The sequence below is a fragment of the Streptomyces sp. NPDC023573 genome, from assembly GCF_055559735.1.
The window spans coordinates 454,532-506,360 of sequence record NZ_JBVHKB010000006.1; the positions used below are offsets into that span (position 1 = coordinate 454,532).

Below are 51,829 nucleotides of genomic sequence, written 5' to 3' on the forward strand. Positions count from 1 at the left end.
CAGCCGGTCTCCTACGAAGTGGCGTGCGACATCTGCCTGCTGCTTCAGCAGGGTCGTACCCTCGCGGAGGGTGCTCCACAGGCGACGCGGGTCGTAGAGCCCCGCCCACTCGGGCTCGGTGCCGGTGAGCGTCGAGGCCAGCAGCTGTCCGGCCATGGCGCCCCCGCTCATTCCCCAGCCACCGAAGCCTGTCGCGACGTAGACATGGCGTGCGCCCGGATGGAAGTGCCCCACCAGCGGCACGCCGTCGCTCACGTCGTTGTCCTGGGCGGCCCACCGGTAGGCCGTATCACCGACCGGGAAGTGCTCGCGCATCCATGCGTCCAGCCGCAGGAAGCGTTCACCGCTGTCGTCCGTGCCCGGCGTGAAGCTCTCACCTGTGACGATGAGCAGCCTGCGCTCCTCGTCGAGCGGCGCGGTACGTACGGATCGCTTCCCCATGTCGTCGGTGATGTACATGTGCTCCGGCGCGTCGGAGGCGGCAAGGGGGGCGGCGACGACCAGTTCACGGCGCGGTGACAGGCGCGCGAAGTGCAGTGCCCGGTCGAACACCGGGTAGTGGGTGGCCACGACGACGTCATGCGCCGTGATCGTCGTGCCCCGCTCCGTCGTCAGCCGGCAGGGGCTTCCCTCGGTGAGGCCGGTCACCCTGGTCCGTTCGTGGACGGCACCGCCTCGCGCGGCGATGTCGTCCGCGAGGGCGAGAAGATACTTACGTGGATGGAACTGCGCCTGGTGTGCGACGCGCACCGCCGCGGCCACGGGAAACGGCAGGTCCGTCTCCGTCACGAGCCCGGCGTCCAGGCCTGCTTCCGCGGCGGCCTCGGCCTCGGCCTGGAAGGCGGCTCGTTGTCGCGGGTCGGTGGTGAAAGTCAGAGCGGACGAGCGTTCGAAGTCGCAGTCGACACCGAGTTCCGCCGCCACGGCCGCGACCCGCTCCACAGCCGCCTGCTGCGAGAGTGCGTAATGACGGGCGCCCTGCCGTCCCCGCGTGCGGCGCAGGTGCTCGTACACGAGGGAGTGGGCGGCGGTGAGCTTCGCCGTCGTGTAGCCGGTCACCCCCGCGGCGACGCGGTCCGCCTCCAGCACGACCACGTTCCGCCCGGCCCGGACCAGTTCCCAGGCGACACTCAGGCCGGCCATGCCGGCTCCGATCACGGCGACGTCCGCAGTGGTGTCCGTGTCGAGGGCCGGCCACCGGATGCCGGGTGCCGTGGCCATCCAGTACGACTCGGCCGTGCCAGGTAGTTCAGATCGCGTAGTCATGGACGACGTGTTCCCTCAGCGGCCGAAAGGAGACGTGTGAGGTCGATTGTTCCCCTGCTCGGCCCTGATCCGTAGCGCTCCGGTGCGGCGGCCGGCAGCCGCCGGCGACAGCGTGTCCGGCACTGATTCGGATAGGCGAACACGCACGATGAGAGGACTGTTACCGGCCGGAAGGGGTCAGTGTGGGCGGACACGCCGAGCGCGTCACCGAGGCGTTCGTCTGTCTGGGCGTGCTCCTGCCGGTGCTGGCCGCGTGCACCGGCGCCGCAGGGGGCGACGCAGGCGCGTCCGCCGCCGCCACGGCTTTCGAGCGGGCCCCGAGCCGGACCTCCGCCCTCCGAGGATGCGACGCCTTCCGCGGGCGAGCACGAGGGCGTGCGGGGGCACAGGATGCGCCGGTTGGTGCGGGACAACGCCATAAGCCTGGCCTTCGGCCTCGCGTTCCTGCTGGCTCTCGCCGGGCAGGCGGCAGCCGGCTGGGCGGAGTTCAACAACCAGCTCACCACTGACGGGCTCGCCAGGATCGGCTTCCTCACGCTGCCCGTCGCTCGGCCGGCGGGTCCAGCTGCTCGGCGCCGTCGCCGGTGTGCGTGAGCTCGGTCGGCGGGAGCGCCTGTCGCCTCTCATGAGGCACTTGCCTACACCCGGACGGAGAACGCGCCGGCGGCGGCCGCCAGCACCGCCGCCGTGGCGGCCTGCTCCGGCAGATCCGGAACGGGACCGGTGCGCAGGAGCACCAGCCGGTGGTAGAGCGGCGCCGTGGCGGCGATCAGCAGGCTCTGCGCGTCCGTGCGCCGCGAGGGGAGTTCACCCCGCTCGACAGCGCGGTCGACGAGGACCTCGCACTGGGCGTACCGGTCCGCCCAGAGTTTCTTCTGCGCGCTCGCGGCCTGCTCGGAGTGGAACGAGACGGCCATCAGAGCGACGGCGAACGACGGCCGCACGGTCAGGGAGTCCTGGATCTCCTGGTTGAGGGCCGTCAGATCGCCCCGCAGGGAGCCGGTGTCCGGTGGCTGCCAGTCGATCTCGCCGGCGGCGTCGATGACGTCGACGAGCAGGCCGCCCACGTCGCGCCAGCGCCGGTAGACCGTGGTCCGGTGCACTCCCGCGCGGGCCGCGACGCCCTCCATCGTGAGTCCTTCATGACCGCCTTCGGTGAGTTCGGCGCGCACCGCGTCGAGGACCTGCGCGCGGATGCGGGCGGTGCGGCCGCCCGGACGGCGGTCCGGCTTCGCGGTCGGTGCTTCGGTCATCGGGTATCCCGTATCCGGTTGATCGGCATGCCGTGGTTGTGACAGCATCTTAACGCAACAGTTGTCGCACTAGTGAACCGCCCCCTTCCGAGAGGAACCGCTTTCCCGATGCCCCTCGTTCCGGCCGACCCCACCGTGCTCCACCCGATGCCCGGGCATCCGCGCGTCGTCCTGCTCAGGCCGTTGGTCAAGTCGCCACTGATCGAGGTCGGTGACTACTCGTACTACGACGACCCCGACGACCCGACCGCGTTCGAGACGCGCAACGTCCTTTACCACTACGGGCCCGAGCGGCTCCTCATCGGCAAGTACTGTGCACTGGGCACGGGCACCCGGTTCCTCATGAACGGCGCCAACCACCGCATGGACGGCCCGTCCACGTTCCCCTTCCCCACCATGGGCGGGTCCTGGGCCGACCACTTCGACCTGATCACCGGACTGCCGGGCCGGGGCGACACCGTCGTCGGGAACGACGTCTGGTTCGGCCACGGGGCCACGGTCATGCCGGGCGTACGGATCGGCCACGGCGCGATCATCGGCGCCGGTGCCGTGGTCACCGGCGACGTCCCCGACTACGGCATCGTCGGCGGCAACCCCGCCAGGCTGATCCGTACCCGCTACGACGCCGCCGATGTCGCCCGGCTCCTGGCCGTGGCGTGGTGGGACTGGCCCGTACCGCACATCACCGAGCACGTGCGGACGATCATGTCAGGGTCGATCGCGGAACTGGAGGACGCCGCCGCGCTCATCGGCCACCCCTGACATGCGGCAGTGTCGCCGTGCCGGGCGCATCCGCCCGGCAAGCACCTTCCTCGCCACCCCGCCTCCTGGAAACGAGTGATCGGCCGTGCCTCGCCCCCGTGCCCATATCGCGATGGTCGGCGTACCCATCGTCAGCCATGTCCTGCCGAGCCTCGCGATCATCCGCGAACTGGTGGCCCGCGGCCACCGGGTCACCTACGCCAACGATCCGCTCGTGACCGATCGGATCCGTTCCGCGGGCGCCGAACCGGTGCCCTGCACCTCCGTGCTGCCGGTCGCCGACAACAACTGGCCCGACGACCCCATCGCCGCGGCGAGCCTCTTCCTCGACGACGCCGTCCAGGCACTCCCACAACTGCGTGCCGCCTACGACGACGACCCGGCCGACCTGTATCTCTACGACATCGGTGCCTACGCCGCGCGCGCCCTCGCCGAGGCGCAGGGCCGCCCTCTTCTGCAACTGTCCCCGACGTTCGTCGGCTGGGACGGATACGAGGAGGAAGTCGCGGTCCACCTACGGAAGTTGCCGGGCGCCGGAGCGTACCGGGAGAGGTTCGCGCGGTGGCTCGCCGACTGCGGTGCCGAAACCACGGACGTGGACGCCTTCTCCGGTCCGCCCGCACGGGCCCTGGCCCTGATCCCGCGAGCGATGCAGCCGCACGCCGATCGGGTCGACACCAGGACCGTCACCTTCGTCGGCCCCTGCTTCGACGCCCCTGCGGCCACCGAGTGCTGGACACGCCCGGCGGCCGCAGACCACGTGCTGCTGGTCTCGCTCGGCTCCGCGTACACGCGACAGCCCGAGTTCTACCGTCAGTGCATCGCAGCCTTCGGCGATCTGCCCGGCTGGCACGTCGTGCTCCAGATCGGCAAGTACACCGACCCCAGGGAACTGGGTGACATCCCGTCCGGTGTGGAGGTGCGCTCCTGGGTCCCGCAGAGGGCGATCCTGGAACAGGCGGACGCCTTCGTCACCCACGCCGGCATGGGCGGCTGCGGGGAAGGGCTTCTGGCAGGTGTTCCCATGATCGCCGTGCCGCAGGGAGCCGAGCAGTTCATGAACGCCGACCGGCTCGTGGAACTCGGCGTCGCCCGCCGTGTGGACACCGCTGACGCCACCGCCGAGGTCCTTCGCGCGGCGCTGGACGACCTGGTCGGGGACCCGCAACGCGTCGACCGGTCCGAGAGGTTGCGGGCTGCCGCACGGGCCGAGGGCGGGACCTCGCGCGCCGTCGACCTCATCGAGAGCATGCTGGCTGCTGACGGGAGTCCCGCTCTCCGATCCCTGTGACGACGGTGGAAGGGCCGGTCATCCCCATCGGGCCATCGTTCAGGACGCGGTGGTGAGGTGTGCGAAAGCCCATGTGGCGAACGTCGTCACCGGGATGCCCAGCGCGTGGGCGAACTCCGGGCGGGCCGGCTGTCCCACGACGTCGCTCCACTCGTGCCCGGCCCCCCACGCGGGCATTCCGGCAGCGAGTGCCTCCGAGAGGCTCATCGAGGGTGCCGATATCTCGACGCCCCACGCCTCCGAGAGGGTCCGGGCGATCTGCTTCATGGTGAGCCGGTCGCCGGCCAGCTCCAGCTCGACCCTGTGGAAGCGGTCCGGATCGCTGATGGCGTGCGCCGCGGCCACGCCTATGTCCGAGACCGCCACCAGGGCCAGCTCCGAGTCCGGTCGCACGACGGTCGCCAGGCCGCCGGCCGGTCCGTGGGGGGCCAGCTGAGGCAGGTTCTCCATGAAGAACGCCGGCTTGACCACGCTCCAGCGGTCGAAGCCCGCTCCGCGCACCAGTTCCAGGATCGCCTGCTTCGTCTCGAAGTACGGCTGCATGGGCGCCCAGCGGCCCTCGTCCCAGCCGGGAGCCCGCGTGTGTTCACCCACCCCGCTGGTGGAGGACTGCACGAACTGCGGCACCCCCGCCTCCCCGGCCGCGCGGACCAGGTTGGTGGCCTGGGCCAGCTCCCCCGCGAAATCGACGCCGTCCTCGCTCATCGGCGGCATCTGCACCGAGAACACCGAGCGGACACCGCGGACGGCGGGGTCCAGCGAGGCCCGGTCGTTCAGGTCGCCGGTGACGAGTTCGGCGCCGAGGGCTTCGACGGCCTTCGCGCTCTCCTTGTGCGGATCACGCACCAGAGCACGGACGGGAATGCCGGCGGACAACAGCGCACGGGTCGTCGCGCCGCCCTGGAGGCCGGTGGCGCCGGTAACCAGAACGGGGGCCGAGTTGATGGTCATGAGCACTCCTGCTGGTGAGTCATGGATCGGGTGGCAGCAAAACGGCGGGGCCCGCCGTTTTGCTTCGGCTACGATATGGCGGGGGCCACCACTTAGCAAGCGAGGGAGAACATGCCCGGTCAGCGCTCAGACGCACGCCGCAACTACGCCCGCATTCTGGAAGTGGCCGAAGCGGAGGTCTCCACACGCGGAGCAGACGCCTCCCTCGAACAGATCGCCCGCACGGCAGGCGTCGGTTCAGCCACCGTGCGCCGGCACTTCCCCACCCGGCAGGCCCTGCTGACAGCCGTCTTCCACGAGCGCATCGAGGCCCTGTGCGCACGCGCGCGGAAACTCGAGGAGGCCCAGGACGGCCGTACGGCACTTCTGACCTGGCTCCATGACCTGCTCACGTACGCCGTCTCCGCCCGCGGACTCGCCGATGCCCTCACCTACGAGCCTCCCTCCCCCCACCCCGCCGGCGACTCCTGCGGTGCCGCCCTCGAAGCCGCGGGCACGCCCCTGCTGCGCCACGCCATCAGTGACGGTTCGGTCAAGGAGACCGTCACCTTCCACGACCTGGTCACCCTGACCGTGGGCATCGCCCTGGCCACCGAACAGCACCCCGACGCCGCGGAACAGGCCGACCGTCTTCTCCGGCTCGCGGTCGACGGAGTCAGCCCCCGCGGCACCGCACACTGAACACGGGCCGCTCGGGGAGGCGCCTGTCCGCCGGGGGCGGTGCCTTCAGCCGGCGTAGACGTCGGCACGGTCGACGCTCACCAAGGACCCCTGGGACTGGGCGCTGTGCTGCCCTGTCACCCGGACGCGGAGTGTGTGGCTGCCGTTCCCCAGCCGGGGACTCCTGTACTGCACGGCCTCTCCGACGCGGATCGCGCCGTGGAACCCACTGTCCGCTCAGGCCCGCCGTCGATGCTGATGGCCGCGTAACCGTTGCCCGTGTCCTTCACGGACAGCAGGGTGGCGGGGCACAGGCAGGCCCATCGGGGGCCGCCGCCGGGTGCCGGTCGACGGAACGGCCGACGCCTCGTGTGGTGTGGGGCCGGGCGGGGGCGGCCCGGAGCGGGCCCGGCGGCCCATAGGCTGACCCCCATGTCTGTCACGTTGAGCTCCACCAAGACCCGCGCCGCCCTCCGCGTCTCGGCCCGTGTCTCAGGCGAGTTGCTGATCGTCCTTGTCATGACCGCAGTGGCGGTGTGGGTGCTGGGGCGGATGTGGTCGGTCGTCTGGCCGCTCATAGTCGGCCTGCTGCTCACCACTCTGACATGGCCCATAGCGCGTTTCCTGCGCCGGCGCGGGTGGCCTCCGGCCCTCGCGGCCTCGGTCGTGACGGTGCTGTTCCTCCTCGTCGCCGCGGGGGTGGTGGCGCTGATCGCGGTGCCGGTGTCCTCCCAGTCCGGCCAACTGGCCGACGGCGTGGTCGAAGGCATCCAGCGGCTGCGCGAGTGGGCCTCCGGGCCGCCGCTCAACATCGGTGACGACCAGATCACCGGTGCGTTCGACTCCGCGACCGCCCGCATCCAGGACAGCCTGGGCAGCATGGTCACCACCGTCGTCACGGGGGTGGGCACCGTGGTCAACGGTGTGGTGACCGCCATCCTCGCGGTCTTCCTGATGTTCTTCATGCTCAAGGACGGCCCCCGGTTCCTTCCGTGGCTCGAGCGTCAGCTGCCCGGCCGGCTCGCCACCGATGTTCCTGCCGTGGCGGCCCGTGGTTGGGAGACCCTCGGTGAATTCGTGCGCTCCCAGGCCTATGTCGGCCTGCTCGACGCGGTCCTCATCGGCCTGGGCCTGTGGCTCGTCGGGGTGCCGCTCGTGCTCCCGCTGGCGGTCCTGACCTTCGTCTCCGCGTTCGTGCCGATCGTGGGAGCCCTGTTCGCCGGTTTCGTCGCCGTTCTCATCGCCCTGGTGTCGAACGGACTCACCGACGCCCTGATCGTGCTGGCGATCATCGTCGTGGTGCAGCAGCTGGAGGGCAACGTGTTCCAGCCCATGATCCAGAGCCGCGGGCTCGGTCTGCACGCCGCCGTGATCCTGCTCGCCGTGACGCTGGGGGGCAGCCTCGCCGGCATCGTGGGGAGCCTGCTCGCCGTACCGGCCGCCGCACTGATCGCGGTGGCCTGGAACTATCTGCGCGAGCAGCTCGGCGAGGAGCGGCAGGAGCCGGACGCGTCACCCGGCGGCGACCCGTCATGAAGCCCCCCGGCTCGTCCCGACGGGCGGGACGAGCCGGAGGCCGACACGAGGCATGCTCAATGAGGACGGCCGGGAACCACCCTGAACGTGGCGGGCCCGGCCGGCAGGTCCACCGTGTACTGGCTCAGGTAGGTGTCCAGGTACGGCGAGCGGGCACCGTCGGTGGGGATGTCGTCGGACGGGTCGTCCAGGGCCAGCCGGAGCCGCGCTCCCGTGACGTCGATCGTCTCGCCGGACGGGGTGTCGCGCCACGAGCCGGTCCGGATGGAGCCGACCTCCACCGCGAGGACGTGACCGGCCGCCAGCGTCCAGTCGGTCGCCTTGAGATCGACGGTGAGCCTGCCCGTGGAGATCAGCGAGACCTGCTCGTCGAACATGACGGCGGTGCCGTCCGGGGCGACGTCGTACAGCTTGAGCATGACGTTGCCCTCTCCCTCGGCTCTCAAGGAGATCTGCGGGGTCCCGGTGATCCGTACGGACTTCTCGAGCGCCTCCGACCACACGAAGTAGCTCGACGTGACCTTCCCCGCCTCCTGGAGCCGGGCTTGTCCTTCGGCCGGACCCCTCGGTGCGGCCGGGTCGGTGGCGGGCGCGTTCTCCATGTCCCAGTCACCGGACGGCTCCGCGCGCTCCCGCAGGGACGGCAGCCCGGACGTCGCCAGGCCGGTGAGCGAGGAGAGGCCGCCGTCGTCCACGTACGAGCCGCCGCCCAGGGGGAGGGTGACGGAACGTTCCGCGGCCGGCCAGGTCTTCTGGGCCCGCCACGCGCCGGTGGAGTCCTCGACCGAGTAGGCCGGGTAGCGGACCTCGGGCCTGTCGCCCTTGAGGTACTGGTCGTAGAAGGCGAGCGTCTCGTCGTACCAGCCCTCGCGCCCCATGGACAGGCGCCCGTCGCCGGTGCGGTCCCCGCCGCGTACGTGGTCCCACTGGCCGACCCAGCCGCGCTCGGGGCCCTTGTGGTTGTCCAGGTACTCCTGCATCTCCTCGGGCTTGGTGTTGTTCTCGACGAAGCCCTGGGTGACGAAGAGCGGGGTGTCGGTGCCCTTGGCCGCCTTGGCCAGGTCCCGTGCGGTCCAGAAGGCGTCGTCCTGGTCGGATATCCGGTAGCCGGCCGCGTTCCGGGTCAGGCACTCCGGATGGGACTGCTCGTAACGGGAGTTGGCCAGGTAGCGCGGGTCGTCGTCCGGCAACTGGGCCAGCGTGGCGATGGAGTTGTAGGCGTTGGCAGTGCCGGTGACGTTCGGGCGGGGCACGCCGTTCGAGTAGATGTACTGGTACATGTCCCAGACCGGCTCCTGGGCGACCACGGCCTTGAGCGCGCGCTGGTCCAGGTTGTTGCCGATCAGACCGGTCACGGCGTCGTACGACTTGCCGTACAGCCCCACCGCACCCGTGGACCAGGGCTGTTTCGCGGCCCAGTCGATCGCGGCCTTCACATCCGCCTGCTCACCGGGGCCGCCCCAGTCGAGGCAGCCGGTGGAGCCGCCGAAGCCGCGCAGGTCGACCATGACGAAGGCGTAACCCTGGTCGAACAGGTCGGTGCCCTCGATGAAGTCCTGGAACCGGTCGGAGGGGCCCGTACGGGTCCAGCCCTCGGGGCCCGACTGGCCGGAGTGCCCGAAGTACGGGCCGACCGACAGGATGACGGGCACCTTCGCCCTCCTCGGCAGCCCCTCGGGCAGCAGCACGTCGGCGTGCAGCTCCGTGCCGGAGCGGTCCGAGGAGGGGAAGTAGTGCTGCGTCCAGAGGGAGCCCTCGGGGACACGGTCGTTCTTCTGATGTGTGACGGGGCCGGCCGTGGTGGCGGCCGGCCCCGTCCGCTCCTGTGCCGCGGCCGGCCCGGAGGCGGCTGCGGGGCCGGCGAGGACGCCGGTCAGCGCGAGGGTGGTGACAAGTGCTGAGGCGGCCCGTCCGGCCGTACGACGTGCTCTCACATGCTTCTCCCGGCTTGGTGGGTACGGGTTGTCGCAGTGGTGCAGGCCGAGCAGCGGCCCCCGGGCCCGCCGTGAGGAGCGCGGCGTCGAACGCGCACATCCGCGGAGCTGGATCACAGTCGCGGACGCGAGCCGGAGCCGACGGCGGTGAAGTCTATGATCACTCCGGGAAAGCTTCAACAGGCACGTGTGTCACGCGTGTTACCGATCCTCGGGACCTGGCGGCGAGGGAACGGGCGCACTCGCCAGGCCGTTGTGGACCAGGGTCAGGAACTCCTCCTCCGTGAGACCCAGTTCGCGCGACTGGTTGATGACGCCGAGCACGGCGTCGGTGAGCCGGGCACGGCCCGCGGCTCCCGGCGCCGCGGTGATCACCGCGCCCCGGCCGCGGCGCAGCTCGATCAGGTTCTCGTCACGCAGCCGCTGATAGCCACGGAGCACGGTGTGCACATTGACGCCCAGCGACTCGGCGACCTCCCGGGCGGGCGGCAGCCGCTCACCAGGGGTCGCCGTGCCGTCCGCGATCGCCCCGCGCACGCAGGCGGCGATCTGCTCGCCCAGCGGTACGGGCGAGCCGGGGAATACCCGGAACAACATGCTAGCCGCGCTCCCTTGCGTGCCGGGCCGTCAGGCCGTTGAGCAGCGCGGCCGCGGTGGCCGAGTCGTCGACGGTGACCACGTATTCGCGCCCCCCGGACGTCCGGACCGAGAGAGCCTCGCCCGAACGCAGCAGGACACCTCGCCGGTTCGGCCGTATCCGGTAGCCCCAGCCGCCGAACTCTCCCACGGCGTCGACCTCGACACTGTCGGCGCCGACGATGCTGCCGAGCGGCACGGCGAGCCGGGGCCTGGGCAGGACCGTCGAGGTCACCATGACGCCCCGCCGGTCGACGGTGACCCGGACACCGGTGAACGCGGCGCAGATCAGGCCGAGTGCGAACAGCGGCAGACCCGTCTGCAAGGTGCCGAACACCAGCACGCACAGGCCGGTGAGCGTAACCGCCCCGGCCGCCGGCAGCAGTGCGCGGGACATCATGGTGCGGCTCCAGGCGGCGGCCTCATCCTCGGCGAGAGGGAGCGAGGGTGTGGGCGGCACGGGCTCAGGGCGCGGCCCCGCGTCCATCAGCCGCCAGGCCAGGGCTCCTGTGGCCACGCCCCCGGCGAGCAGCACGGCGATATGCCACAGGGACAGGTGCGCCTGGGCAGGGTCCTGGACGTCCGCGTTGACGAGGACGGTGACGACCAGCGGATAACCGACCGTGAACGCCGTGCCTGCTCCGACGGCGGTGTTCAGCCGCGACCCCGCACTCTTCCCGGAGGACAGGGTCATGACGGTGAACACCAGCCCGAGGCCGACGAGCAGGGCGAACCCCGACCACAGCGCCGTGGACCGGCTCATGTAGTCGTTCGCCCCGCCGCCCGCCGAGAAGTGTGTGGCGATCCGACCGGGCAGCCGGTCCCGGTTCGCCATGAAGACGCCGGCGTACGCGGCGGCGGCGATGCCGAACGGCACTGCTGTCAGGACGGCCCTTCTGATGGCGGTCATCTGACTCTCCCCCCTGGAGTTGTTTGCATTGAAGTAGAACAATAGCACCAGGGTTCCGGGCTGCCCCCGGGACGCTGCTCGTCCTACCGGTTGCCGGGGGACCGTGTGGCGTCGGTGACGCGGTCGAGCCGGTAGTAGTCGGCGACGCACCCTCCGGGCCAGTACGAGCGCCCTCGCCTGCTGAAGGGCTCCAGCATCTGACTGATCACGAGTCGCTCGTACGGGAGGACCGTGGCGCCGGCGCTCGCCCCCTCGCGCAGCCGCCGGTCCTGGGCGTCCCACTGCTCGGCCCGGGCGCGCATGCTCGTGTCGAGGTCGAGCAGGGCGACGGCCGGCCCGAAACAGACCAGGACGCAGAGCACCGCGCACGCCGCCTGAAGGGGGCCTGTCCTGCGCGTACGCTGCCGGGCCGCCGACCCCAGGAGGGCGCCGGCGGAGACGAGGAGGGCCACGTAGACGAGCAGGTAGTCGTTCCAGAGCCGGTTGGCGCTCGGATCGCTCACCCGGTCCTGGAACACCGGATAGGCCACGACCGTGCAGAGGAAGCCGGACACGAGAAGCGCGGCCACCGCCGCACAGGCAGTCGGAAGCCGGTGAGCGGGCGGGCGGGGCGGGCTTCCGTCCGGGCGCCGCCACAGCAGTCCCAGGAGCACTCCCACCGCCACCGCCCCGACGTACTGCCATGTGGTGGCCACGGTCAGCGTGATCTCGGCGAATCCGCGCAGCGAGGCGACGAGCGACTCCGGCGCGACCATGGACGTCGTACCCGCCCCGAACCGGTCACGCCGGGTGTTCGAGCCGGGAGAGGTGATCAGGACGAGGCCCCCGGCGGCGACCCCGATGACGCCCGCCGCGCACCAGAGACGAAGGAAGCGCCGGAAGGGACCGGCGGCAGCGCGGCCGCCGATGAGGAGGACGGTGACCAGCAGCACCACCACCACGACCGCGGTCTCCTCCGAGAGCGTGCCGATGACCAGGCCGGCGGCGAGGGCCACGGCGAGGGCGGCACCCCTGCCACCGGGCGAACGGGCCGCCAGGAACGGGAGCAGCGCGGCGCAGGCCAGCACCGGTGGCATCGTGTGCGAGACGGACGCGGCCGGCCAGTAGAACGTCTTGTACGTGTTGGGCGTGACGAACAGGAAGAGCGCGGTCGCCATGGCCGCGACCAGCAGCGGCAGTCCGCGCGGCACGGTGAGCCGGAGACGCCGCAGCGTGAGGACCACCGCGGCCCACAGCACCACCAGTGTCAGCACGCCAGTGACCAGACCGAACCACTGGTGGCCCGCCACCTGGAACTTCGCGTAGGCGCCGACCAGTACGGCGTTGGCGACCCGGCCGTTGTCGTCGAAGTAGAACCGGCCGATGAGCCCCGTGACGCCGTGGTCCCGCACCGTGGGAAGGAAGCACCAGTCGTCCGCGCCGGGCCGCACCGACCGCCCGAACCACGCTGCCGCGGCGAGCAGGGCCAGCGGCGGGAGGCAGAGGGCGGTCAGCCACAGCGAGGCCCGCCGGTATGGCCGGGAGCCGTGCCGCGGACGCCCCGGGAGACCCCGCGGGTCGTGCGGCGTGGTGTCCGGCCGGTCAGGGGCCGTGGACTCCGGTGTGTTCTCGGACATACGCGCTCACCGGTCCTCGGAGGCGCGGAGGGGGAGTTCGGGGACCGGCGCGCCCCCGGGCGGTTCGGACTGCTGCGTGGAAGCCCCGGCCGGGACGGGGGCCTCGCGGCGGCCCGACATGATCGCCCACCGGGCCAGCAGGAAGGAGACCGGGGTGACGAGGACTCCGGCGACGAGCGCGGCCATGTTCTTGCCCATGCCGAGGCCGCTGACCGCCCCGTAGAGCAGAGCGCCCGAAGCCACGAGATTCACCAGGCTCGACACGGGGTAGCGCACGAAGGCTCGCCAGGTCGGCTTCGTCCGGCAGGTGACGTAGGAGTTGAGCAGGAACGAGCACACGATGCTGACCGCGTATCCGAGGACGTGAGCGACCAGGTAGGGAATCCATCGGTTCAGGACGGCGTAGACACCGAGATACACAACGGTGTTCACGCATCCCACCAGGACGAAACTGCCGAACTGGCGCGCGGTGCGGGCCCGGTGGGAGGCGAGCGCGGTCACCGGGGGCGGAGGGCGCTCCGACGGCGCCGGGCAGCTCTCGTCGGTCTCCCGCACCACATAGGGCGGCCGGTGCTTCGCCTCGTGGTAGATGCGCCCCACGTACTCGCCGATGACCCCGAGGGTCACCAGCTGGATACCGCTGAGGGCCACCACCGCGGTGAGCAGCGTGGCGTAGCCCGGTGTGTCCGCGCCGTGCAGCACCACGGTCACCACCGTCCACACCGCGTAGGCCAGGGCCGAGAGGAAGACCCAGAACCCGGTGTAGATGGCCAGGCGGAGCGGGCGGTTGTTGAAGGACAGCAGGCCGTCGATGCCGTAGTTCAGCAGCCGCCGGCTGCCCCATTTCGACCGGCCTGCCACGCGTTCGCTGTTCCGGTAGCGGAAGCTGACGGTGTCGAAGCCGATCCAGGAGAAGATCCCCTTCGAGAAGCGGTTGCTCTCCGGCATCGACAGGACGCTCTCCACCGCCCGACGGGAGAGCAGCCGGAAGTCCCCCGTCCCGTCGAGGAGCTCCACGTCCACACAGCGGCGTACGACCGCGTAGTAGGCATGGCTGAGCGTGCTGCGGACCATGCCCTCACCCGAGCGGTCGCGACGCGGGATGACCTGGTCGTAACCGTGCCGGTGCAGCTCGAGCATGCGGGGGATGAGCTCGGGCGGGTGCTGGAGGTCGGCGTCCATGATCACCACGGCGGCACCCCGCGACATGCGGAGCCCGGCGAGCATGGCGGCCTCCTTGCCGAAGTTCCGGCTGAACGCCGTGTAGCGGGTCCGCTCGTCACGGGTGGCGAAAGCGTTGAGCAGCATCCGTGTGCGGTCGTTGCTGCCGTCGTCCACGTAGCAGATCTCGAAGGTCTCCTGGAGCCCTTCCAGGACGGCGGTCAGCGCCGCGTGGAAGGAACCGATGCCCTCGGCCTCGTTGAAGCAGGGCACGACGACCGACAGCTGAAGGCCGGTCACGCGACACCTCCGGACGTGCGGGGACCCGGAGCGGCGGGTTCGGCACGCTCCGCCTCGCAACAGTCGCGCATCCGGTGGAGAAGTCCCCCTCTTCCCGCTCCGGACGCGCGAGCCGCCGGCCTCTTTCGCACGAACGGCGCAGGGATGGGCGGGGTGCGGGACGCCCTGCGGCCGGTTCACCGGTGGTCCGGCACTATCGACAGTTCCCGAAGATGAGCTTAGGCTTACCTAAATTGCGGCCGGGGGATCCGGTCGGTGTGCCCGGCCCGCGGCACCCCCGCGCCTTCGGGCGGCATCCCCGCACGATGGGAGTGACATGTCACAGGTTCCGCCCGGCGACGCACCACAGGTACACGACCTCGTCGGCATCGGTTTCGGGCCGTCCAACGTGGCCATGGCGATCGCTGTCGGCGAGCACAACGCGGGGGCGGGCGCGCACGGTCCGGTCACCGCACGCTTCTTCGAGCAGCAGCCGCGCTTCGGCTGGCACCGCGGGATGCTGATCGACGACGCGACCATGCAGGTGTCCTTCCTCAAGGACCTGGTGACGCTCCGCAACCCGGCCAGTGAGTACAGCTTCCTCTGCTACCTCAAGAGCAGGGGCCGGCTGGTCGACTTCATCAACCACAAGAACCTCTTCCCCCTCCGGGTCGAGTTCCACGACTACTTCGAGTGGGCCGCGGCCAAGGCCGACGCCATGGTCTCGTACGGCCACGAGGTCGTCGGTGTGGAACCTGTCGTGCGCGAAGGGGATGTGGAGTACCTGGACGTGACGGTGCGTTCGGCCGAAGGGCTCGTGGCCCACCGGGCCCGCAACGTGGTGATCGGGACCGGGCTGCGGCCGCTCATGCCCGAGGGGGCGGAGCGCGGTGCCCGTGTCTGGCACAACTCCGAGCTGCTGGCGAAGGTGGAGGGACTGAAGGGCACCTCGCCCTCCCGGTTCGTGGTCGTGGGCGCCGGGCAGAGCGCGGCCGAGAACGTCGCCTACCTGCACCGCCGTTTCCCGGAGGCCGAGGTCTGCGCGGTCTTCTCCCGCTACGGCTACAGCCCCGCCGACGACAGCGGCTTCGCCAACCGGATCTTCGACCCGGGGGCGGTCGACGAGTACTTCGCCGCGCCCGGGAGCGTCAAGCGCCGACTGATGGACTACCACGGCAACACCAACTACTCCGTGGTGGACATCGACCTGATCGACGAGCTGTACCGCAAGATGTACCAGGAGAAGGTCCTCGGAACCGAGCGGCTGCGTTTCCTCAACGTCTCCCGGCTCGTATCCGCCGAGGAGGAGGCGGACAGGGTCCGCGCCACGGTGAAGTCCCTCGTCACCGGCGAGGAGACCGTCCTGGACGCCGACGTCGTGGTGTTCGCCACCGGTTACAGCCCCGTCGATCCCCTCGGCCTGCTCGGCGAGGTCGCGGACCGCTGCCTCCTCGACGAGGACGGGCGTGTCCGCGTCGAGCGCGACTACCGCATCGCGACCGGCCCCGGTCTGAACTGCGGCATCTATCTGCAGGGCGGCACCGAGCACACGCACGGCATCACGTCGGCCCTGCTCTCCAACACCGCGATACGGGTCGGCGAGATCCTGGACTCGATGCTCGGCCGGGGTGTCAAGGAAGCACCCGACGAGGCCCGGCTGGTCGCGGAGAGCGCCGACGGCACCGTCTGCTAGCGCGCGGGGATTCGCCTTCCGGCCGGCGCCGGGCGAACGACTGCCCGTGCGTACCGCGTAGATCAAAGGGATATCGTACGTCGCCATGAGCACGACTGCAGTGGAGCGGCCCGCTCCCAGGGGCACAACAGAGGCTCGTCGAAGACGAGTTGTGGGCTTGGGCGCTCTGGTGGCGTTCCTCGTGATCGGGGTCGCCGCGTCGCTGGCCGTCGGGGCGCGGTCGCTGAGCCCCGCCGAGGTGTGGCACGGGCTGTTCGCGGCGTCCGATCCCGACCAGCGCCTCACCGAGATCAGGCTGATCGTGCGGACCGTGCGGGTACCCCGGACGGTGCTCGCGATCGTCGCCGGTGTCGCGCTGGGCGTCGGCGGGGCGCTGATCCAGGGGTACACCCGCAATCCGATCGCCGACACGGGGCTGTTGGGCGTGAACTCCGGGGCCTCGTTCGCCGTGGTGACCGTGATCGCCGTCTTCGGCTTCGTCGACCCGTTCCAGTACGTCTGGTTCGCCTTCCTCGGGGCGGGGGTCGCCGGTGTCGTCGTGTTCGGGCTGTCCAGCATCGGCCGGGGGGCGGGCAATCCACTGACACTGGCGCTGGCGGGCCAGGGGGTCACGGTGTTCCTCGCGGCGATGACCACGGCGGTCGCGCTGTCGGACCTGAAGTCGCTGAACGCGCTGCGGTTCTGGAACGCGGGCTCGGTGGCGGGCGTCGGCTTCGAAGTGATCTGGCCGGTCACGGCCTTCGTGGCGGTAGGCGTGGTGCTGGCCCTGACCACGCTGCCCTCCCTCAACCTGCTCAACCTGGGGGACGACGTGGCGCGGGGGCTGGGCGTGAACATCGCGCTGAGCAGGACCGTCGGCATCGTCGCCGTCACCCTGCTCGCGGGAGCGGCGACGGCGGCCTGCGGCCCCGTCGCGTTCCTCGGGCTGATGGTGGCGCACGTCGCCCGGTATCTGACCGGGCCGGACTACCGCTGGCTGGTTCCGTACGCGGGTCTCCTCGGTGCGGTCGTCCTTCTGGTCTGCGACATCGTGGGACGTGTGGTGGTGCGGCCGGGCGAGTTGGACGCGGGTATCGTCGTCGCCCTTATCGGCGCCCCGTTCTTCGCGGTTCTCGTGTGGCGAGGAAAGTTCAGGAGCGCATGAACGGGACGGATGTGGAGCAGCGGGTGACGCCCGGCGTGCGGCTCGGCCAGGTGTCGTTCGTCTGGCGGCCCTGGATGGTGAGCGTCACCCTGCTGCTGGCGGCGGCCACCTTCCTGGTGTTCTGCCTGTCCATCGGGGTCGGTGACTTCCCCATCGGCCTCTCGCGGGTGATCGCCACGATCCTCGGCCGGGGCGAGCAGGTGGACGAGTTCGTGATCATGGATCTGCGGATGCCGCGTGCTCTGGCGGGGCTCCTCGTGGGACTCGCTCTGGGGGTCTCGGGGGCGATCACCCAGTCCGTGGCCCGTAACCCGCTGGCCAGCCCCGACATACTGGGGATCACCGGGGGAGCCAGTGCCGTCGCGGTGTTCCTCGTGACCGTGTCGGGCGGGGCCACCGCCGCTGTCGTGAGCACCGTGGGCCTGTCGGCGGCGGCGATGGCGGGCGGCCTCTGCACGGGGCTGCTGGTCTACTTCCTGGCGTGGCGGCGCGGGATCGACGGTTTCCGCCTCATCCTCATCGGCATCTCGGTGACCGCCATGACGGAGGCGATCACCACCTGGCTCCTGACCGCGGCGGACATCAGGGACGTGGCGCGGGCACAGGCGTGGCTGGTCGGGTCGCTGGACAACCGGTCGTGGGACGAGGTGCGGGTGGTCTTCTGGTGCACGCTCGTCCTGATGGCGGTCGTCGCGGCCGCCGCGTTCCAGTTCAAGCCCCTGCACCTCGGCGACGAGGTCGCCGCGGGGCTCGGCGTCCGCTTCTCGAGGGTGCGGGCGGTCCTGCTCCTGTGCGCGGTGCTGCTGGCCGCCGCCGCGGTGAGCGCCGCCGGCCCGGTCCCCTTCGTGGCGCTGGTGGCGCCGCAGGTCGCCATGCGCCTGGCCAGATGCCCCACGCCTCCACTGGCGGCCTCCGGCCTGGTGGGCGCGTTGCTGCTGATCGGCTCGGACCTGGCCGCCCGCTCGGCGCTGCCGGTCAGCCTCCCGGTCGGCGTGGTCACGGCCGCGATCGGCGGGCCCTTCCTTGTATATCTGCTGGTGCGGGCGAACCGCAGATGACCGACGAACACGACCGTACGCACCGGGCAACGGGGGGACCTGTGGGCGCTGAGCACATCATCACGAGGACCGATGCGGCCGCCGACGCCGTACCGCGGCTGGCCGCGAGGAACATCACGGTCGGCTACGGCGGCCGGACCGTCATCGACGGTCTGGACGTGACGGTCCCGCCCGGCCTGATCACCACGATCATCGGCCCCAACGGCTGCGGGAAGTCGACCCTGTTGCGCACCCTGACGCGGCTGCTCAAGCCGACCGCGGGCGCGGTCGTGCTGGACGGAGAGGACATCGTCAAGCTCAGGACCAGGGACGTGGCGAGGAAGCTCGGCCTTCTGCCGCAGGCCCCGGTCGCGCCGGAAGGGCTCACGGTGGCCGACCTGGTGGCCAGGGGGCGCCATCCGCACCAGAGCTGGCTGCGGCAGTGGTCGTCCGACGACGCCTCCGTCGTGGAGCGCGCGCTGGCCATGACCGGTGTCGCCGAACTGGCGGACCGCCCCGTCGACTCGCTGTCCGGCGGCCAGCGCCAGCGCGTGTGGATATCGATGACGCTGGCTCAGGGCACCGACCTGCTGCTGCTGGACGAGCCGACCACGTACCTGGACCTCGCCCACGCGATCGACGTGCTCGATCTGGTGGACGACCTGCACGAGTCGGGCCGCACGGTGGTCATGGTGCTGCACGACCTCAATCTGGCGACCCGTTACAGCGACAACCTGGTCGTCATGCGGGAGGGGGCGATCCTGGCGCAGGGGCACCCGCGTGACGTGATCACGGCCGATCTGCTGCGGGAGGCGTTCGGGCTGCGGGCCAAGGTGATCGAGGACCCGGTGGGGGACCGTCCGCTCATCGTGCCCATCGGACGTACGCACGTGCGGCTCAACTGATGCTTTCCACAAGGAAAATACTTCCAGTTAGGCTAGGCTAACCTCACTCCGTCCGGATAAGGTTTGCCTGCCCTCACATGGGCTGTAGCGGACAGCGCGAAAGCAGGGGATCTTCGAATGCTCTTCCACAGATCGACGTTTCAGAAGCCATGGCGGCGGCTGGCGGCGACCCTCACCGCCGTGACGCTCGGCGTCGGCCTCCTCGCGGCATGCGGTTCCGACTCGGAGGAAGGGACGAGCGACAAGGCCCCGGCCGCCGCGGGCGGCGCGTTCCCGGTGACGGTGGAGCACGCGTTCGGATCCACGAAGGTCGACAAGGCTCCTGAGCGGGTCGTCACCGTCGGCTACACGGACGACCAGGCCGTCCTGGCCTTCGGCATCAAGCCGGTCGGGATGGTCGACCAGTACCCGAACCCGACGGGCGCGTCCCCCGACATCAACACCCAGTGGCCCTGGGTGAAGGACAAGTGGGGCGACGCCCGCCCCGAAGTCGTCATGAAGAACGGCGACGCCGGCCCCAACTACGAGAAGATCGCCGCCCTTCGGCCCGACCTGATCATCGCGGTCTACTCCGAGATCGACGAGGCCGCCTACGGCAAGCTCTCCAAGATCGCTCCGACGGTCGGCCGCACCAAGGGCGAGAAGGAGCTGTTCAGCGCTCCGTGGCAGGACAACGCGGTCCACATCGCCAAGGCGCTCGGCAAGGAGGCCGAGGGCACCGAGCTGGTCAAGGGCATCCAGGACAAGCTCGACGCCGCGCGTGAGGCGAACCCGGAGTTCGGGAAGGAGACCGCCGTCGCGGTGTCCTGGTACAAGGACTCGATCTCGGCGTTCACCACCACCGACGTACGCGGACGGCTGCTGACGGGTATCGGCTACAAGGGCGCGACCCAGATCGACGAGGTCGCCGACGGCCAGTTCTCCACCGCGCTCTCGCCCGAGCGCGTCGACCTGATCGACGTCGACCGCATCTTCGTCATCAACGACAAGGCGGACACCGAGGCGCTGAAGAAGTTCGAGCTGTTCAACAACCTGTCCGCGGTCAAGGACGGCAAGGTCTCCTACCTCCTGGACAGCGAGGGCCCCGCGGTCGGCGCCGCTCTCTCCCAGGGCACCCTGCTCTCCCTGCCGTACGCGATCGACGAGCTCGTCAAGTCGGCCGGCCGGTGACGAACGCCGTCCGGCCCCGTCGCCACCCCGGACCGGTGCCGGGGTGAGCACCACCACCACTCGCGTCACCCCGGCGGCCACCCTGCGCACGGCGGCCGGAGGCGAGTCCACCCGCTGGGTAGCCGCGCGCTGTCGCGAAGTGCCGTGGCTGTCGGCCGCCACCGTGATCACCACGGTGGCCGGGGCGGCGCTCCAGGTACTCCCGGTGCTCCTGCTCGGCCGGGTGGTCGACGGCGTGGTCGAGGGCGACGGACGCTCGGTCCTGGTGACGATCGGGGTCCTCATGGGAGCCGCCGCGCTGCTCGGCGCGGCGGTCACCGCCGTGTCGACGTACCTGATCGGGCGGCTGGGCGCGGATCTTCTCGCGCGGCTGCGGGAGGCCGCCGTCCGGGCGGTGCTGGGGATGCCCAGCGCACGGGTCGAGCAGGTCGGCCGGGGCGATGTGCTGTCCCGGGTCGGCGACGACGTGGCCGTGCTGTCCAGGGGCATCCGTACGGCCGTCCCCACGGTGTTCTCGGCCGGCGTGCTGGTCGCCATCGCCACGGTCGGGATGTTCGGGCTCGACTGGAGGCTCGGCCTGGCGGGCGCCGGCGCGCTGCCCGCGTACGCGCTGGCCCTGCGCTGGTATCTGCCCCGGTCCGCCCCGCTGTACCAGCAGCAGAGAGCGGCGCAGGCCGACCGTGCGCAGGCGCTGATCAGCGGACTGAACGGGATCGACACCGTGCGGGCGTACCGCCTGGAGGGTGCCTTCCGCGAGAAGGTCACCGACAGGTCGTGGCGCGTACGCGATCTCGGCATCGACGTCTTCCGGATCTTCGGCCGGTTCGTCGGCCGGGAGAACCGGGCCGAGTTCATCGGGCTCGTCCTGATCCTCGTGGTGGGGTACGTCCTCCTGGAGGCCGACGCCGCGAGCCTGGGCGAGGTGTCGGCGGCGCCGCTGATGTTCCACCGGCTGTTCACGCCGCTGGGCGCCATCATGTTCACCTTCGACGAGGCGCAGAAGTCGGGCGCGAGCCTCACCAGACTGGTCGGGGTGCTGGGGGAGTCCACCGAGGAACGGCTGGTGGGCGACGCCTCCGTGGCGTCGGCGGACGCCGCGGACCACCCGGTGACGGTGGAGGGGCTTACCTTCACCTATCCCGGTGCCGAGGAGCCGGTCCTGCGCGACGTCAGCCTGACGATCCCGGCAGGCGGTTCCCTCGCACTCGTGGGGGCCACGGGAGCGGGCAAGTCGACGCTCGCCGCCCTGATCGCCGGCATCGGGAGCCCGCAGGCCGGCTCGGTGCGCGTCGGGCCGTACGACCTCGCCGGCATGGACGAGGCGGGAGCGCGCGCCCTGGTCAGCATCCTGACGCAGGAGACGCACGTGTTCTCCGGCCCGCTCGCCGAGGACCTGCGGCTCGCCGCGCCCCGGGCGACCGACGGAGAGCTGATGGACGCCCTGCGCACCGTCGGTGCCGGACACTGGGTCTCCGCGCTCCCCGACGGGCTGGACACCACGGTCGGCGAGGGCGGCGAGCGCCTGGACGTCACGAAGGTCGCCCAGATCGCCCTGGCCCGGCTGGTGCTGAACCGGGCACCGGTCGTCGTGCTCGACGAGTCGACCGCGGAGGCGGGCAGCGAGGGCGCCGCCGAGCTGGAGAGATCCGTACGGGCCGCCTGCGCGGGCAGGACCACGCTGTACGTGGCACACCGGCTGACCCAGGCGATGGCCGCGGACCGGATCGCCGTGCTGGACGGGGGACGCGTGGTGGAGCAGGGAACCCACGAGGAGCTCGTGGCCCTCGGCGGACGGTACGCACGACTGTGGCGGGCCTGGCGCGAGGGCAGTTGAACCATCCCTGAGTTGAGCCTGAGTTGAGTTGGTCCCGTTTCACACGCCGGAAGGACGATGGGTCTTCGATGACGGATCCCACAGCTCGCCCCGTGTCGCTCTCCCCGACGAGCCTGGACGGCGTACGCCGGCGGACCGGTGACTACTCCGACAGGACCATCGCCGAGGCCTGCGCCGTCGCTCTGTCGTACTGGGCGACGGGCCGCAGCCCCGACGGCATCGATCTCACCCCGGGCACCCTCTTCCCCGACGTCCTGCGATGGGTCGACGACGCGGGCTCGGAACCCGTCGACCGGGAGGCCGGCACCGCCGGCCGGAGCGTCCGCGCCCCCGAAGGCGTCGCGCCCGCCGACGCGCAGCTCGCGCTGGACGACCTGGCCGACTTCCCCGACCGGCCCCTCGGCACCATCGGCCCCGTCGGCCGGGCGGCGAGGATCAAGGCCCTGACCGAGTGGAACGACACCGCCGCCGACCGGATCCGCCCGACCGTCGTCGAGATGTTCCGCGAGCAGGCGCGGACCAGGCCGGACGCCGTCGCGATCGTCGACGAGCACCGTTCGCTGACGTACCGCGAGACGGCCGAGCTCGCGGGCCGGCTGGCCCACCATTTGGTCGAACGCGGGCTCACCGCCGAACAGGTCGTCGGCATCTCGCTGGACCGCTCGGCCGACATGGTGATCGCGCTGCTCGGCGTACTCCAGGCCGGGTGCGCGTTCGTCCCGCTCGACCCGCAGTGGCCGGCCGAGCGCCGTGCCGTGGTCATCGAGGACGCCCGGGTCGTGCTGCAGCTCAACGACTCCGGTGAGCCCCCCGCGGGCGAACCCGCGGCCGTGGCCGTCCCCGACGGGGACTGGCGGTTCGGACCCCGCCCCTCCGAGGGGCCCGAGGTCACCGTCCCCGGGGACGCGCTGGCGTACGTCATCTTCACCTCCGGTTCCACAGGCCGGCCCAAGGGGGCCATGATCCGGCACGAGGCGATCAGCGAGCGCCTCCTGTGGCAGTCCGGGGAGATCCTGGGCTTCGGCCCCGACGACGCGTCACTCTTCAAGGCGCCGCTGTCCTTCGACATCTCCATCAACGAGATCTTCCTGCCCCTGGTGTGCGGCGGCAGACTCGTGGTCCTGCGGCCCGGCGGCGAACGCGATCCCCACCATCTGCTGAGCGTGCTGTCCGAACAGCGCGTCACCTTCACCTATCTGGTGTCGTCCATGCTCGACGTGCTGCTGGAGATGGAAGGCGGCTCCGGGCAGCTGGACAGCCTGCGGCACGTCTGGTGCGGCGGCGAGGTGCTGACCCCGGAGCTCTACGAGCGGTTCCGCACCCGGCTCGGCATCCCCATGTACCACGGGTACGGCCCGGCCGAGACGACGATCGGCGTCTCGCACGTCATCTACCGCGGCGAGGCCGGGCGCCTGTCCACATCGATCGGCAGGGCGAACCCCAACACCCAGCTGTACGTGCTCGACGACGAGCTGCGCCCGGTCCCGGTCGGGGTCGGCGGCGAGCTGTACGCCGGAGGGCTCCTGCTGGGACGCGGATACGTCAACGCGCCCGGCCTGACCGCGTCCCGCTTCGTCGCGAACCCCTTCGCCTCGGACGGATCCCGGCTGTACCGCACGGGTGACCTCGCGCGGTACGCCCCGGACGGATCTCTGGACTTCCTCGGCCGGGCCGACAACCAGATCAAGATCCGCGGCATGCGGCTGGAGATCGAGGACGTCGAGCTGGGCCTCGCGGAACACCCCTCCGTCCGGCACACCTGCGTCGTCGCGAAGAAGAACACGGCCGGCGGCACCTATCTGGTGGCCTACGTCATCCCCTCCACCGGCAGCGAGGAGCTGCACGCCGACGAGGTCAGGGCGTGGGCCGACGCGCACATGGTGGAGTACATGGTGCCCGCCCATGTCGTCGTCCTGGAGGCGTTCCCGCTCACCGCGAACGGCAAGGTCGACCGGGCCGCGCTGCCGGACCCCGTCACCGGGGCCGGCCCGGTTGTGGCGCCCGCCACCGGGAACGAGCGTCTGGTGTGCGCGGCGGTCGCGTCGGTACTGGACCTCGACGAGGTCGGCGTCGACCAGGACTTCTTCCGGCTCGGAGGGGACAGCATCCTGGCGATCTCGCTGCTGAGCGCGCTGCGCGCCGCCGGCCTCCACGTCACGGCCGGGCAGATCTTCACCCACAGCGTCGTGGGCGCGCTGGCGGCGGTCGTGAGCGCTGAGGACGTCTCCGCCGCGGAGGACGGGGACGAGGCGACCGGGCCCGTCGTCGGTTCACCCGTCGTGCAGTGGCTCGGCCGGACGACGGACGCGATCGACGGCTTCGTCCAGTCGGTCGTGCTGAACACCCCGGCGGACCTCACCGCCGACGCCCTCGACACGATCCTCACCGCCGTGGTCCGGCGCCACGACATGCTGCGCGCCCGACTGGTGCGCGGCGACCGCTGGAGTTTCGACATCCCGGAGGCGGACGGAGCCGTCGCGGGATGGCAGGAGAGCGGCTTGCCGGCGGACGCCTGTGCGGCGCTCGCGGCGGAGGGGCTCGACCCGGACCGCGGCGCGATGCTGCGCGCCGTCTGGCGCAGGGAGGCACGGCAACTGGTCGTGGCCGTCCACCACGTGGTCGTGGACGGCGTCTCCTGGCGGATCCTCATGGAGGACCTGGCCACCGCATGGCGGCAGTTCACCACCGGGGTACCCGTCCAGCTGCCCCCGGTGGGCACCTCGTTCCGGCGCTGGACGCGACTGCTGGCGGATGCCGGTTTCGAACGGGACCGCGCCGCCTTCCGACGTCCGCTCCCGGGACCTGACGGGCCGCTGGGCAGGCGGCCGCTGACCGGTACCGACACCGTCGCCCGGGAGCGGAGCCGTACCGTCTCGGTCGGAGCCGGCACCACGGCCGCGCTGCTGGGGGAGATACCCGCGAAGTTCCACGCCGGCGTCAACGACGTACTGCTCACGGCCCTCGCCGTCGCCCTCGCCCGGTGGCGCCGCGACCTCGGGCAGGACCAGTCGTTCGCGCACATCGAACTGGAGGGGCACGGCCGCGAAGGCAGGTCCGTCGCGGAGACCGCCGGCTTCGAGCCGGACCTCTCCCGGACCGTGGGCTGGTTCACCACCCTGTTCCCGGTGGTCGTCGACCCCGGCGCGGCGACCGACCCGACCGCCCCCGCGTACCTGACGGCCGCGCTCAAGGCGGTGAAGGACGGCCTCGGCCGGGTCCCCGGCAACGGGCTCCCCTACGGTGTCCTGCGGTACCTCACCGACACCGGTCTCGACACCCCGGCACCGCAGGTGCTGTTCAACTACCTGGGCCGTCTCGACTCGGGCACCTCCGGTGACTGGCGGTTCGCCGGGGCCGCAGGGCAGTTGGGGGAGAGGCGCGACCCGCGGATGCACCTGCCACGCGCCCTGGAGTTCAACGCGGTCGCCGAACCCGCCTCGAACGGCGAGTACGAGCTGGTGACCACGATCTCCTGGCCCGACGGGGTGTTCACCGACGACGACACCGCCACCATCGGCGCCTACCTCCGCGAGGCCCTGACCGGGCTCGCCGCCCTCGACCGGGGTGGCCACTCTCCCGGCGACTTCGCCCCCGTGCAGCTCACCCAGGCCGACGTCGACGCCCTGGACGGCCCGGCGCTGCGGGACATCCTGCCCCTGACCCCGCTCCAGGAGGGCCTCTACTTCCACTCGGTCTTCGACGACGACACCCCGGGCAGCTACGTCGAGCAGCAACTGCTCACCCTCGAAGGAGAGGTGGACGCGGACCGCCTGGCATCGGCGGCGACCCGTCTGCTCACCCTGTACCCGAATCTGGCCGCGCGGTTCGTGGCCCTCGCCGACGGCCGGGTGATCTCCGTGCTGGAGAGCGGTGTGGAGGCCCCCTTCACCACACTGGACCGCCCCGGCATCACCGACGCCGAGATCCGCGACCACGCCGAGCGGGACCGGCGTGCCGGGTTCGGCCTGTCCACCGGTCCGCTGATGCGCTACACCCTCATCCGCGCGGGCTCCGGCAGGAACGTGCTGGTGCAGACCGTCCACCACATCGTCGCCGACGGCTGGTCGGTGCCGTCCATGCTCAGGGCGCTGCTGGCCGAATACCACGCGCCGGGGGCCCGGTACCCGCTCGGCGGCTTCGCCGACCACGCACGGCGGATCGCCATGGCCGACGACGACGAGAGCGACCGGGTCTGGCGCGAGCAGCTCGCCGGCCTGCCCGGACCCTCCCTGGTAGCCGAGGGGCACACCCCCTCCGACCGCTTCGCCGACACGGCCGTGGAGCCCGAGGACGACATCGACGCGGCCGTACGGTCGGCGGGCATCCCGCTGAGCGTGGTGGTGCACAGCGCCTGGGCCGTGACACTCGGCGGCATCCTGCGGACCAGGGACGTGGTCTTCGGCTCCACGGTGTCCGGCCGCGACGCCGAGGTGCCCGGCATCGAGGACATGGTGGGCCTGTTCATCAACACGGTGCCGCTACGGGCCCGTTGGGACCAGGACAGTACGGCCCACGGCCTGCTCGCCTCGGTGCGGGAGCACCAGGCGGCCGTGCTGGCGCACCAGCACGTCTCGCTGGCGAGGACCGGCCGCCAGGCCGGCGGCGGCGCCCTGTTCGACACCCTGGTGGTCTTCGACGTGGCGACCGACGTGGGGACACTGCGGCAGCCGGGCGACGAGCTGGTCGTCACCGGCATCGTCAACGAGGGCGCCCCCCACTACCCGCTGACCCTGGCCGTGGAACGCACACCCGCCGGGCGCCCCCGCTTCAACCTGATCCACGACAGGGCACTGCTCCGCGAGGAGAGCGCCCGGACGATCCTTCGCACGTTCACCAGGACGCTCACCGGCCTGCTCACCCGGCCGGACGCCTTGGTCGACGAGCTGGAGCCCGATGAGTACCGGCGGCCCCCACGGATCGCCCCCACCACTCTCAGCCAGCTGTTCGACGCCGCCGCGAGCCGGGCCCCGGAGTCCACCGCGGTCACCCACTGCGCACTCGACGGCGGAACGAGGTCCGTGACGTACGGCGAACTGGCCGCCGCCAAGAACGCGCTGGCCTCCGCCCTGGGCGCTGCCGGCGTTGCGCCGGGCACGCGAGTCGCCGTAGCACTCCCGCGCTCCGTGGAGCAGGTCGTCGCCCTGGTGGCGATCGTCACCGCGGGCGGCGCGTACGTACCCCTGGACCTGGCCTACCCGGACGAACGGCTGGAGTACATCCTCACCGACGCCGCTCCGCAGGCCGTCCTCGTGGACCGTGAGCAGCGGGACCGCTTCACGGAGTTGCTGAGCCGGGGACCGGGCGTGCCGCCTCGCGTCATCGTGCTGGGGGATGAGCCGCCCAAGGAGCGCGAGCCCGCCCCCGTCACCGCGCGGGCCGGATGGGCGGACCCCGCGTACGTGATCTACACGTCCGGATCGACCGGCAGGCCCAAGGGCGTCGTCGTCCCGCACGCCGGTGTGGTGACGCTGCTTACGAACACCCGGCCCGTCATGGACTTCGGCCCCGGGGACGTGTGGGTCCAGTTCCACTCGTACTCCTTCGACTTCGCGGTCTGGGAGCTGTGGGGCGCGCTGGCGCACGGCGGTGAGCTGGTGGTGCCCGACTACGGGCTGACCCGGTCCCCGGTGGACTTCCACCGGCTGGTGCGCGAGCGCGGAGTGACCGTGCTCAACCAGACCCCCTCGGCCTTCTACCGGTTCGTCGAGGCGGACCGGCACGCGGCCGAGCCCCTGCCCGCCCTGCGCCGGATCATCTTCGGCGGCGAAGCGCTCGATCCCGCACGGCTGCGCGGCTGGGTGGAGCGGCACGGCACCGGCTCGCCCGAGCTGGTCAACATGTACGGCATCACCGAGACCACGGTCCACGTCACCCACCGGGTGCTCACCGACGAGGACTTCGACGAGGACGTCAGCCCCATCGGCGGTCCGGTCCCCGGCCTGGCCACCTACCTCCTGGACGACCGGCTCCGCCCCGTGCCGCCCGGCAGGGTGGGCGCCATCTACGTGGCCGGTGACCAGGTGTCGCTCGGCTATCTGGGCCGGCCGGGTCTGACGGCGGGCAGGTTCGTGGCGAACCCGTTCGCGGACGACGGCTCCCGGATGTACCACACGGGCGACCTGGCCCGCCGCACGCTCGACGGGGAGCTGGAGTTCACCGGGCGCGCCGACGACCAGGTGCAGCTCAAGGGTTTCCGGATCGAGCTCGGCGAGGTGGAGGCCGCCGTCAGGCAGCTCGACGGAGTGGTCGACGTGGCCGTCACCGTGGACGGGAGCGGTGACCACCTGGTCGCCCACGTGGTGGGTGAGGTGCCGGGTGACCTCGCCGGCCGCCTGGCCGCGAAGCTGCCCGCGCACATGGTGCCCGGCCGGGTCCTCCGGACCGGCGCCCTGCCCCTGACGGTCAACGGCAAGCTGGACCGGAAGGCCCTGGACGAACGCGCCGCGGAGGATGTCCCCGCGCCCGCCGCGACCGGTTCCGCGCCCGCCGCGACCGGTTCCGCGCTCGCCGCGCTGGTGCGGATCTTCGCGGAGGCGCTGCCCGGCTCCCGGTCCGTGGACGCGGACACCGACTTCTTCTCCGCCGGGGGCGACAGCATCGTCGCCATCACCGTGATCAACCGGGCGAGGGCGCTCGGCCTGTCGATCGCGCCACGGGACGTGTTCCTCCTCAGGACACCCCGCGCGCTCGCCGAGCACCTCGGAACGCGTACACAGCCGGCCGTGGCCTCCGCGCCCGCCCGCCGTGCGGACGGTCCGCTGCCCCCCACACCGGTCATCCTGCGCCAGCGTGAACTGGGCGGCTCACTCGCCCGGTTCGCCCAGGCCAGGACGGTCGTGGCGGCCGGAGGCACCGGGTTCGCCGAAGCCGAGGCCGCGGCGAACGCGGTCGTGGCCGCACACCCGGCGCTCCGGCTGCGCCTCCAGGTGGAGCACGGCGTGTGGTCGCTGCGCACCGAGCCCGCCCGCGACGTCACCGTCGTCCGGACGGACACCACGGACGCGGCGACAGCGGCGGAGGAGGCCGCCGGACGCCTCGATCCCGAGTCCGGGGAGGTCATCGCGTTCTCGTGGCTGGAACCGAGCCGGACGCTGGTGGTCACCGTCCACCACCTCGCCGTCGACGCCGTCTCCTGGCTGATCCTGCTGGACGACCTGGACACCGTCATGCGCGGGGCGACCCTGCCACCGCCGACCACCCCCTACGCCGAGTACGCCGAAGCCCTGAGCGCCGGTTCCACCCAGGTCACCGACGGCCTGGGCCACTGGATCACCACGCTCCAGGCGCCCCCGCTGCTGCCCGCCGCCGAACGGCTGCGGCACACGACGGTCGTCCTCGCGCCCGGGACGAGCGACCTGGTGACGCGCACCGCGCCCGCCGCGCTCGGGGCCGGCCTGACCGAGTTGCTGTGCGGCGCGCTCCGGGCCGCGCTGACACACGTACAGCCGACGCCCACCGACCTCGCCGTCGATCTGGAACGGCACGGCCGGGTACCGGCCCTGGAACACCACGACTACACCCGCACGATCGGCTGGTTCACCTCCATCGCCCCCGTACGGCTGACCGCGCACACCGACCCCGTGGCGGCGGCCCGCGAGGTCGCCGCACGCCAGCCCGACGAGCGCGGACACGTCGCCTACGGACGGCTCCGGTACCTCAACCCACAGACGGCCCCCCTGCTGCGGGCCCGCCCGCAGGTGCTGTTCAACTACCTCGGCCGGGGGAGCGAGTCCCAGGCACCGCACATCACCGGCGGGGACCAGGGCAGCCCGTACGCCGTCGAGGTCAACGCCTGGACCGACGAGGTGACCGGAAGCCTGCACGCGGACTTCACCCTCGCCGACGGCGTTCCCGACGAGCTGACCGGGCACTGGCTCGACGCGCTCGAACGCCTCGCGGACGCCTCCGCCACGGCCGAGCGCACGGCGCCGGTCACCCCCCTGCAACGGGGCCTCTACGTCCAGGCCCAGATGGGCGGTCCGGCCGGACACTACGTCGCGCAGAGCTACTTCGGCTTCGACCGGCGCCTGGACACCGACGCGCTGTCCGAGGCGATGGCACACGTCATCGCGCGGCACCCCGCGGTGGGCGCCGGCTTCACCACCGACGACGACGGCAACCCCGTCCAGGTACTCGCCGCGGGCCGGCGGGTCGAAGTCCGGACGACCGAGCTGCTGACGGACGCGGACGTCGAAACCCTGCGCGCACAGGACCGCGACACGGGATTCGACCCCGGTGAGCCGCCGCTGATCCGCATGACGGTCGTACGTCTGCCCGGTGGACGCGACGGCCTGCTGCTGAGCTACCACCTGCTGCTGTGGGACGGCTGGTCCCGGGAGATCCTGCTGCGGGACCTCTTCGACGCCTACCGGGCGGTCCTCGCGGGCGAGGAACTGGACCCGGCCCCGGCGACGCCGGGCTTCGAGGACCACGCCCGGGCCCTCGCCGCCCGGAACCCCCGGGTGTCGGAGCGCTTCTGGGCGGAGCACCTGGCCGGCCTCACCGGTCCGACGCTCCTCGCCGGCCCGGACCCGTCCCTCCCGGACACCCTGCCGCGCGCACTCGTACGCACGCTCTCCGCAGGGGAGTCGGACCTCGTCCGGGAGACGGCGAAGGCGCACGGCGTCACACTGAACACGGTGCTGACGGGGGCGTTCGGCCTCCTGCTGGGCGCGCACACGGGCCGGAGCGACGCGGTGTTCGGCGTCACCGTCTCCGGCCGGGAGGGCGAGGGGCTCTCCGGCATCGTCGGGGTGCTCCTCAACACCGTTCCCATGTGGACCCGGGCACGGCCCCAGGACACGGTCCAGCAGTACCTCTCGGGCGTCCAGGCGGCCAGGGTCGACGCGATGGAGCACGAACACCTGGGGCTCGGGGAGATCCAGCGGGCCAGTGGGCACGGGGACCTGTTCGACAACCTGTTCGTGCTTCAGAACTTCCTGGACATGGACGCGTTCGCCGCGATGAACGCCCGGCACGGCATCACGTCGGTGACGGCCGACGACTCGACGCACTACCCGTTCACCTGGGTCGTCACACCCGGGGAGCGGCTCACGGTCAAGCTGGAGCACCGGGACGAGGACACCGGGAGAGCCCGGCGTCTCCTCGACGACTACCTGCGCCTGCTCGCCGGCCTGGCACGGTGGACCGGACCGATCGGCGCGCTGCCCGGCCCCGGCGCCGTACCCGAGTCCGCCGGACGCACCGACATCGGCACGGACACCGTCGTCGACCGCTTCGACCGCGCGGCCGGCCGGAATCCGCAACGGGTCGCCCTCGTCGCCCACGGCTCGGTCATGACCTTCGCCCGGCTCCGCGACCGCAGCCGTGCGGTGGCCGGGGTACTCGCCCGGCGGGGCATCGGCCCGGAGACGACGGTGGGCCTCGCCGTCCCGCGCTCCCTCGACTCCATCGTGGCCCTCTTCGCCGTACTGCGGACCGGCGCCGCCTACGTGCCGCTGGAGCTGGACCACCCGGACGAACGGATCGCCGCGATCGTCGACGCCGCACGCCCCGACGTGATCCTCACGGTCAGCGCCGTGTCGCCACGGCTGACCGGTGACCTGATCGAACTCGACCGGCCCCTGCCCGAGTCGGAGCCGTACGTGACGTTCGCGCCGGACGACCCGGACCGCCTGCGGCACCCCGCGTACACGATCTACACGTCAGGATCGACCGGGCAGCCCAAGGGCGTGGTGACCGAGTACGCGGGGCTCACCAACATGCTGGTCAACCATCAGCGCCGCGTCTTCGAACCGGTGCTCGCCCAGCACGGGCACCGCACCTTCCGGATCGCGCACACCGTGTCGTTCGCGTTCGACATGTCCTGGGAGGAACTGCTGTGGCTCGCCGACGGCCACGAGGTGCACATCTGCGACGAGGAACTGCGCCGCGACGCGCCCCGGCTGGCCGAGTACTGCGCCGAGCACCGCATCGACGTCATCAACGTCACCCCGACCTACGCACAGCAACTGGTCGCCGAAGGCCTGCTCGACGACCCCGCACGGCGCCCGGCGCTGGTGCTGCTCGGCGGGGAGGCCGTCACCCCCACCCTGTGGCAGCGGCTCGCGGAGACCGAGGGGACGGCCGGCTACAACCTGTACGGACCCACCGAGTACACCATCAACACCCTGGGCGTCGGCACCTTCGAGTGCCAGGACCCCGTGGTGGGCGTGGCGATCGACAACACCGACGTGTACGTCCTGGACCCCTGGCTGCGGCCGCTGCCGGACGGAGTGCCGGGTGAGCTGTACGTGGCCGGCATCGGCATCGCGCGCGGATATCTCGGGCAGCCCGCCCAGACCGCGGACCGGTTCGTCGCGTGCCCGTTCGGAGCACCCGGCGAGCGCATGTACCGCACCGGGGACCTGGTCTCCCGACGGCCCGACGGGCACCTGGTGTACCTCGGCCGGACCGACCAGCAGGTCAAGATCCGGGGCCACCGGGTCGAACCGGGCGAGGTCGAGGCCGCGTTCGCGGCACACCCGGCGGTGCGGTTCGTCGCCGCGGTCGCGCAGCCCGACCCGCAGGTCGACGGTGCCCACCGGCTGGCCGCCTACCTCGTGCTGAGCGGTTCCGGCCTGGCCGAGGTCGCCGCCGAGGTCGGTGCGGGGCTGCCGGATTTCCTGCGCCCCACGCACTACGCCCAGGTCGACGCCATCCCGCTGACCGTGAACGGCAAGGCCGACACCAAGGCCCTGCCGGAGGCCAGGCCGCTGGGCGTGCTGACCACGGGAGGCGAGCGCGGGCCTGGGACGGAGACCGAGACACTGGTCTGCGAGTTCTTCGCCGAGGCGCTGGACCTGGACGACGACGAGGTCAGCGCGGTGAGCGACTTCGTCTCCCTGGGCGGGCACTCCATGCTGGCGGTGCGGCTGATCGGCCTGCTCCGCCGGGAGTACGGTCCTGTGATCACGATCCGTGATCTGCTCACCCTTCGAACCCCGGAAGCGATTGCCCGCCACCTTGATGACAACACCTGACGTGCAGCGCCCCCGCCCGGGCGCCGACATCCTCCGGACCGCCCTGCGCCGCAACGCCGGCGCGGTGGTCCGCGGCACCGTCCTCATGGGCCTGTACCAGGCGGGTGAGACCGCCTTCCCCATCGCGCTCGGCCTGATCGTCGAGCACACGATGCAGGACCGGAGCCCCGGCTCGCTCGGCCTGTCGATCGCCGCCTTGGCCGTGATCATCACGACCGTCTCACTGTCGTGGCGCTTCGGGATGCGTGTCCTGCAGAAGGCCAACACGACCGAGGCACACCGCTGGCGCGTGCGGGTGGCGGCCTGCGGTCTCCAGCCGGTGGCCAGGGACGTCGGTCTGAAGTCCGGCGAGGTGCTGACCATCGCCACCGAGGACGCCGACCAGACGGCCGACATCGTGGAGGTGGTGCCGCTGCTGGTCAGCTCGCTGGTCGCGGTGGTGGTCGCCTCGGTCGCGCTGGGCCTGGCGGACGTCCGGCTCGGTCTGCTGGTGGTCGTGGGGACGGTCGCGATCCTGTCGGTCCTGAGCGTCATGTCCCGGCGGATCGGAGCGAGCACCCGCGAACAGCAGGCCCGGGTGGCCCGGGCGGGTGCCAAGGTCGCCGATCTGATCACCGGCCTGCGCCCGCTGCACGGCTTCGGTGGCAATCACGCCGCGTTCCGGTCCTACCGGAAGGTCAGTACGGAGGCGAGGCGCCAGGCGATCACGGTGGCCAGGATCAACGGTGTGTACGCGGGCACCGCGCTGGCCCTCAACGCGGTCCTCGCCGCGGCCGTCACCCTGACGGCGGGCTGGCTGGCGTACGGCGGCCGCATCACCATCGGGGAACTCGTCATGGCCGTGGGACTGGCGCAGTTCGTGATGGAGCCGCTGAAGATGTTCTCCGAGATGCCGAAGTACGTCATGATGGCGCGCGCCTCGGCCGAACGGATGGCACTGGTGCTCGCCGCGCCGCCGCTGACGGACCCGGGCCGGGGCACTCCCGCCACCGGCGGCGACCTCGAGGTCGACGGTGTCAGCCACGGGTCTCTGCACGGGCTCACGTTCCGGGTGCGTGCCGGGGAGTTCGTCGCCGTCGCCCCCTACCAGCCGCGCGCGGCCGCCGATCTGGCCTCGGTCCTGGGTGCGAACGTCCCGCCCCACGCGTACGGCGGAGTGGTGCGGGTCGGCGGGCGGGAGATCGCGGAGCTGTCCGTCGAGGCACTGCGCGAGCACATGCTGGTGAACCCGTACGACGGTGAGATCTTCGCGGGCAGCCTCCGCACGAACATCGACCCGTCGGGCACCAGCCGGATGGTCCCCGAGGCCGTGGAGGCGTCGCTCCTGACCGACGTCGTCGCCCTGCACCGCGAGGGGCTCGACCACGGGGTCCGTGACCGTGGCGCGAACCTCTCCGGGGGGCAGCGCCAGAGACTGTCCCTGGCCCGTGCCCTCGCCGCCGATTCCGACGTGCTGGTTCTGCACGATCCGACGACAGCGGTCGACGCGGTCACGGAACAGCTGATCGCGCGGAACATCGCGAAACTGCGGAAGGGCCGCACCACTGTCGTCATCACCAGCAGCCCCGCTCTCCTCGACGCCGCCGACCGTGTGCTCGTCCTGGACGACGGCGCCGTCACGGCGGACGACACCCATCGCCGCCTCCTCGCCACCGACGAGGCCTACTGCAGGGCCGTGGCCCGGTGACCGCTACGGGGCGAGCGCCCAGGCGACGTCCCTGACGAGCGCGTGCCGCCAGCCCGCCCGGTCGTGACCCGAAGCCGAACGTGAGACGCGCACGGCCGCACCGGCCTGTCCGGTCAGGGTCTCGGCGAGCTCGCAGTGGGGGAGCATACGCGTCTCGTGCTCCCCCACGTCGAAGGCGATCCTCAGCCCGGAGAGGTCGGGGCGCTCCCGCAGCCGCGCGGCGATGGCGCCGCCCACCGGGCCCTCCAGGAGGTCCGTCCGGTCCAGGGCCGCGGGCGCCCACCAGAACGACGGGGACTGACAGGCGACGCGGGAGACCAGACCGGGGAACTCCAGTGCCGCGTACATCGCGCTCAGCCCGCCGAGGCTCTGTCCGGCGACCACCAGCCGGTCCCAGTCGGCGGGCACACCGGACTCCGCCACGAGTTGCGGCAGTTCGTCCCGGACCGCCTCCCACAGCTCGGGCCTGCACGTGAACTCGGCAGCCCTGTCCTTGGCGGGCAGGAAGACCAGGGTGACGGCCGGCATCTCACCGGCTGCGAAGGCCGAGTCGAACGCGGTCATGGCGGGATGGAGATACAGCCAGTCGTCGCCGTCGAGCAGCAGGACCACCGGACCGCCGCCGCCCACCGGATGGACCCGCAGGGTGCGGCGTCCGCCGAGCCGGCCGCCCGCCCAGCGGATACGGGCCTTCGGCACGGGCAGGACGTCGTCGGCACCCACGGAGGGCCAGTGCGGGTGGTGGGGGGCGTCCGGCGTCGCGGCGAGGGACCGGTCACCGCCTGCCCCGACCGGGTTCAACGGATCGGCGTACGCCGCGTCGTCCGCGAGGAACCGGTAGGTCACCCGCAGTCGCGGGGGCATGCGCACCTCGGCGTACCAGCAGTCGGTGTCGCTCCACCGTCGCAGGGGAAGAGGCTTCGACCAGCTCTCGAAATCGATGGTCGCGGGCGACCCGCGCCACAGGAACAACGTCACCCAGCCGCCGTCGTCGCCGGGCACCGACGAGGGCGACCGCGCGCCCGCCCAGAACGCGTCGGAGCCGGGGCTGCCGGGCAGCCCGAACACGCCGAACGCGTCCTCCGAGCCGGCCGCGAGCAGGGGCGCGGGTTCGCTCATGGCTGGCCCGCCGGAGCCGCTGAGGGGCATGAACGTCTCCTTGGAAGAGGGGAGTTGCAGAGAGAAGCTCGCGATGATTAGGTGAGCCTAACCTAATCCCCGTCTTCGATTCCATCCCCCGCCCATCTGTGAACGGTCCATCCATGTCCTGCCGAGCAATCCGTCCGCGACCGGGTGAGGAGCGGCCTTGACCACGGTCACGCCGCGATCCGTCCCCCTGCCGCACGAGCTGCGTGCGACACCGCCCCTTCTGCGTCCCGGGCTGGAGGCGGACGCTGCCGCACTCGCTGACCTGGCCCGGCCGTTCGTCCGCTCGGGGGCCTTGCGTGAGCGGCCGCTCGCGCTCTACGCGGCACGCGCGGCGGACTTCCTGGTGGCGGAGGGCCGCGGAGGCTCCCTCGAAGGCTGCCTCGGCCTGCGGGTCTACCCGGACGACGTGGGGGACCGGGGTCCCGCGGGCGTGCTGTACAACTTCTGCGTGGCCGGGCACCGGCAGGGGCGCGGAGTGGGGGCCCGCCTCCTGCGTGCCGCGCTGGCCCGGTCCCGTGACCAGGGCCTCGGGGCCCTGTACACCGCGACGACCGGCGACGGCGCGCTCTTCCTGCGCCACGGGTTCACGCCCGCGACCGCGCCTCCCGCACCTCTGTCGTGGGTGCAGTCGCTGGATCCCCGGCGCGACGCGCGGATTCTCGCGCTCACTCGGTGAGCACAGGACGTCAACTCCGGTCGGCGGCGGCGGGGGAGGGGTGCGCGGCCCGGGGCGGACGCCTGACGCCGGCCCCGCCGGGTACGGCCGTGGCTCTCGGCCCGGCCCCGTCGGGTACGACCGTCGTCCCGGGACCGGTCTCGTCGAGCGCACCCAGCAGCACCGCGTGCGGCACGCGGCCGTCGAGCACATGGGCCCTGCGCACGCCGCCGCGGACCGCCCGCAGGCAGCCTTCCATCTTGGGCAGCATGCCGCTCGCCAGCCCCGGCAGCAGTTCCTGCAGCGCGTCGGCGGTCACCCGCTCGATCACCTCGGAGCTCTCCGGCCAGTTCGCGTAGAGCCCTTCCACATCGGTGAGTATCACCAGCCGCTCGGCGTCGAGGGCGACCGCCAGGGCCGACGCCGCCAGATCGGCGTTGACGTTGTAGATGTGCCCGCCCTCGCCGCGGGCGACGGGAGAGACCACCGGGATGTGTCCCTGATCCAGGAGTGTGCGCAGCATGCCCGGGTTCACGGCCACGACGTCACCGACGAGTCCGATGTCCACGGGCCGGCCGTCCACCCATGCCGGCCGTCGGACCGCCGTCATGGTGTGCGCGTCCTCGCCCGACATTCCGACGGCGAGGGGGCCATGGGCGTTGATGTGGCCCACGAGTTCTCGCTGGACCCCGCCCGTCAGCACCATGCGCACCACCTCCATGGTCTCCGGCGTGGTCACCCGCAGACCTGCCTCGAAACGTGTCTCCAGGCCGAGGCGCTCCAGCATCGCGTTGATCTGGGGCCCGCCCCCGTGCACGACCACGGGGCGCAGCCCCGCGCGCCACAGCTCCACCACGTCGTGTGCGAAGGACCGCTGGAGGTCCGCGTCCACCATGGCGTTGCCGCCGAACTTGACGACGACCACGTCCATGGGTCAGCTGCCTCCATCAATGGCACACGTGTCCCCGGCGATCCCAGGGCGGGTAACTTAGCCTAACCTAAGAAACGTTGAAGGTGAGGCCCTGTGGCCGGGCGGCTCCGGGGCGCACGGCTCCGCGGTGGGGGCGGAGAGGGCCGTCCGTCGACCGCGGTTGCGCCACCGTCGGCACGGCCCGGAATCATGGGTGCCAGGGCGCCGCACCACGCACACGGCCCCTGTGACGCGACCGAGAGGATTCCGTGGCCGAGCCCAGGAGCTACATCATCGAGTCATTGGACACAGGCCTGCGTCTGATGCGTCTCTTCCTCACCCACGACACCCTGTCGGTCACCGACGCCGCCAGGGAGCTGGAAGTGGCCCGGTCCACCGCGCACCGGGTGCTCAGCACTCTCGAGTCGCGAGGCTTCGCCACCCGTGACACCTCGGGCCGGGGCTACTCCGCGGGGCCCGAACTGGTCGCCCTGGGCCGCCCGGCCGGTTACGACCCCGGGGTCCGGGCGCGGCTCCAGGCGGTGCTGGACGCGGCCGCCGCCGCCACCGGGGAGACGATCGCCACGGCCGCCCTGATCGGCGACCAGGTGATCATCACGGATGGCCGGGAATCGCCGCACCCCGTGCGCGCCGTCCTGGAGCCCGGCCGTGCCCACCCCGCCCACGCCACCTCGGCGGGCAAGGTGCTCCTCGCCCAGCTGACCACCGAACAGGTCTGCGCCCTCTACCCGGAGGAACGGCTTCCCGGCGTGGCCGGCCACACCCCCGTCTCCCGTGAAGCCCTGCTCGCCGAGCTGGCCGGAATCCGTACCCTCGGACGTGCCGAGAGTGCCGGGGAGTGGGTGCCGGGGATGAACACGGTCGCCGTGCCGCTCGCGGGCAGCAGCTGGCGCGACCGGCTCGCACTGATGGCGTCCATGCCGGCGGACCGCGGCGGCGAACCGGAGCTGGCCCGGCACGCCGTGGAACTGCGGCGTGCGGCGGAGTTGCTGCCGCTACCCCCGGCCGCCTTCCGAGGGGTGAACTGACGGTAGACGGTGTCCCGTTCACCTTGCGCAAGAATCTGAAAGGGCTTGCAGAAATCCTTGACGGCGGTGCGTGCCGGGCGGCAGGCTCCGACACGTTCCCCCCACGGCAGCCTGGCGCGTGGCTGTCTTCGAGGGCACAGCTGTGCCCTGTCGTCGAAGGAGCCGCACATGCAGCACCGATTCCGCCTGATCGGCGGAACGCTGGCCGGAGTCATGACCGTCGCCGGTCTCACCCTGCTCGCCCCCTGGCAGTCGCAGGCGACACCGCCCGGCGAGAAGACCGTCACCGTCACGATGTTCGAACGGCCGTACGCGGACGTGGCGTCCGCCTGCACCGGCCGGCTCGGCCCCGCCGGTTACGGCTACGTACAGGTGTCACCTGCCACCGAGCACATCCAGGGTGACCAGTGGTGGACCTCGTACCAGCCGGTCAGTTACAGGATCGCGGGCCGTCTGGGAGACCGCGACGCGTTCGCCGCCATGGTGGAGGCCTGTCACACCGCCGGGGTGAAGGTCGTCGCCGACGCCGTCGTCAACCACATGGCCGCCGGGTCCGGGACGGGCACGGGAGGGACCGCCTACACGAAGTACGGCTACCCCGGTTACTTCGAGGACGCCGACTTCCACGCCTGCCGTAGCGCCATCAAGGACTACACCAGCCGCAGCGACGTGCAGAACTGCGAACTGGTGGGGCTGTCCGACCTCGACACCGGCAAGGAGGAGGTCCGCTCCACCATCGCCGCGTACCTCGACGACCTGCGGTCGATGGGTGTCGACGGCTTCCGCATCGACGCGGCCAAGCACATGGCGGCCGACGATGTGGCGGCCATCAAGGCGAAGATGAGCGATCCCGGATTCTGGGTCTCCGAGGTCATCCACGGCGGCGGGGAAGCCGTGCAGCCCGAGGAGTACGCCGGAATCGGCGACGTCGACGAATTCCGTTACGGAGGCCACCTCAAGAGCGCCTTCCAGGGAGGCGGCATCGACCGGTTGAAGTCCGTCGCCGAAGGCAAGCTGAGCAGCGACTCCGCCCGTACGTTCGTCGACAACTGGGACACCGAGCGCAACGGCTCGACCCTGACCTACAAGGACGGCGCGGTCTACACGCTCGCCAACGTCTTCATGCTCGCCTCGCCGTACGGTTCACCGAACGTCTACTCCGGCTACGAGTGGTCGGACAAGGACGCCGGCCCGCCGAGCGCCGGCGACGGCTGGACGGACACCCACACCCGGCAGGCCGTCACCGGCATGGTCGGCTTCCGCAACGAGGTGGGTTCCGCCGAGCTGACCGGCTGGTGGGACAACGGCGGCAGCGCGATCGCGTTCGGCCGTGGGGACAAGGGGTTCGTCGCCCTCAACAACGCGGACGGCGCCCTGGAGGAGACCTTCACGACCTCGCTGCCCGGCGGCACCTACTGCAACGTCGCAGCCGCCTCGCCCGATGCCTGCGACGGCAACACCGTCACGGTCGGCGACGACGGCACCGTCCGGGCCACGGTGCCGGCCCGCGGGGCTCTGGCGCTGCACACCGGAGCCCAGGCGGGCTGACCGGGCGCATCACGGGCCCACGACGCGCAGGACTGAGCGCGCTCCGTCCTGCGCGTCGTGGGCCGAACGGCACCGCCATGAGCACCCCCCCCCGAAGCGAAGGGCCCGACCACCCACATGCACCAGCAGACCGACGTTCTCGTCCTGGGCGGCGCGGGCGTGGACACCATCGTCCATGTCCCTGCACTCCCGCTCCCCTTCGCGGACAGTTACATGATCCGGCCAGGCATCGAGACCCGCGCGGGACAGAGCGGAGACTTCGTCGCCTCGGTCTGCACGCCCTCGGCCTGCGTACCCACCACCTCGACGTCATCGGCGACGACCACGAAGGGGACCTGGTCCGCGCCCTCCACCGGGACCGGGGCATCCCGCTCACCGAGGCACCCCTGCCGGGCGGAACCAAACGCGCCGTCAACCTCGTCGGCCCGGACGGGCGACGGCTGTCCCTGTACGACGCCGCCCGCTCGCAGAAATCGGACCGGTTCGAGGAGGCGACGGTCCGTGAACTCGTCGCTGCGGCCCGCCACGCCCACGTCGTCATCACGCCTCCGTGCGCCTTCACGCTCCCGGTGCTCCGCGAGGCCGGGGTGAGCGTCTCGACCGATCTGCACGACTGGGACGGCGAAGACACCTACCACGAGCCGTTCGCCCTCCAGGCGGACCACGTGTTCCTGTCCACCACTGCCCTGACCGACCCGGAGAGCACCATGCGTGACATCGCCGACCGGGGCAGGGCCCGGACCGTGGTCGCGACCGCGGGCGCCGACGGGTCGTACCTGCTGTTCGACGGCGAGCTGACGCACACCCCCGCCGTCACTCCGCCCGCTCCGGTGGTGGACTCCAACGGCGCCGGTGACGCCTTCGCCTCCGGGTTCCTCCTCGGCCTGCTGAGCGGGGAACACCCCCGGCGCTGCGCCCTCTACGGGACGGTGGCCGGCGCCTACGCCTGCACCGTCCCCTCGACGCGCACCGACGCCATCGGCCGGCAGGAGCTTCTCGCCCGGGTCGCCGAGGTGGAGAAGGCCGGCGCGGCAGACGACCGGAAGGATCTCGAGACCTTCACGCACGAACACTGAGGTGCTGCCGCAGGCATCAGAGCTTCCGGGAGGATCCTCCGGGTGGACAGCCTCTCAGGCGAGGAACGGACGCACCAGATCGAGGAGTGCCCCGGGCCGGTGCAGCGGGATCATGTGACCGCAGTCCTCGACCACGTGACCGGTGAGATCGTCGGCGACCGGGCGCAACTGCTGTTCCAGCGAACGCCCCACCGGCCGGGCGCCGATCGCCATCGTGGGTACCGAGAGCCGGCCGGCGTCCACGGCCTCCCGGATCTGCCCGCCGCTCGTGGACATGGCGCGGTAGTGGGCGAACGCGCACCGCAGGGCCTCGGGGCCGGTGTACGCACTGACGAAGGCGTCCCGGATCTCCGGTGCGATGCCCGCGCCCAGGGTGCCCTGATCCAGGAACCAGTCGACGTACGCGGCCTCGTTGCCCGGCAGCACGGTCTCCGCGAGGCCCGGCGCCGAATGGAAGCCGAACCACCACGGCGCACCTCCCGCCAGGAACCCTTCCGCGCCGGGGAGCGGGCCCAGCAGCGACTCCATGAGCACCAGCCGCCTGACGCGCCCGGGGCTGCGCATGGCCATCAGGAAGGCGGGCGGGGTGCCGGCGTCGATCCCGATCACGGCCGCGGACCTCTCGCCGCACGCATCCAGGAGCGCCAGGAAGTCCCCGGCGAGCGTCCCGGCGTCGTATCCGTCCGCAGCGCGCGAACTCGCGCCGAGCCCCCGGAGGTCGGGGGCGATCACCCGGTGCTGTCCGGCGAGGCCGGTCATCACATCGGTCCACAGCCGCCAGGTATGGGGAAACCCGTGGAGCAGCAGGACGGCGGGCCCCGAGCCGGCGGTCGCCACATTGAGTTCCACGCCGTTCACGGAGACGCGACGTAGCGCGGTTCCCGGCACCGGGCCGGGCGAGGTGGGGTTCGGTGCGAGGGGCACGGTGGATCTCCTTGAGTTACCAATGGTGACAAGGGAACGTTAGGTAACTAGGCTGGAGCAGCCAAGACCGCACTTTCATCCCAGGTGGTGAGCTCCAGGTGACCCCTCGGACCACGCGTCCGCCCGTAGGCGCCCGCGGAGATCTGTTCGACCCGCTGTGCCCGACCCGTCGGCTTCTCGACCGGATCGGCGGGAAGTGGACCTCCATGGCCGTCAAGGTGCTGGCGGACGCTTCCCCGGACGAGGTGCGCTTCGCCGAGCTGCAACGGCGCATGGCCGGTGTCTCGCAGAAGATGCTCTCCGTCACACTGCAGGCCCTCTGCCGTGACGGCCTCGTCAGCCGGCGGGTGGAGTCCAGCGTTCCGCCGCGCGTGTACTACGGCCTGACCGATCTCGGCCAGTCACTGGAGGTACCCCTGGCCGCTGTCCGTCGGTGGGCCGAGGAACACATGGCCGAGATCGACCGGGCCCAGCAGTCGGCGGACGAGCGTGCCGCCGATTCCTGAGGGGGCCGGCCACGGTCCCCGCTGCCCGGTGCACGGCCGGAAGAGGCGGTGACGGAGGATGGACAGATCCTCCTCCGGATCCCCGACACCTGGAGACACGTGTGGCCGGTCGTACCCTTTCCCCGCTCTTCCGTCGCAGGCGCGCGGCCTTCGGTGTGGCAGCGGGCCTCGCCTCCGCTCTCGGAGCGTGTGTGCTGATGGGATGCTCCGCCGCGAGCGGCTCATCCGCCGGTGCCGGATCCGGGCAGCCGACGAAGGCCGCCGACGTGGTCCTGCCGACCGCCGGCATGGAGTTCGACTATCAGATCGGCGGGGGCTACACGCCTCCTGACGGAGTGCGCGCCGTATCGCGCGACCGTGAGGACGAGCCGGCCCCCGGCCTGTACAACGTCTGCTACGTCAACGCCTTCCAGACGCAGCCCGGCGCGCTGGAGTGGTGGCAGGACACCCACCCCGACCTGCTGCTCCGTGACGACGACGGAGAGCCGGTCATCGACGAGGGCTGGGACGAGGTGCTTCTGGACACCTCGACGGAGGCCGGGCGGGCCGAGCTCGTGGAGATCGTCGGTGAATGGATCGACGGCTGCGCGGACAGCGGTTTCCAGGCGGTGGAGCCGGACAACCTCGACTCCTTCGAACGCTCGAAGGGCAAGCTGACGGCGGATCACAACGCCGCCCTCGCCGAAGCGCTGGCGGCGCGGGCGCACAGCGACGGCCTCGCGATCGGGCAGAAGAACACCACCGACCTGCTCGACCGGCACGACACGATCGGCTTCGACTTCGCGGTGACGGAGGAATGCGCCCAGTTCGACGAATGCGGTGCCTACGCCGACGCGTACGACGACCGTGTCTTCGCGATCGAGTACGAGGGCGAGGGGGACGTGAGCTTCGACGAGAGCTGCTCGGCGTGGGCCGACAGGGCCTCCCTCGTCCTGCGGGACCTCGATGTGCTCCCCGCGGGGGAGGAGGGGCACGTGTACCGGACCTGCTGAGCGCCGCCATGGGGGCTCCTGGGGGTCGGTCCGGCGGCGGGACCCGAAGGCCACTCCACGGTAAGGGCTGCCGGCCGGGCACGTCCTGCCAGGCGATGGCCGACGAGCCGGCCCGCTGGGTGCTCAGAAGGCCACCGGTTCGCGGATGAGCGGGCAGGTCATGCAGTGCCCGCCGCCCCGGCCGCGGCCCAGCTCACCGCCGACGATGGTGATGACCTCGACCCCCGCCGCACGCAGCAGATCGTTGGTCTGGGTGTTGCGGTCGTAGGTGAAGACGACTCCCGGTTCGAGGGCGACGGCGTTGTTGCCGCTGTCCCACTGCTGGCGCTCGGAGGCGTACACGTCGCCGCCCGTCCCGATCACCCGCAGGGCGGGCAGGCCCAGGCTCCTGGCGACGACGTCGGTGAACGGACGCGATCCCTCGTCGATGACCTCGACGCCGGGTGCGAGGTCGCTCGGACGGAGGGAGAAGGTGTGGACCGCGTCCATGATCTTCGGATAGACGGTGACGATGTCGCGGTCGGCGAAGGTGAAGACGGTGTCCAGGTGCATGGCCGCCCTCAGCTTCGGCATGGCGGCCACCACGACGTGCTCGGCGGCTCCTTGGCTGAACAGGGAGGCCGCGACCTGGGTGATGGCCTGCCGTGAGGTGCGTTCGCTCATCCCCATGAGGACGACACCGTTACCGACGGGCATGATGTCACCGCCCTCGAAGGTGGCCCGGCCCCAGTCGACCTCGGGGTCGCCCCACCAGACCTTGGCACCCGAGAAGTCCGGATGGAAGCGGTAGACCGCCTTCATCAGGAGCGTCTCGTCGTGACGCGCGGGCCAGTACAGGGGGTTGAGCGTCACCCCTCCGTACAGCCAGCAGGTGGTGTCGCGGGTGTAGAGCGTGTTCGGCAGCGGCGGCATCAGGTACTCGCGTGCCCCGGCCGACTCCCGGGCGAGCGCGAGGTAGCCGGACCGGTACGCGTCGGGCAGGTCCGCGGTGGCCATGCCGCCGATCATGTACTCCGCAAGCCCGTGCGGCTCAAGTGACTCCAGAAAGGCACGGGTCGGGTCGACGAGCCCCGGGCCGACCTCGTTCGGGGTGATCTTGCGGTCGAGCAGCCACGCCTTGGCCGCGGGGTCAGAGAGTGTCGCGGCCAGCAGGTCGTGCAGCTCCACCACCTCGACGCCGGCCCGCTGGAGTTCGGCGACGAAGTCGGCGTGGTCACGCTGTGCGTTGTCCACCCACATCACGTCGTCGAACAGCAGGTCGTCGGCGTTGCTCGGGGTGAGCCGGCGGTGCGCGAGGCCAGGCGCGCAGACCAGCACCTTGCGTAGCCTGCCGACTTCGGAATGGACACCGTGCGCGAGGCCGGGGTCCACGGCGGAAGCGTTCGTCATGGGGCTGCCTTTCGGTCGGGGGCCACTTCGCCCGCTCGTGGAGGCCGGGCAGGTGCGGGAAGGACGGGGTGAGGCGTTTCAGAGGCTGATCCAGCCGGAGGCCAGTGCGGCCACGCCGATCGCGGCCCCCGCGACCGAGACCGCGCAGATGACGAGTTCGGCGGGGGAGAAGACCCGGCGGCCCTGTTCCCTGCGGGCCATCGCGAACAGGATCGTGGCGGGGGCGTAGACGATGAACGAGACCAGGACGAATTTCAGCCCGGCCGCGAACAGGAGGAAGGCGGTGTAGAGCGTCGCCACGATGCTCACGACCAGGTAGCGCCTCTGGCTCCGGCCCTTGGTCAGGTCGTCCGGGCGCACCATGATCTTGACGGCGAACGCGGCGGCGAGGAGGAACGGGATCAGGGACAGGGCACTGGTCAGATCGAGCGCGAAGTTGAACGCGTCCTCCGAGAAGAGGGTGATGATCAGGACGACCTGGGACAGCAGGGTCGTCATCAGCAGCGCCGGCACCGGCACGTCGGCGGGGTTGGAGCGGCGCAGGAAGCGCGGCATGTCGTCGTCCTTGGCGGCGACGAAGAGGACTTCGGCGGCCATCAGCGTCCAGGCGAGATAGGCGCCGAGCACGGACACGATCAGGCCCACGCTCACGAAGACCTGCCCCCAGGTCCCGACCGCCTCCTCCAGGACCGCTGCCATGGACGGCTGGCGGAGCTCGGCGATGTCGGCCATCGGCATGATGCCGTACGACACGATGGTGACGGACGCGAAGACGGCGAAGACGCTGAGGAACCCCAGGACGGTGGCTCGCCCGATGTCCTCCCGGCGCTTCGCGTGGCGCGAGTAGACGCTGGCTCCCTCCACCCCGAGGAAGACGAACACCGTGGCCAGCATGGTGCCGCGCACCTGGTTGAACAGGGAGCCCGCGTAGTCGGCTCCGCCGAAGTTGTCGGCGAAGACCTTCGCGTCGAAGAAGAACAGGGCGAGGATGACGAAGACGATGATCGGGACCACCTTGGCCACGGTCACCACCCTGTTGATGGCCGCGGCCTCCTTCACTCCCCGGCGGATGAGGAGGTAGAAGGCCCACAGGCCGGCCGTGGACACGATGACGGCCGGCACGGTGTCGCCGTCGCCCAGGGCCGGCCACACGGCTCCGATCGTCGACGTGATCAGCACCCAGTACGTCACGTTGCCGACACAGGCACTGGCCCAGTAGCCGAAGGCGGAGAAGAAGCCGAGGTACTCGCCGAATCCCGCCTTGGCGTAGGCGTAGACACCGGCGTCGAGATCCGGCCGGCGTACGGCCAGCGTCTGGAAGACGAACGCGAGCATCAGCATGCCCGTGCCGGCGATCGCCCAGGCGATCAGCGCCCCGGCGACACCCGTCTCCTGCGCGAAGCGTGACGGGAGGGAGAACACCCCCGCGCCCACCATCGAGCCCACCACCATGGTGGTGAGCGTGAGCAGCGTCATCTTCACCGCGGTGGTGGGGCCTTCGGGGACGTCGGTCCCTGTGCGGGAGCTGGTCATCTTGTCCCCTCATGTGATGCAGATACGAGGGAACTTTAACGGCAAACAGGACCTTACGCCCGATAAGGGGCCGGGCTGACGGCGGGTCGGGTGGTGCGGCCGGGCAGGCCGGCGCTCGCGCGGTAGGGCGTGGCTGACGTCGTATCAGGCGATGGCGGTGGCCGGCCGGGCCTTCGGCGGTGACGCCGCACCGGCGTGACCGGCCGCGCGGCGCCAGGCCGAGTCGCGCAGCAGCCGGAGGCCGTTCAGACCCACGATGACGGTGGAGCCCTCGTGCCCGAGGACGCCCAGCGGCAGCGGCAGATGGCCGACGAGATCCCAGATGACCAGGCCCGAGATGAACACTCCGGCGATGACCAGATTCTGCACGACCAGTCGGCGGGTCGCCCGGGACAGGGCCACCACCGTGGGTACGGTCGCCAGTTCGTCACGGATGATGACGGCGTCCGCGGTCTCCAGCGCGAGGTCGGAGCCCGCGCGCCCCATCGCGATCCCGATGTGCGCGGCGGCCAGGGCGGGCGCGTCGTTGACGCCGTCGCCCACGACCAGCACCTTGCGCCCGGCCCGCTCCCACTCCTGTACGGCCGCCGCCTTGTCCTCGGGGAGGAGCCCCGCACGGACATCGGTGATGCCGGCCTCGGTGGCCAGCCGGGCGGCGGAGCGCGGATGGTCGCCGGTCATCAGTGCCGGAGAGCTGTCGGTCAGCCGGGCCAGGGCGGCGACCGTCGCGGAGGCGTCGCTCCGGATGCGGTCGGCGATCCCGAGCACACCGACCGGCAGACCGTCACGCAGGACGAGCACCGCCGTGCATCCCGTCTCCTCCAGGGCGGCGGCCGACGCGGCAGCGCCGGCCGCCTCGGGTGCGGAGGAGTCGCGCAGGAGGCGGGCGGGGGAGCCGGCCGCGATCCGGTGTCCGCCGACATCGGCCGCGACGCCGGTCCCCGGGGCCGAGGTGAAGTCCGAGGCGGCGGGCAGGGGCAGCCCGCGCTCCTGGGCGGCGTTCACGACGGCACGGGCCAGTGGGTGCTCGCTGGGATGCTCGGCGGCGGCGGCCAGGGTCAGCAGCGTGTCCGCGGTCAGCCCGGAACCGGGCAGCGGATGGACGCCGGTGACACGCGGATCGCCCTCCGTGAGGGTGCCGGTCTTGTCGAGGGCCACCGCGTCGGTCTGCCCGAGGCGCTCCATGACGACGGCGGACTTGACCAGGACGCCGTGGCGCCCCGCGTTGGCCATGGCGGAGAGCAGGGGTGGCATGGTCGCCAGGACCACGGCGCAGGGGGAAGCCACGATCATGAAGGTCATGGCGCGCAGCAGACTGCCCGTCACGTCGCTGCCGAAGGCGAGGGGTACGAGGAAGACGGCCAGGGTGGCGGCCACCATGCCGAGCGAGTAGCGCTGCTCGACCTTCTCGATGAACAGCTGGGTGGGGGCCTTCGTCCGGGAGGCCTCCTCGGTCATCGCCACGATCCGGGCGATCACCGATTGGGAGGCGTCCCGCTCGACGACCACCTTCATCGTGCCCGTGCCGTTGAGCGTCCCGGCGAACACCTCGTCCCCGGGCTCCTTGGCGCTGGGCAGCGGCTCGCCGGTGATCGTGGCCTGGTCGACCTCGCTCGCGCCGTCGATGACCCGCCCGTCGGCACCGACGCGCTCACCGGGCCGGATCCGGATGACGTCGCCGGCCACGAGCTCGCCCGTGGCGACGCTCTCCTCGCCGCCGTCGCCGGTGACGCGGGAGGCGGTGGCCGGAGCCAGGTCCAGGAGTCCTCGGACCGCGTCCCGGGTGCGTGCGGTGGCCAGGGCCTCCAGCGCACCGGAGGTCGCGAAGATGACGATCAGCAGGGCCCCGTCCATCACCTGTCCGATCGAGGCCGCTCCGAGCGCGGCCACGATCATCAGGAGGTCCACGTCCAGGACTTTCTCCCGCAGCTCCCGCAGTCCCGACAGGGCCGGCTCCCACCCGCCCGCGGCGTACACCAGGGCGTACAGCGGGCCCCATGTCCATCCCGGGGCGCCGGTGAGCTCCAGGGGGAGTGCCAGCAGGAAGAGCGCCAGAGCCGCACCTGCCCAGCGGGCCTCGGTCAGTGCGAGGACGCGGGTGCGGCGCCGGGGGGCCGCGCCGGCGCGGGCGGCGGAGTCCCGTGAGAGGCGCGGGAGGACATCAGCGGGCATGACGGAACGACCCCTCACGGGCGGCGGAACGACGACGCCCTCACCGTACAGGAATATATGAACAGGTCTTCATGTGTCGTCCGTAGAATGGTCGGCATGGGCCACGGACGCGACGAGCAGACGACCGCCACCACCCGCGAGCGCCTCGACGCCGTAGGGGCGGCGGGTGTCGCCGCGACGCTCCAGGCGCTCGCGACCCCCTCCCGGCTGCGCATCCTGGCGCGCCTCCAGGAAGGCCCCTGCGCCGTCGGTGATCTCGCCGAAGCGGTGGAGATGGAACCTTCCGCCTGCTCCCACCAGCTCCGTCTCCTGCGGAACCTCGGACTGGTCGCCGGCGAGCGCCAGGGGCGCTCCATCGTGTACGCGCTGTACGACCATCACGTCGCCGAACTCCTCGACCAGGCCCTCTACCACGTCGAACACCTGCGCCTCGGACTCCGTGACGCGCCCGCCGAGATCGCCGCCGCGGCACGCCGCTGAGCACACGACGGCTTCCCGGTGCCGAGCGTGCGGCCGACTCGCGGCGCCTGCCGCGCGGCGGCGGGAATCCCGGCGCGCCGAGGGCGTTGAACCAGGAGTGAGCTCTTCCATCGCATCGACCCGGTTCTCCTTCCTCGACCGCTCCCGCACCCGCGAGGGACACGACGCCGCGCAGGCGCTGCGGGACACCGTCACTCTGGCGGGCACCGCGGAGGCCCTCGGCTACCACCGGTTCTGGGTGTCCGAGCACCACAGCGTGCCAGGCGTGGCCGGCTCGGCGCCGACCGTGCTGGCCGCCGCCGTGGCCGCCGCGACCTCGGTCATCAGGGTGGGCACCGGCGGTGTGATGCTCCCGAACCATCAGCCCCTCGTCGTGGCCGAGCAGTTCGGGGTGCTCGCGTCGCTCTTCCCCGGCCGCATCGACATGGGGCTCGGACGTTCGGTCGGCTTCACCGACGGCATCCGCAGGGCCCTCGGCCGGGACAAGGAGGACGCCGGCGCCTTCGCCGCGCAGCTGGCCGAGCTCCTCGGGTGGCTGGACGGAACGCAGCAGGCCCACCCCCAGGTCCACGCCCGCCCCGCCGAGGGGCTGCGCATCCCTCCGTACGTGCTGGCCACCGGCGAAGGCGCCGCCATCGCCGCGGCTGCCGGTCTGCCCCTCGTCGTCGGCGACCTCCGCGGCCACGACAGACTGGTGAGAGCGGTCGAGGACTACCGCAGCGGCTTCCGCCCTTCCGCGTGGGCCCGGGAGCCCTATGTGATCGTGGCGGGCACCGTCGCGGTCGCCGGCACCGAGGAGGAGGCGCGGCGGCTGCTGGTCCCCGAGGCCTGGTCCATGGCGTACTCCCGTACGCACGGCTCCTTCCCGCCGTTGGCGCCGGCCGAGCGGATCGAGGCGCTGGCCATGACGGAGAAGGAGCGGGGCCTGTTCGAGAGCGGACTGCGCGGCCACCTGGCCGGCACCGAGGAGACCGTGGCCGCCGGGCTGGAGCTGGTGATCAAGGAGACCGGTGCGGACGAGGTGCTGGTGACCACGAGCACCTACGACCGTGCGGGGCTGGCTGACTCGATGCGGCGGCTCGCACGGATCGCGGGCCTGGGCTGAGCGTCAGCCGCCGGTGGGGTGGCCGAACAGGACGTCGTACCCGGGGGGCAGTTGCAGCAGTACACGCTGGAGGAGTTCCTCACCGGCGGCATCGGCCACCACGCTGAGCACGGCGCTCGTGTCCCAGGCCGCCGTCCGCTCGTTGGCGCCCTCGATCCAGGCGGAGACCGCCCGTACGAACCGCTCGGAGCTCAGTGGCTCGGCGGCCTGCAACGGGTTCAGGAGGATGAGCGCGAACGTCTCCGGCAGCCGGGCGGCAAGCTCGTTGCGCTCCTCCCCGACCAGATGCGCCCCCAGCAGCGCCAGCACCACGCGGGACGCCCGCTCCGCCTCCAGGCCCGACGGATAATCGCCGCGTTCCTGGACGGCTTCCAGGAACGGCTGCCACCTCATGTACGTCACCGGTTCCCCTTCGCGGAGCGCGGGCGGAGAGCGGGGCGGGGGAGGGGAAGCCCGTGCCCCGCCCTCCGCGTATCCACCCCATGTCACCTCATTTCCGGTACTAACACGACCCCGCGGTGACGGCAAGCGGCGCCCGGCCCCGCACCTGCGGGAGCCGCGGAGCCGGACTACTCCATGGGGTAGATGTCCCCGCTCGCCATACCGCTGACCTGCGCACTCCGGGATTCGAGCCGGTGCGCCTCGTCCTGGAGGCGCCGGCGCTCCGCGGGATCGGTGGCCTGCTCGGCGGCCTTGACGAGATCCTCGGCCCGGCCGCGCATCTGCTGGAGACGGCTCCGTACGTCCTCTGACTCGCTCATGATCACTCCCTGGCACTGGGCGGAGCGGATACCTCCACCGAACCAGGCACCCGGGGGTGCGCGCATCTCAGCGGGGGCGCCGGAAGCGCGGAGTGACCGTGCGGGCGGTGCGCTACTCGAACCGGGAGACGTCCCCGGCCCCCCGGCGTACGACCTCCAGCTCGCCCCCGGAGAAGTCGATGACGGTGGTCGGCTCGGTGCCGCAGTCGCCGGAGTCCAGCACGATGTCCACGACGTGGTCGAGGCGCTCCTTGATCTCCCAGCCCTGCGTCAGCGGCTCCTCCTCGTCCGGCAGGAGCAGCGTGCTGGAGAGCAGCGGCTCCCCGAGCTCCTCCAGGAGCGCCTGAGTGACGGCGTGATCCGGGATCCGGACACCGACGGTCTTCTTCTTGGGGTGCAGCAACTGCCGCGGCACCTCTTTGGTGGCGGGGAGGATGAAGGTGTAACTCCCGGGCGTCGCCGCCTTGATCGTGCGGAAGACGTCGTTGTCGACCTGGACGAACTGGCCGAGCTGCGCGAAGTTCTGGCACACCAGGGTGAAGTGGTGGCGGTCGTCGAGATTCCGGATCGACCGGATGCGGTCGATCCCGTCACGGCTGCCCAGCTGGCAGCCCAGGGCGTAACACGAATCGGTCGGATAGGCGACGAGGGCGCCGGACCGGATGCTCTCGGCCACGTTGGTGATGGTGCGGCGCTGGGGATTGTCGGGGTGCACGTCGAAGTACTTGGCCATCCGGCGAGTCTACGGCCTCGCGACGGGCGCGTTCCGCTTGCGGTGTGTGTGTGGGGGGGGCGCGCGGCGACTGGGGCAGGAGCGCGACGCGGTGGGCGGCCCGGCGCCTGCTGAGCTCCCAGATGTCCACGCCGCCGGCC

At 71.5% G+C, this 51,829-nt stretch carries 37 protein-coding genes and 3 pseudogenes (1 of these 40 only partly in view); 21 read left to right on the forward strand and 19 right to left on the reverse strand.

The genetic code is table 11. From position 1 onward, the window contains the following. Nucleotides 1-1,266, reverse strand: the 5' portion of a protein-coding gene (locus ACZ32T_RS22095; RefSeq protein ID WP_467368508.1) for an FAD-dependent oxidoreductase. The gene continues 267 nt to the left of window position 1, outside the view; 1,266 of the gene's 1,533 nt are visible here — the first part of the coding sequence; it begins with the start codon at nt 1,264-1,266; the stop codon falls past the left edge of the window. Between the two features lie 402 nt (nt 1,267-1,668). On the opposite strand from ACZ32T_RS22095, the gene ACZ32T_RS22100 reads away from it, so the two are divergent. Then, nucleotides 1,669-1,860 carry a DUF6766 family protein gene (locus ACZ32T_RS22100; RefSeq protein WP_467368510.1) on the forward strand — a complete coding sequence of 64 codons (192 nt, stop codon included), beginning with the start codon at nt 1,669-1,671 and terminating at the stop codon, nt 1,858-1,860. Between the two features lie 44 nt (nt 1,861-1,904). Here the strand turns inward: ACZ32T_RS22100 and ACZ32T_RS22105 are convergent, their stop codons facing one another. Then, the gene (locus tag ACZ32T_RS22105; RefSeq protein ID WP_467271047.1) at nt 1,905-2,519 is read right to left on the reverse strand and encodes a TetR/AcrR family transcriptional regulator; all 615 of its coding nucleotides are present in this window, start codon (nt 2,517-2,519) and stop codon (nt 1,905-1,907) included. Nucleotides 2,520-2,627: 108 nt separating this feature from the next. Between ACZ32T_RS22105 and ACZ32T_RS22110 the strand changes: the two genes are divergently transcribed. Together ACZ32T_RS22110 and ACZ32T_RS22115 are read left to right on the forward strand one after the other, a co-directional pair. Then, nucleotides 2,628-3,281, forward strand: coding sequence for a CatB-related O-acetyltransferase (locus tag ACZ32T_RS22110; protein ID WP_467271045.1), 654 nt, complete (start codon nt 2,628-2,630; stop codon nt 3,279-3,281). Nucleotides 3,282-3,366: 85 nt separating this feature from the next. Then, nucleotides 3,367-4,572, forward strand: coding sequence for a macrolide family glycosyltransferase (locus ACZ32T_RS22115; protein ID WP_467368512.1), 1,206 nt, complete (start codon nt 3,367-3,369; stop codon nt 4,570-4,572). Nucleotides 4,573-4,611: 39 nt separating this feature from the next. Here ACZ32T_RS22115 and ACZ32T_RS22120 read toward each other — a convergent pair whose 3' ends face one another. Then, nucleotides 4,612-5,523 (reverse strand): NmrA family NAD(P)-binding protein, encoded by a 912-nt coding sequence (locus tag ACZ32T_RS22120; protein ID WP_467368514.1) that lies wholly within the window; start codon nt 5,521-5,523, stop codon nt 4,612-4,614. A 111-nt stretch (nt 5,524-5,634) separates the two neighbouring features. On the opposite strand from ACZ32T_RS22120, the gene ACZ32T_RS22125 reads away from it, so the two are divergent. Next, nucleotides 5,635-6,204 (forward strand): TetR/AcrR family transcriptional regulator, encoded by a 570-nt coding sequence (locus ACZ32T_RS22125; protein ID WP_467271039.1) that lies wholly within the window; start codon nt 5,635-5,637, stop codon nt 6,202-6,204. A gap of 45 nt (nt 6,205-6,249) precedes the next feature. Here ACZ32T_RS22125 and ACZ32T_RS22130 read toward each other — a convergent pair. Then, nucleotides 6,250-6,482, reverse strand: a pseudogene (locus tag ACZ32T_RS22130) (hydrolase); the annotation flags it as partial. 133 nt (nt 6,483-6,615) lie between these two features. Between ACZ32T_RS22130 and ACZ32T_RS22135 the strand changes: the two are divergent. Next, nucleotides 6,616-7,719 carry an AI-2E family transporter gene (locus ACZ32T_RS22135; protein WP_467368516.1) on the forward strand — a complete coding sequence of 368 codons (1,104 nt, stop codon included), beginning with the start codon at nt 6,616-6,618 and terminating at the stop codon, nt 7,717-7,719. A gap of 56 nt (nt 7,720-7,775) precedes the next feature. Here the strand turns inward: ACZ32T_RS22135 and ACZ32T_RS22140 are convergent, their stop codons facing one another. The 5 genes from ACZ32T_RS22140 to ACZ32T_RS22160 form a co-directional block, all read right to left on the reverse strand. Next, the gene (locus tag ACZ32T_RS22140) at nt 7,776-9,653 is read right to left on the reverse strand and encodes a CocE/NonD family hydrolase (RefSeq protein WP_467368518.1); all 1,878 of its coding nucleotides are present in this window, start codon (nt 9,651-9,653) and stop codon (nt 7,776-7,778) included. Nucleotides 9,654-9,854: 201 nt separating this feature from the next. Next, complete coding sequence (locus tag ACZ32T_RS22145; protein WP_467368520.1) at nt 9,855-10,250, reverse strand: GntR family transcriptional regulator; 396 nt, start codon at nt 10,248-10,250, stop codon at nt 9,855-9,857. Nucleotide 10,251: 1 nt separating this feature from the next. Next, nucleotides 10,252-11,199, reverse strand: a complete 948-nt coding sequence (locus ACZ32T_RS22150; protein ID WP_467271031.1) for a DUF1648 domain-containing protein — start codon at nt 11,197-11,199, stop codon at nt 10,252-10,254. 83 nt (nt 11,200-11,282) lie between these two features. Beyond that, a complete protein-coding gene (locus ACZ32T_RS22155; protein WP_467368522.1) occupies nt 11,283-12,815 on the reverse strand; it encodes a DUF6056 family protein in 1,533 nt (510 codons plus the stop codon). Between the two features lie 6 nt (nt 12,816-12,821). Then, nucleotides 12,822-14,276 carry a glycosyltransferase gene (locus ACZ32T_RS22160; RefSeq protein ID WP_467368524.1) on the reverse strand — a complete coding sequence of 485 codons (1,455 nt, stop codon included), beginning with the start codon at nt 14,274-14,276 and terminating at the stop codon, nt 12,822-12,824. A gap of 316 nt (nt 14,277-14,592) precedes the next feature. Between ACZ32T_RS22160 and ACZ32T_RS22165 the strand changes: the two genes are divergently transcribed. From ACZ32T_RS22165 to ACZ32T_RS22200, 8 genes are all read left to right on the forward strand, one after another. Next, nucleotides 14,593-15,948, forward strand: a complete 1,356-nt coding sequence (locus tag ACZ32T_RS22165; protein ID WP_467271025.1) for a lysine N(6)-hydroxylase/L-ornithine N(5)-oxygenase family protein — start codon at nt 14,593-14,595, stop codon at nt 15,946-15,948. 85 nt (nt 15,949-16,033) lie between these two features. After that, nucleotides 16,034-17,092 carry a FecCD family ABC transporter permease gene (locus ACZ32T_RS22170; RefSeq protein WP_467271023.1) on the forward strand — a complete coding sequence of 353 codons (1,059 nt, stop codon included), beginning with the start codon at nt 16,034-16,036 and terminating at the stop codon, nt 17,090-17,092. After that, nucleotides 17,089-18,150 (forward strand): FecCD family ABC transporter permease, encoded by a 1,062-nt coding sequence (locus ACZ32T_RS22175; RefSeq protein WP_467271021.1) that lies wholly within the window; start codon nt 17,089-17,091, stop codon nt 18,148-18,150. Before ACZ32T_RS22170 ends, ACZ32T_RS22175 begins: the two co-directional genes overlap by 4 nt. After that, nucleotides 18,147-19,034, forward strand: coding sequence for an ABC transporter ATP-binding protein (locus ACZ32T_RS22180; protein ID WP_467271020.1), 888 nt, complete (start codon nt 18,147-18,149; stop codon nt 19,032-19,034). Before ACZ32T_RS22175 ends, ACZ32T_RS22180 begins: the two co-directional genes overlap by 4 nt. 117 nt (nt 19,035-19,151) lie before the next feature. Continuing rightward, nucleotides 19,152-20,204, forward strand: coding sequence for an iron-siderophore ABC transporter substrate-binding protein (locus tag ACZ32T_RS22185; RefSeq protein ID WP_467271018.1), 1,053 nt, complete (start codon nt 19,152-19,154; stop codon nt 20,202-20,204). Nucleotides 20,205-20,247: 43 nt separating this feature from the next. Continuing rightward, entirely contained in the window at nt 20,248-22,038 is a 1,791-nt protein-coding gene (locus ACZ32T_RS22190) for an ABC transporter ATP-binding protein (RefSeq protein WP_467271016.1), read from the forward strand. Between the two features lie 68 nt (nt 22,039-22,106). Then, complete coding sequence (locus ACZ32T_RS22195; protein ID WP_467368525.1) at nt 22,107-33,020, forward strand: amino acid adenylation domain-containing protein; 10,914 nt, start codon at nt 22,107-22,109, stop codon at nt 33,018-33,020. Beyond that, a complete protein-coding gene (locus ACZ32T_RS22200) occupies nt 33,007-34,707 on the forward strand; it encodes an ABC transporter ATP-binding protein (RefSeq protein ID WP_467368527.1) in 1,701 nt (566 codons plus the stop codon). The genes ACZ32T_RS22195 and ACZ32T_RS22200 overlap by 14 nt, the downstream gene beginning before the upstream one ends. 3 nt (nt 34,708-34,710) lie before the next feature. Here the strand turns inward: ACZ32T_RS22200 and ACZ32T_RS22205 are convergent, their stop codons facing one another. Beyond that, nucleotides 34,711-35,826, reverse strand: coding sequence for an alpha/beta hydrolase-fold protein (locus ACZ32T_RS22205; protein ID WP_467368559.1), 1,116 nt, complete (start codon nt 35,824-35,826; stop codon nt 34,711-34,713). 187 nt (nt 35,827-36,013) lie between these two features. Between ACZ32T_RS22205 and ACZ32T_RS22210 the strand changes: the two genes are divergently transcribed. After that, the gene (locus ACZ32T_RS22210) at nt 36,014-36,532 is read left to right on the forward strand and encodes a GNAT family N-acetyltransferase (RefSeq protein ID WP_467368529.1); all 519 of its coding nucleotides are present in this window, start codon (nt 36,014-36,016) and stop codon (nt 36,530-36,532) included. 10 nt (nt 36,533-36,542) lie between these two features. Here the strand turns inward: ACZ32T_RS22210 and argB are convergent, their stop codons facing one another. Next, nucleotides 36,543-37,442, reverse strand: coding sequence for an acetylglutamate kinase (gene argB / locus ACZ32T_RS22215; protein WP_467368531.1), 900 nt, complete (start codon nt 37,440-37,442; stop codon nt 36,543-36,545). 248 nt (nt 37,443-37,690) lie between these two features. Here argB and ACZ32T_RS22220 point away from each other — a divergent pair, with 248 nt between their 5' ends. The 3 genes and pseudogenes from ACZ32T_RS22220 (at nt 37,691) to ACZ32T_RS22230 (ending at nt 41,094) form a co-directional block, all read left to right on the forward strand. Then, nucleotides 37,691-38,470: an IclR family transcriptional regulator gene (locus ACZ32T_RS22220; RefSeq protein ID WP_467368532.1), complete on the forward strand. Its 780-nt coding sequence runs from the start codon at nt 37,691-37,693 to the stop codon at nt 38,468-38,470. Between the two features lie 168 nt (nt 38,471-38,638). Beyond that, nucleotides 38,639-40,018: an alpha-amylase gene (locus ACZ32T_RS22225; protein ID WP_467368534.1), complete on the forward strand. Its 1,380-nt coding sequence runs from the start codon at nt 38,639-38,641 to the stop codon at nt 40,016-40,018. Nucleotides 40,019-40,135: 117 nt separating this feature from the next. Next, nucleotides 40,136-41,094, forward strand: a pseudogene (locus tag ACZ32T_RS22230) (adenosine kinase). Between the two features lie 54 nt (nt 41,095-41,148). Here ACZ32T_RS22230 and ACZ32T_RS22235 read toward each other — a convergent pair. Continuing rightward, nucleotides 41,149-42,018 (reverse strand): alpha/beta fold hydrolase, encoded by an 870-nt coding sequence (locus ACZ32T_RS22235; RefSeq protein WP_467368536.1) that lies wholly within the window; start codon nt 42,016-42,018, stop codon nt 41,149-41,151. A gap of 98 nt (nt 42,019-42,116) precedes the next feature. Here ACZ32T_RS22235 and ACZ32T_RS22240 point away from each other — a divergent pair, with 98 nt between their 5' ends. Next, entirely contained in the window at nt 42,117-42,524 is a 408-nt protein-coding gene (locus ACZ32T_RS22240; protein WP_467270999.1) for a winged helix-turn-helix transcriptional regulator, read from the forward strand. 101 nt (nt 42,525-42,625) lie between these two features. Then, nucleotides 42,626-43,516, forward strand: a complete 891-nt coding sequence (locus ACZ32T_RS22245; RefSeq protein ID WP_467270997.1) for an endo alpha-1,4 polygalactosaminidase — start codon at nt 42,626-42,628, stop codon at nt 43,514-43,516. A gap of 123 nt (nt 43,517-43,639) precedes the next feature. Here the strand turns inward: ACZ32T_RS22245 and ACZ32T_RS22250 are convergent, their stop codons facing one another. The 3 genes from ACZ32T_RS22250 to ACZ32T_RS22260 all read right to left on the reverse strand — a co-directional run bounded on the left by ACZ32T_RS22250 (nt 43,640) and on the right by ACZ32T_RS22260 (nt 48,610). Further along, nucleotides 43,640-44,905 carry an arginine deiminase gene (locus ACZ32T_RS22250; RefSeq protein ID WP_467270995.1) on the reverse strand — a complete coding sequence of 422 codons (1,266 nt, stop codon included), beginning with the start codon at nt 44,903-44,905 and terminating at the stop codon, nt 43,640-43,642. A gap of 78 nt (nt 44,906-44,983) precedes the next feature. Next, nucleotides 44,984-46,438: a basic amino acid/polyamine antiporter gene (locus tag ACZ32T_RS22255; RefSeq protein ID WP_467368538.1), complete on the reverse strand. Its 1,455-nt coding sequence runs from the start codon at nt 46,436-46,438 to the stop codon at nt 44,984-44,986. 144 nt (nt 46,439-46,582) lie between these two features. Next, nucleotides 46,583-48,610 carry a heavy metal translocating P-type ATPase gene (locus ACZ32T_RS22260; RefSeq protein ID WP_467368539.1) on the reverse strand — a complete coding sequence of 676 codons (2,028 nt, stop codon included), beginning with the start codon at nt 48,608-48,610 and terminating at the stop codon, nt 46,583-46,585. Between the two features lie 96 nt (nt 48,611-48,706). On the opposite strand from ACZ32T_RS22260, the gene ACZ32T_RS22265 reads away from it, so the two are divergent. Next, nucleotides 48,707-49,090, forward strand: coding sequence for an ArsR/SmtB family transcription factor (locus ACZ32T_RS22265; protein ID WP_467368540.1), 384 nt, complete (start codon nt 48,707-48,709; stop codon nt 49,088-49,090). Nucleotides 49,091-49,187: 97 nt separating this feature from the next. Beyond that, nucleotides 49,188-50,195 carry an MsnO8 family LLM class oxidoreductase gene (locus ACZ32T_RS22270; RefSeq protein ID WP_467270987.1) on the forward strand — a complete coding sequence of 336 codons (1,008 nt, stop codon included), beginning with the start codon at nt 49,188-49,190 and terminating at the stop codon, nt 50,193-50,195. A gap of 3 nt (nt 50,196-50,198) precedes the next feature. Here the strand turns inward: ACZ32T_RS22270 and ACZ32T_RS22275 are convergent, their stop codons facing one another. The 4 genes and pseudogenes from ACZ32T_RS22275 to fecE form a co-directional block, all read right to left on the reverse strand. Then, nucleotides 50,199-50,588: a DUF2267 domain-containing protein gene (locus ACZ32T_RS22275; RefSeq protein WP_467368561.1), complete on the reverse strand. Its 390-nt coding sequence runs from the start codon at nt 50,586-50,588 to the stop codon at nt 50,199-50,201. Nucleotides 50,589-50,764: 176 nt separating this feature from the next. Then, the gene (locus ACZ32T_RS22280; protein WP_467270985.1) at nt 50,765-50,956 is read right to left on the reverse strand and encodes a DUF6381 family protein; all 192 of its coding nucleotides are present in this window, start codon (nt 50,954-50,956) and stop codon (nt 50,765-50,767) included. A 112-nt stretch (nt 50,957-51,068) separates the two neighbouring features. Then, complete coding sequence (locus ACZ32T_RS22285; RefSeq protein WP_467270983.1) at nt 51,069-51,689, reverse strand: L-threonylcarbamoyladenylate synthase; 621 nt, start codon at nt 51,687-51,689, stop codon at nt 51,069-51,071. A gap of 43 nt (nt 51,690-51,732) precedes the next feature. Continuing rightward, nucleotides 51,733-51,829: pseudogene (fecE, locus tag ACZ32T_RS22290) on the reverse strand (Fe(3+) dicitrate ABC transporter ATP-binding protein FecE); the annotation flags it as partial.

What these genes read in the sequence shown, in the direction of transcription:
- ACZ32T_RS22105 (WP_467271047.1), bottom strand. Translation starts at nt 2,519, where the DNA reads ATGACCGAAGCACCGACCGCGAAGCCGGACCGCCGTCCGGGCGGCCGC.
- ACZ32T_RS22110 (WP_467271045.1), top strand. Translation starts at nt 2,628, where the DNA reads ATGCCCCTCGTTCCGGCCGACCCCACCGTGCTCCACCCGATGCCCGGG.
- ACZ32T_RS22120 (WP_467368514.1), bottom strand. Translation starts at nt 5,523, where the DNA reads ATGACCATCAACTCGGCCCCCGTTCTGGTTACCGGCGCCACCGGCCTC.
- ACZ32T_RS22125 (WP_467271039.1), top strand. Translation starts at nt 5,635, where the DNA reads ATGCCCGGTCAGCGCTCAGACGCACGCCGCAACTACGCCCGCATTCTG.
- ACZ32T_RS22135 (WP_467368516.1), top strand. Translation starts at nt 6,616, where the DNA reads ATGTCTGTCACGTTGAGCTCCACCAAGACCCGCGCCGCCCTCCGCGTC.
- ACZ32T_RS22145 (WP_467368520.1), bottom strand. Translation starts at nt 10,250, where the DNA reads ATGTTGTTCCGGGTATTCCCCGGCTCGCCCGTACCGCTGGGCGAGCAG.
- ACZ32T_RS22150 (WP_467271031.1), bottom strand. Translation starts at nt 11,199, where the DNA reads ATGACCGCCATCAGAAGGGCCGTCCTGACAGCAGTGCCGTTCGGCATC.
- ACZ32T_RS22155 (WP_467368522.1), bottom strand. Translation starts at nt 12,815, where the DNA reads ATGTCCGAGAACACACCGGAGTCCACGGCCCCTGACCGGCCGGACACC.
- ACZ32T_RS22165 (WP_467271025.1), top strand. Translation starts at nt 14,593, where the DNA reads ATGTCACAGGTTCCGCCCGGCGACGCACCACAGGTACACGACCTCGTC.
- ACZ32T_RS22170 (WP_467271023.1), top strand. Translation starts at nt 16,034, where the DNA reads ATGAGCACGACTGCAGTGGAGCGGCCCGCTCCCAGGGGCACAACAGAG.
- ACZ32T_RS22175 (WP_467271021.1), top strand. Translation starts at nt 17,089, where the DNA reads ATGAACGGGACGGATGTGGAGCAGCGGGTGACGCCCGGCGTGCGGCTC.
- ACZ32T_RS22180 (WP_467271020.1), top strand. Translation starts at nt 18,147, where the DNA reads ATGACCGACGAACACGACCGTACGCACCGGGCAACGGGGGGACCTGTG.
- ACZ32T_RS22185 (WP_467271018.1), top strand. Translation starts at nt 19,152, where the DNA reads ATGCTCTTCCACAGATCGACGTTTCAGAAGCCATGGCGGCGGCTGGCG.
- ACZ32T_RS22195 (WP_467368525.1), top strand. Translation starts at nt 22,107, where the DNA reads ATGACGGATCCCACAGCTCGCCCCGTGTCGCTCTCCCCGACGAGCCTG.
- ACZ32T_RS22200 (WP_467368527.1), top strand. Translation starts at nt 33,007, where the DNA reads ATGACAACACCTGACGTGCAGCGCCCCCGCCCGGGCGCCGACATCCTC.
- ACZ32T_RS22205 (WP_467368559.1), bottom strand. Translation starts at nt 35,826, where the DNA reads ATGAGCGAACCCGCGCCCCTGCTCGCGGCCGGCTCGGAGGACGCGTTC.
- argB (WP_467368531.1), bottom strand. Translation starts at nt 37,442, where the DNA reads ATGGACGTGGTCGTCGTCAAGTTCGGCGGCAACGCCATGGTGGACGCG.
- ACZ32T_RS22225 (WP_467368534.1), top strand. Translation starts at nt 38,639, where the DNA reads ATGCAGCACCGATTCCGCCTGATCGGCGGAACGCTGGCCGGAGTCATG.
- ACZ32T_RS22250 (WP_467270995.1), bottom strand. Translation starts at nt 44,905, where the DNA reads ATGACGAACGCTTCCGCCGTGGACCCCGGCCTCGCGCACGGTGTCCAT.
- ACZ32T_RS22255 (WP_467368538.1), bottom strand. Translation starts at nt 46,438, where the DNA reads ATGACCAGCTCCCGCACAGGGACCGACGTCCCCGAAGGCCCCACCACC.
- ACZ32T_RS22260 (WP_467368539.1), bottom strand. Translation starts at nt 48,610, where the DNA reads ATGCCCGCTGATGTCCTCCCGCGCCTCTCACGGGACTCCGCCGCCCGC.
- ACZ32T_RS22265 (WP_467368540.1), top strand. Translation starts at nt 48,707, where the DNA reads ATGGGCCACGGACGCGACGAGCAGACGACCGCCACCACCCGCGAGCGC.
- ACZ32T_RS22275 (WP_467368561.1), bottom strand. Translation starts at nt 50,588, where the DNA reads ATGAGGTGGCAGCCGTTCCTGGAAGCCGTCCAGGAACGCGGCGATTAT.
- ACZ32T_RS22280 (WP_467270985.1), bottom strand. Translation starts at nt 50,956, where the DNA reads ATGAGCGAGTCAGAGGACGTACGGAGCCGTCTCCAGCAGATGCGCGGC.
- ACZ32T_RS22285 (WP_467270983.1), bottom strand. Translation starts at nt 51,689, where the DNA reads ATGGCCAAGTACTTCGACGTGCACCCCGACAATCCCCAGCGCCGCACC.